This is a genomic window from Alcanivorax sp. (assembly GCF_014762765.1).
Classification (GTDB): domain Bacteria; phylum Pseudomonadota; class Gammaproteobacteria; order Pseudomonadales; family Alcanivoracaceae; genus Alcanivorax.
On record NZ_JABURH010000186.1, the window covers coordinates 1 to 57,042 of the forward strand.

Consider the following 57,042-nt stretch of genomic DNA (forward strand, 5'->3'; position numbering starts at 1 on the left):
AACCGGACATCAGCGGGGTGTGCAGGGTGGGCGGAACCTTGGTGATCAGTTCCACACCGAGGAAGATCGCCAGCACAAACAGAGTCAGTTGGGCTACGAAATCCATTATTTCTCCTCCTCCTTGTTGGCGTCGGAGTCCGCATCGGCGGTTTCCTCTGCCTCGGGCTCAGGCTTGGCCAGAGCGGGCAGGCCGAGCAGGTCGCGCAGGCGGGCCTGGGGTACGTCGCCATCGTGGCTGATGACGGTTTCCACAACGATTTCGTCTTCGAAATCCAGTTGCAGGTCGCCGTTATCGTCCAGCAGCAGATTAAGCAGGTTTTCCATGTTTTTGCCGAACATCTGGCTGGCATGGAAAGATACGGAGGAGGGCACGTTCTCGGGGCCGACGATGGTCACGCCGTGCTTGACAACGGTCTTGCCAGACTCGGTCAAATCACAGTTGCCGCCACGTTCGGCGGCCAGATCCACAATGATGGAGCCGGGTTTCATGGCCTTGACCATGTCTTCGGTGACCAGAATAGGGCTCTTCGCGCCGGGAACGGCAGCAGTGGTGATTACCACGTCCATTTCCTTGATGACTTCTGTCATCAGCTCGCGCTGACGCTTGAGGAAGTCTTCGCCCTGGGCTTTGGCGTAACCGCCGGAGCCTTCTGCTTCACCGGTATCAAGGTCCAGCTCCACCGGCTTGGCGCCAACGGACAGGATCTGTTCACGGGCAGCTGGGCGCACGTCATAGGCTTCCACCACAGCACCCAGGCGCTTGGCAGTTGCACAGGCCTGCAAGCCAGCTACACCGGCACCCATCACGAACACGCGGGAGGCGTTCATGGTGCCGGCAGCGGTCATGTTCATGGGGAACATGCGCTGGGATTCGTTGGCAGCCAGCAGCACGCATTTGTAACCGGCAATCATGGCCATGGAGGAGAGTACATCCATAGCCTGGGCGCGGGTGATCCGCGGTACCAGCTCCAGTGCCAGGCCGGTAACTTTCTTGTCGGCCAGGGTCTGGGCAAATTGCGGGTTGGCCAGCGGATCGGTCATGCCGATAACGATCTGGCCTTGCTTGAGTTTGTCGAGATCCTCGTTGCCGTTCTGGGTGTTGCTGCCAGGTGTTTGCACCTGCAGTACCACTTGAGCGGAAGAGAATACCTCGTCGCGATCAACCAGCTTGGCACCGGCAGCTTCAAACGCGCTGTCCGGGTAGCCGGCAATATCACCAGCGCCACGCTCGATGATGATCTCGACACCTTGTTTTTTCAGCAATGCGCTGACGTTGGCAGGCGTTAATGCAACGCGCTGCTCGCCAGGGCAGATTTCTTTGGGAACACCGATAATCACCTGCGTTACCCCCGTCTGTGGTTCGCAAATAATCGGCTATCAGGGCGGCTGAGTTGGCAACCCGGCGCCTTGAAAGCCTCGTTAAACGGTCGCTTCATGGGAGCCGACCGACAAGAGCCTGTCCCAGGCCCTTGCGCACCGCGTGCGGCGGAAAGTGGTGACCCGGAGGTCGCTACTGTCATCCGTCACACTGCGAAGGTCGAATACCTCCGGTCAGTCCGTTGAATCGGACAAACCGGGGAATAACTTCCGTCGGTGGCGCAAAGGCCTGAAACAGGCTCTCAGCAGGGTGCTAACCTTATTGTGGCGATGCCACCTTGGCAAATGACAATTCGTTATCGCACCGATAAGCGGGTGACAAATCGGTGTTTTTGTCACTTTCGGAGCCGTTAATCTACCGGACTGATGGTTTTTTGATCAACCAGCATTACGTCCGCATCTTCCTGCATGTGAATAAATGGCTCGAGAATAGTATTGCCACGCACTTCGGCCTCGATTACATGCAAAAATGTGTAGGCGCCAAGTAGCTTGCGGGCGAGGAAAATAAATTCCTTTGGCGGCACATCAAAGTGCACTGACAAGGCATTGCGGCTGGCCCGATTCATGATCCGGTTTGGTAAATCGCTGTTGCCCCAGCAATATTCGCCCTTGTCATTGAGGACTTCCGCCGGTGGCGGGAAGCGGTCAGGGTCCTGCAGCACCTCAATGGCCTCAAAGCAAAGCGAGCAAAAGTCATCCAGAAGGCGTCGCGGGGCACCGCGGGCCAGGAAATCCAGGGCGTTGAGGGCGCGAATCAGGCGATCACCGTCGTGGTGAAAGGACGCTCTGATCATTTCCCGGCCCGGTCCCAGCACCTCATTGTCAAAATCCCGAATAGCGCCGAAGTCCAGCAATACAATCTGGTCATTCTCAGGGCTGTCGCCAAAACGCAGCAGATAGTTGCCGAAATTAGGGTCGGTCTGCATTTTGTTCCATTCGAACACCTCCCGGCAGCACAACTCCATGATGGCTCGACCGATAAAGTTGCGGCGTTCCTGGGATAGCTTCAGCACGGACGGGTCGGTGACGCTGATGCCGCGCTCGAAGGTCATGCACATGATGTTGTGGCTGGAGTACTCAGAGACGATTTCCGGCACCACAAATCGGGTATCTTCGGCCAGCACGTGTCGAAAATGGCGGGTGGTGTGGGCCTCCAGATCGTAATCCACTTCCCGCTGGAGCATTTCGCGCACTTCATCGAGCCACAGATTGAATTGCTCGGTCATCGGAACCAGGCGACTCAGCTTGAGCAGGCGAACCAGGGCGCGCATGTCCGAGTCAATGGCATCGGCAACGCCAGGATACTGGATCTTGAGCACCAGCTCCTTGCCGTCCGATTTACGTATGGCTTTATGGACCTGGGCCAGGGAGGCGGCGCCCAGCGGCGTTTCCTCGATCTCCAGTTCCGCCATTTTGACCTCGCCAAGCTCTCGCTTGAGGTGGCGCTCAATGGAGGGCCACTCCAGGGCGCTGGTCTGGTTTTCCAGAGTGTGCAGGGCTGTGGTCACTTCCTCTGGCAGGAAATGCTCGCCGAAAAGGGCCATCATCTGGCCGATTTTGACGACAGAACCCTTGAGTCGGCCCAGTTCATCCACCAGCTCCTGGGCGCGGGCGGACAGGTTCTCCTTGCGGCGAGCCTCACGTTGATCCTTGGGGGTAAAGATGGAGCCGGCACTGGCGGTCGCATACTTGGCACCGGCCAGAAAGCCGGCCTTGGCCATGGAAAAGCGTCGCTCAACCGAGCCGGTCTTAACCCGTTTTACGGTTTTTCGTGTCATAGTCGCGAGGAAACTCCGTTTGCCATCCTGAACGCCGGTGGCATTCTAGCCGGTATTGGATAGTGGGTCATTGCCCGGACCTGTTACAGGCTTTGTTGGTTTGTGTCTGACAGGGTACAGAATAAGCGCCAGAAAGGAGAGCTTGCATGGGAAGAACCTGGGTGTTGTTGCGTGGCCTGGTTCGTGAACAGAGACACTGGGAGGATTTCCCGGAACATTTTCAGGCCAGTGTGCCACAGGACCGGGTTGTAACTGTGGATTTGCCTGGTAACGGGCGCTTCTATCAGGACAAAAGCCCGACTCGGGTTGCCGCCATGGTGGCCCATCTGCGCGATCAGCTGGTCAAACAGGGACATCAGGGTCCTTACCATCTGGTAGCCTTGTCACTGGGCGGCATGGTGGCGGTGCAATGGTTGTGTCAGGCACCTGGCGATGTGGCATTTGCGGGCTTGATCAACACCAGTGCCAGCCGATACAGCCCGTTCTGGCGACGCTTGCGCCCAGCCAATTACCGTCGCCTGCTAAGTGATGCAGTATTCGGTCGTGACCGATTGCGCAAGGAAACTGCCATTCTGGAAATTACCTCAAACCTGCGTGAGCCCGAATTCCTTCATCAGCTGGCAGAAACCTGGGCTGGCTATGCCCGCGAGCAGCCGGTCTCTTTGATTAACAGCCTGCGCCAGCTGCTCGCTGCCATGCGGTTTCGAGCTCCAGCGTCCTTACCGGAAAGCGTGCCTGTTTTGATCATTAACGGGGCAGGGGACCGCCTGGTCAGCCCTGCCTGCTCACAGAGCCTTGCCCAGGCCTGGGACCTGCCGATGAAATCCCACCCTCAGGCAGGTCATGATCTCCCCCTGGATGCACCGCAGTGGCTAATCAATACCCTGATTGAAGGGGTAACAGATTTCACTGTTTAGTGTGTTGACCGTCCCACCTCGCTGGCCTAGCGTTACCACAGAACTCACGAGTTCTAAGGTGGTAACAAATGCGAGGTAAGTCATGGCAACACCACAGGAAATATCCCGCTTCGAGCGCGGACCACAGAGCCCCCGTGAGCGGGTCTGGTGGGACCGCTATTCCCATGAACGACTGAATGCCTGGCGCCAGGTACAGGACCCGCTGGCGGACCGCTGCGCGGCAAAAATCAAGTTCACCCGACCTTCCGGTTTGCTAGAGGAAGTGGAAAGACGGGCCAGGGAAGAGGGTGGCGATTTCCTGGCTTTTCTAGACCATTGCCATACGGTGCCATCGTGGGTTGATTTCGACGCCATGGAGCTGGGCCGGCGCATGTACCGCCGCAATGGCGCACTGCAGGGCCTTGTGCTGATGTGTTCCAGCCTGGTGGAAGGTTATGCGCACAACAAGCCATCCCAGGTACTGGTTGCCACCGGACGCTTGCAGAAAGATGTTTCCCGACGGATCTATGAAACTGGGCAGATGCTCCACAACATCGTTGGCGACGACGGCATTCGCCCCGGCAGCCTTGGGCATCGCACCCTGATGGAGGTACGCCTGCTGCACGCGGCAGTGCGACAGTTCCTGGCCAATAATCCGCGTTGGGACAATGCCAGATATGATCTGCCCATCAATCAGGAGGACATGGCCGGCACCATTCTGGAGTTCGATTTCATGGTGGTCAGGGGGCTCAAACGATTGGGGCTGCAGATCAGCCGCACCGAACATGAATCCATGCATTATTTCTGGCGTTATGCGGGGTACCTGCTTGGTGTCGACGACGCCTTGCTGACAACCACCCTGGAAGAACAGGAAATTCTTGCCATGCAGTTGACCTCGCACCTGTATGAACCCACGGCGGACAGCGAATCACTGGCCAAGGCCCTGTTGCGGGACATGGCCGGCAAACCGCCGTTCAACCTGTCCTATGAGGTATTGCTGGGCTTCAGCCGTTACCTGATTGGCGACAAAGTCGCGGATGATCTGAATATCCATAGCAGCGTTTCCGCTGCCACTGCGGTGCGGGTGGTGAAGACGGCTGTCAGTGCCGCCAGTCTCGGGGTGCGGTTCCTGCCGGATCCTGCCAAGCGGGTCCTGGAAGACTTGAATCATCGATTGGGCAAGCGAACCTTGAAAGCAGGTCTGGGAGACGATCCGGCCCGCTGGGGCTTCAAAGCCCTGGCCTGAAAACAAAAAAACCGGCGAAAGCCGGTTTTTTTGTTGCTGCGCCTGTTGTTTCCGTAGTTGGGATGGCCCGATTTAGCCTTTGCGGGCCACCTGGTTTTCTCGTATCAGATTCATGTAGTCCACCAGAATTTCCCCGGTTTCCCGTACGTACGGATCTTCATCAATGGATTCGTCATCGCTTTCCGGGTCCAGCGCCCGCTGCTCTTCCAGATCACGCAGCTCCTTGATGCTGGCAAGCGGCTCTTCGTCGCGGGATTTGCGGCGCTGGTTTTCGATGGCAAGGCGTTCGCGATCCAACGCCTTTTGTGTGGCTGTGCGACTTTTTTCGTTCAGGGACAACTCCGTGCGGCTGCGGTTCTCGTCCAGCAACCTGCGCAGGGATTCCACGTAAATGAACTCCGGGTCCTTGTTGATGCGGCTGGAATGCTGTTCCCGCAGCTGGGGCAGGTAGGGGACAATATCGCTGACACGCTGGTATTTTGCCGAGTCAATTTCATCCCAGGGCAGGGCATTGGGCAACGAGCTTTCTCCCACCTCGTCCTTGTCGATAAGCGATGGCATATCCACGTCGGGCACGATGCCCAGGTTCTGGTTACTGGAACCGGATACCCGATAGAACTTGGCGTTGGTCATCTTAAGCTTGCCGTGGTTCAGATCCAGCAATGTCTGCACTGTACCTTTGCCGTAGGTCTGATCACCGACAATCAGGGCGCGGCCATAATCCTGCATTGCGCCGGCAAAGATTTCCGAGGCAGAAGCGCTGAAGCGATTGACCATCACCGCCATGGGGCCGGCGTAGAGCACACCGGGGAATTTATCACCCTCAATGCTGACCCGGCCATTAGACTCGCGCACCTGTACGGTGGGGCCCCGGTTGATAAACAGGCTGACCAGCTTGTTCACCTCCAGCAGGGAGCCGCCACCGTTATTGCGCAGATCAATCACCAGTCCGTCGATGTTTTCCTTGCGCAGCTCAACCAGCAGCTTGGCTACGTCACTGGTAGTGCTGGTGTAGTTGGGGTCACCGCGGTGGAAGGCGGCAAAATCCAGATAAAACGCCGGGATTTCGATGATGCCCAGTTTCATGGTCTCGCCATCGCGCTCGACGGTGATCACGTCCTTTTTGGCCGCCTGTTCTTCCAATACCACCTTGTTGCGCTCGATGGTAATGGTGCGGGTATCGTGTTCACTGGCACTACCGGCAGGAATGATTTCCAGATTCACCTTGGTGCCCTTGGGGCCACGGATCTGGTCCACCACTTCGTCCAGGCGCAGACCGATTACTGGTTCCGGAGCTTGGTCATCCTGGGAAACACCCACGATCCGGTCTGCTGGTTTCAGCTGGCCGCTTTTTGCCGCCGGGCCGCCGGGGACCAGGCGTACCACTTTGGTATAACCGTCTTCGTACTGTAGAACTGCGCCGATACCTTCCAGGGAGCGGCTCATGCTGATGTCGAAGTTCTCCGAGTTATGCGGTGTGAAATAGGTGGTGTGGGGATCAAAGGTTTGTGTCAGTGCATTGATGTAAACCTGAAAGACATCTTCCGGAGTGTTCTGGCTGATACGTTTGAGCTGGCTCTCATAGCGGCGAGTCAGGCGGGTACGAATATCCTCCAGGGAACTGTCATTGAGGCGCATGGACAGGACGGCATTTTTCAGCTGTCGGTGCCAGATAGCATCCAGTGCTGCCTCGTCGGCAGCCCAAGGCGCATCTTCACGGTCCACCAACACGGATTCCTCACCCTCAAAGGTCAGCGACTCCAGGTCATTCTCAATGGTGTCGAGTAGCTTGCTCAGCCGCGCTTCCAGACGTTGCTGGAAACGGTTAAAGATGGTGTAGCCGGCTTCCAGTTGCCCCCGGCTCAGCTGGTCATCCAGCTGGTCTCGGTAACGCTCGAATTCTCGAATGTCCGTGGCCAGGAAATACTGGCGATTTGGGTCCAGATCCTTGAGATAACTATCCAGGACTTGGCTTGAAAGAGTGTCGTCAAACTCGAGTTGCCGGTAATGATGCTTCAGTTTTGCGGCAATTTCCTCGGCGGCATCCAGCTGATTGCTGGTGGGCTTCAGGTTACCCTGAACCTCCGGCTCGGAACGAAGACCACTCACTCCCTGAATGGCGCCCCCAAGCAGGACAAGTGCCAGCGCCAGGGGAAAGAGTTTACGAACTAGTGACATGCTGTTTCTCAAACGATTTACCTGCAGTATAGACGACCGCCCGTAGGCGGTCATTCACGGTTGCTATAACCTGTAGACTATTCTGAGTGCGCGAAGTTGCACGGTCAGACAAGTCTCTCAATCACGGTTTCCAGCAATTCAAACAAGACCCTAGCGCACGGGGGATGCTTTGCACAGACTGTTCAGCCTGTTTTTCCTTGCGGGTATCGCCGGAGCGGTGATACAGCTTATCGGTGGAGATATGGCGGCTCCGGGCCGTTTAATCAATGCCCTCTGGTCGGCAGCCGACCTGGCCGTGGAGGTGAGCCTGGGGCTGATCGGGGTGCTCGCACTTTGGAGCGGGCTGTTCAAGATGGCCGAAGCCAGCAACCTGGCCGCCCGGTTGTCGTCATGGGTTGAGCCGGTTCTCGCTCGCTTGATGCCAGGAGTCCGGCGCACTCCCGAAGCATCCGCACCGGTTTCCATGAATCTGGCTGCCAACATGCTGGGCCTGGACAATGCCGCCACACCGCTTGGGCTCAAGGCCATGGAACGCCTGCAGGAAGGCAATCCGCAGCCGACACGGGCCACGGATAGCCAGATCATGTTCCTGGTGCTCAACACATCGTCGGTCACCCTGGTACCGGTAACCGTGCTGTTGTTCCGAGCCCAGCAGGGCGCCAACGACCCGGCGGCGGTCTACCTGCCGCTACTGATGGCGACCACCATATCCACCCTGGTGGGCATTCTGGTCACCGCCCGGGTGCAGCGTATCTCTCTGCGTGACCCGCTGTTGCTGGTAGTGGCCGGGCTGTGGCTGAGCATATTGGCGGCACTGGGCATCGTGGTGTGGCTGGCGCCCACGGAGCTGGCCAATACCCTCTCAAGTCTGCTCGGTAACGGCATTCTGTTGCTGGTATTGAGCGCCTTCTTCATTGCCGCCTGGCGCGGCGGTGTGGATAGCTACGACACATTTGTTGAAGGCGCCAAGGAGGGCTTTGCCCTGGCGGTACGCCTGATTCCCTACCTGGTGGCCATGCTGGCGGCTATCGCCATGCTAAGAGCCGGCGGGGTGCTGGACCTGTTTCTGGACGGCATCCGCTTCGGGGCCGCCACCATTGGTTGGGATACCCGTTTTGTGGACGCGCTACCGGTGGCGTTCCTCAAACCCCTCAGCGGCTCCGGGGCTCGGGCAGCCATGGTGGATGTGATGCAGACCCAGGGTGTGGATTCCCTGGCGGCGCGGATGGCTGCGGTCATGCAGGGGTCCACCGAAACCACTTTCTATGTCCTGGCTGTGTATTTTGGCAGCGTGGGCATTCGCGATTTCCGATACGCCTTGTGGTGCGGCCTGGCGGCGGATGCAGCGGGGCTGATTGCCGCGATCTTGCTCAGTTATGCGTTCTGGGGCTGACCGGTCGTGAGGATCCGGCGAAAGGTGAGATTGAGCCGCTCAGCTTGAACCCGTTGCCGACGCGGTAAGGCATGCTGAAATTGCTGCTGCACTTGCGGGCTCATCAGCAACAGGCTGTTGTCGGGCAGGGCAAGCGAGAAGCACTGCCGCGTGCTGTCACGGGGCCGAAACACGAAATCCCTTTCGGCGCCAAGGCTGTAGGACGCAATCCAGGGTTCCGCCCCCAATTCCGGTTCGTCGTCACTGTGATAGCCCATGCAGTCCTTGCCGTTTCGATAACGATTGGCCAATACCGAGTTAAAATGATGTCCGCAGAGCTCACTGACGGTATCGCGCACGGGCAACAGGGCGTCAGGCCAACCCTCGGCCACATGCTGATGACCGGAGTAGCGGTAGGGAATGCCCGCATCACCATGCCAGGCGGTGAGACGTGGTACGGTATGATAACGGCCGAACACCTGTATTCGTGGCTGCTGCCAGTCCAGCTGGCTATTCAATGTCGCCTGCAGCGACCGGCTCAGCGCAGCGGGCAGGGCGTCATGCCATAGCCAGAGCCGGGCCTCGCCGGCCAGTGTTATCAATTGCGGTTCTTTTTCCCGGGCCCTGGCTCGGGAATCGTTGACAGTCATAAGCGTCGTGCTTTATCAAATTGCTGCCGGCGACTTGCCGGCAATGTTGATTAGGAAAACATCATGCTGCATATCTTCCGCATCGAAAACGGTGTTCTGCGTGAAAAGGACACGGAAAGCATTCTGCCCACCCTGGCCGAGGATGCCAGCTGGATTGACCTGGTGGATTCGGAAGAGAGTGAGCGGGAGCTTGTGCAGCAATTTCTGGAAGCGGAACTGCCGGCCTCCGATGACATGGAGGAAATCGAAGCCTCGGCCCGTTTCTTCAGCGATGAACAGGGCCTGCATGTCCATTCCCTGTTCTTGTTCCAGTCCGAGGGGCGAGCCCGAACTTCCACGGTAGCATTTGTCGTGCAGGAAGGGAGGCTACTGTCATTCCGCGACTCCCGTTTGCCGGATTTCCGGCTGCTGCGCTTGCGTGTACGTCGCGGCTGGGTAAAGGCCCAGCAGCCCATTGATATCCTGCTGAGCATTCTGGAGCAGAAAGTGGAAAACCTGGCCGATGCCCTGGAGGATGTGCACCGTGACCTGGAGCAGGTGGGTTACAGCGTACTGGAAGAGGAAAACGGTGAGCTGGAAGAGGATATCGAGAAGCTGGCCCGACTGGAGGATACCAACGGCAAGATTCGCCTGTGCCTGATGGATACCCAGCGCTCCATTTCCTTCATTCAACGTTACGTTCGTACCGACAAGGTGCGGCGCCGCACCTGTGCCGAGGTGCAGCATGATCTGGACACATTGATGTCGCACACCACCTTCCTGTTCGACAAGATCAACTTCCTGATGGATGCAGCGCAGGGGTTCATCAACATCCAGCAGAACCAGATCATCAAGATCTTTTCCATCGCTGCCGTGGTATTCCTGCCGCCCACCATGATTGCCAGCATCTATGGCATGAACTTCGAGATCATGCCGGAACTGGATATGGCTTATGGCTATCCCATGGCGATCTGTCTGATGCTGCTATCCGGCATGACGCCTTACTGGTTTTTCAAGCGTAAAGGGTGGTTGTGAAGGGCAGTTAACGGTGCATAGTTAACCGCGAAAACCGCCTTCGGCGGAGCACCTGTAGGAGCATCGCTTGAGATGCGAATGGACGTAGCAGGAAGCGAGTAAGAATTCGCGAAAACCAAAACCGTAGCGCTGGTTTGCTTTTGCCTCTCGACACTCGCTTCCCTGGCGCAATCAGGTTCTGTGCCAACCCTGATCGGCTTCCTCGGCTTTGCCGTCTTCGCCCAGCTTGATCAGGTGGGCCTGCAGGGAGAGCTGGGCCACACCGTGCAGGAATTCCGGCACGTCGTCGTAGACCGCCTTCACCAGTACGCCCAGGGTTTGCGGGTCGCCCGACAGGGCGTCCAGTACCTTGTCTTCACGTTTCTGTCGGTGCGCCAGGGTATGGCTGAGGGTCTCTTCCGGATCGCTGATCACATCGCCATGGCCAGGAGCCATCATCGTAATACCGCGCTGCTGCAGTTTGCGCAGGGACGCAAAGTAAGCCTGCATGGAACCGGAGGGTGGGGCGATCACGACCGTTGAGCCCTGGATCAGGTGATCGCCGGTAAACAGCAGGCCATCATCACTGAGGTAGCACAAATGATTGCCCACATGGCCAGGGGTCTCGATCACCTGTAGCGAAACGCCGCCGCAATCCACCCGGTCTCCCTCGCCCAACAGACGGTCTGACTGCCAGCTCTCATCTTGCAGGCCGTCATCGGGTACTGAGGGGCCTAGACAACGAGCCCCGGTGGCTGCCACCAACGCCAGAGCGCCGGGAGAATGGTCTCGATGGGTATGGGTAACCAGGACCTGGTCGATGGGTTTTCCCAGGGTGTGGGCAGCCTGCAGGAGTGCCTGCAGGTGTTCCTGATCCTCGGGGCCGGGATCAATGACAGTCAGGCTATCCTTGCCAAACAGATAACTGTTAGTGCCTGGCCCGGTCATCATGCCCGGGTTACGCGCCAGAACCCGCCAGGCATGGTCGCCAATGGGGGTGAGCTGGCCGGCAATCAGTGATGCCATAGTGACTCCTGGGAGTTTGGAGGCCGCATTGTGACGATTCGCCCGCCAGGATGCCAGTCCGGGGGCTGCCCACTACTTTTTCGGGTAAGCCAGCTTGTCGATCACGCCCAGTTCCCAGCGATCCACCGGGGTGTTTTCGGGCGGGTGGCGGCTTACCACAGCAAAGGGGTAATCCTGACCGGCAGGAACGTACATCTGCAGATCAATAGGCTGCTGGTAAATCACCGTGCATTCGTTCTCTGTCTCCGGGCAGGACAGGGCACGGGCCTGGAGTGTTACCGCCGCCACATTCATTTCACTACGATTATCCAGGTTGCCGGTCAGGCGCACGCCGGATTCGGAGGCAAGACTTTCTTTCAATGTCACCACAATACCGTCCGGCGGGAGACGCACTTGGTCATCCCGGCCGCCATGCCAGACACCGACGCCAAGAACGATGAGGCCCGTCAACACCAGGCTTAGCACCAGATAGAAAGGTCGACGGCCCCATTGCCAGCTACCCCACAGCAGAACGGTAACCGCGATAATGACAGTCAATACCAGTAATAGGCGCATTTATTCTCCTGAATTGCAGACCTCACTCCTCCTGATTCATATAATCCCCGGAGCCATATGTAAAGGAGAAGGCCATGCTGATTGTTGTGTCGCCGGCAAAAACCCTGGATTACGAGAGCGAATTGCCAACGCTGAAAACCACCCAGCCCCGTTTGCTGGATGACAGCGAAGTGTTGATCGAACGGGCTCGCCAGCTTTCCCCGGCGGATGTCAGCAGCCTGATGAGCGTGAGTGACAAGATTGCCCATTTGAACGTGGAGCGCTTTGCCCAGTGGCAACGCCCTTTCAGCAAGAGCAATGCCCGGCCCGCCGCGTTTGCCTTCAAGGGTGATGTCTACACCGGCCTGGACATTGAGACATTCACCGAAAACCAGCTCAAGGACGCCCAGGGTCGTTTCCGCATGTTGTCAGGACTGTATGGTGTGTTGCGGCCACTGGATTTGATGCAGCCATACCGGCTGGAAATGGGCACCAAGCTGGATAACCCTCGGGGCAAGGATCTTTACACGTTCTGGGGCGACATTATCACCGAACAACTAAGCAAGGATATGAAAGCGGCAAAAACCGACGTGCTGGTCAATCTGGCGTCCAATGAGTACTTCAAATCCGTGAAGAAGAATCGCATTGATGGCCGCATCATTGAACCGGTATTCCAGGATGAGAAAAACGGCAAGTACAAGGTGATCAGCTTTTACGCCAAGAAGGCCCGGGGGCTGATGGCGGCCTGGATCATCAAGAAGGGCATCAAGGACCCGTTGAAACTTAAGAATTTCGATGTGGCGGGTTATCGCTTCTGCGCGGAGGAGTCCACAGCGGACAAACCGGTATTCAGACGGCAAGAGCAGCAATAGTGCCGCTGCGGGTGTAATCAAAGGCCCTAAACGCAGAGGGCACAGAGAATCCCGAGGACAAGGATGGGTTTCTTTGTGGCCTCTGCGGTGGAAATGCCGTTGCTTGCCTCCGTCATCGCGCCGCCAGCGACGCTCCCAAGGTAATTTAGTCTCTGTCTTCGAATTCGCTACGGGCGGCAAGCAAGCCGGTTTTCAGACCATCCCAGGCCAGTTCCACGCCCGCCTTGATGTCATCCCAGGCATCTTCACCGTGGGATTCCAGTTTTTCCAGTTTCGCTTCCAGCTCATCGCGACGATCCTGAATCTCGGCAATTTTCTGCTTGGCTTCCTCGCGCCACTCTTCACGCTTGTCTCCCAGCCGGGCAGTGAGGCGATCCAGCTGATAATCCCAGTCTTCCAGCTTCTGGCGAATGTTGTCGGCAAAGTCCTTCTTGTCTGTCATTGCGTGGTTCTCCTTAATCAGGCTTGCCAGGGACTCTGGAAGCCCTCGGGTTTGATCACCAGCACATCGGTGCTGGCACGGGTAATCACGGACTCTGCGGTGGCGCCTAGCAACAGCCTCTCCGGCAGGTTGCGGTGCACAGTGCCCACCACCAGCACATCCATGTTCTGTTCTTCACAATATGTCGCCAGTGTTGGCGCCACCGGCCCGCTGAGGGTTGTCATTTGATCCTGATCGAGGCCCTGGGCGGCACCGAACTTCAGAAAGCGCTCACGGTAGAACTCACGTACCTTTTCCATGCCACCGCTGTAATCAGGGATCGCCTCACCCACCAGAAGAATCAGGCTGTCGTCCACCTCATCCATTACATGGCAGGCTTGCAAGGCACCGGCTACATTGCTGGCAAACTGGCGAGCGGCATCCAGCACCCTGATCGCAAGTGGATCATTCGGCTGCTCTTCGCTGCCCGGGTCAAGGGCGGCCAGTATTTTCGGTGATGACGCCCACTGGTGACCATGCACGCACAGTACCGGGCAAGGTGCCTTGCGGATCAGTTGCCAGTCCCGGGGCGTAAATAGATGCCGGCGCAGCACACCCTCTTCGCTGGTATGCACTACGACCATGGCAGGCCCCAGGACAAGGATGCTGTCGCGCAGGGCCGCCATGCTGTCTTTTTGCCAGAGAATGGAAAGCTCGCAGTCATCTCTGTCCGTCAATTCGCCGATGCGCTTCTGCCAGGCTTTATGGATCTGTGCCCGGGCGGCGTTCTGGCGCTCCTGATCAACGCCAACGGCACGTACCATGGCCGAGGAATAGGCATTGACCAGGACATGCAGCGGCACCTGCCTGGCATCAGCGATTTGTTGAGCCTTGTGTAGCGCTGGCTGGGGTGCCTTCAGGTCACTGTCGAGAATGGCCAGAATGGGGGTGCTCACAGACTGGCCTCCAGGCTCTGCCGTTCGCCGCAAAGGCTGCCCCGATCCAGAATTTCCACTTCACGACCTTCTACGCGCAGCCATTCATTCTGTTGAAACCGGGTAAAGATACGGCTGACGGTTTCCACCGCCAGGCCTAGATAGTTGGCGATGTCATAGCGGGACATGGGCAGGCGGAACGCCCGCTCACTGAGCCCGCGTCGCTGATGGCGAGCTGACATGGAAAGTAGCAATGAAGCCACCCGGTCATCGGCATTTTTCTTGCTTAGCAGCATGTGAAGCTCACGGTCAGAGCGGATTTCATTACTCATCAAGCTGAAGAAATGATGCTGCAGCGAAGGAATACGCTGGGAGAGCGTTTCCAGCTTCGAGAAGGGGATCTCGCAGACGGTAGCGGTTTCCAGGGCCTTGGCATTGGACACATGGTGCGCGGTGCTGATGCCATCCATACCCAGTACTTCACCGGGCAGATAAAAGCCGGTGACCTGTTCGTCGCCTTCATCGCTGAGAACGTAGGTCTTCAGCGCGCCAGAACGAACCGCATAGACGGCCTGAAAATCATCTGCTGCACGATACAGATGCTCACCGCGCTTCAGAGGGCGGCCCCGGTGAATGATGCGATCCAGCTCATCGAGCTGTGCCGGCGCCACTGCCAGGGGGAGGCAGACGGGACTCAGGCTGCAATCATTGCAGGAAACATGTTGGGACACGATGCGTCTCCGGTTAATAGCTGCGTAATGCAAATTTCACCTTACAGTATAGGGTAGGGCGAACAACAAGCGAACAAGGTTCAAATAATGCGGCTGAAGCGATTTATGGCCTCGCTCTGGGTATAGCGATCAAAAGGCATCACCAGGGCCCGGCTTACCAGCCGGCCCTGCTCGGTGATTACCAGTCGCTGCTTGTCCACACGCACAAGGCCCTGATCCTCAAATTCCACCCAGGCGGCCAGGGCATCCACGAAGTAGTCCGGGAAATTGATTTGCCACTGCTCACTGAACAGATTCATGTCCACGTATAGGTCGCACAGCAGGCGCATTATCAGGTCCCGGCGCATCTGATCATCCCGGTTGAGGAGATAGCCCTGCTCAATGGTGGACCGGGCCTGATCAATGGCATCGGACCACTGACTTAATGATTTCATGTTCTGGGCATAAAGATTGCCGATCTGGCTGATGGCACTGACCCCGAAGCCCAGCAAATCCGCATCCCCGTGGAGGGTGTAGCCCTGAAAATTCCGATGCAGAAGCCCGTTGCGTTGGGCGACGGCAATCTCGTCGCTTTCCAGAGCAAAGTGATCCATGCCAATAAAGGTATACCCGGCATCCTGAAGAATGCGCCCGGCACGCACAAACATGGACAGCTTTTCTTCCGGGCTGGGCAAGGCCATATCCGGTATTTGCCGCTGAATTTTGAAACGCGCAGGCAGGTGAGCATAGTTGTACAGCGAAATTCGCTCGGGGCGCAGCTCAGCAATTTGCTCGATTGTCCGGGCGAGGCTCGATTCAGACTGCCAGGGCAGGCCATAAATCAGATCGGTGTTGATGGATTTGAAGCCAAAGTCCCGCGCCCAGCCCATGGTCTCACGAATCATCTCATAGGGCTGGACTCGATTGACCGCCTGCTGCACCCGCAAATCCAGGTCCTGAACCCCGAGGCTGATGCGATTGAAGCCCAGGCCCCGCAGTAGCCCCAGGCGGGCCTGGTCTACGGTGCGTGGATCAATTTCGATGGCATAATCACCACGGTCATCTTCACGCAAGGTGAAGTGCCGGGCCATGTAATAGACCAGCTCGGTAATCTGGGCATCGCTGAGAAAGGTGGGGGTGCCGCCGCCCCAGTGAATCTGGGTGACCGGCCTTTGGCTGTCTACCTGTTCAGCGCGCAGGCCGATTTCCTGCTTCAGACGTTTCAGGTATTCCGCCGCTCTGCCGTGATTGGCGGTGACAACCCGGTTGCAGGCACAGTAATAGCAGACGGTGCTGCAGAACGGAATGTGCACATACAGCGACAGCGGCCGGCGAGCGGCATTACCGGCGTCAATGGCCTCGGCATAATCCGATTCGCTGACTTCCTCGTGAAACTGGGGAGCAGGAGGGTAAGACGTGTAGCGCGGTCCGGGACCGCCATACCGGCTGATCAATGTTTTGTCCCAGGTAGCCACACCCGCTCTCCGGTTAAGTGATTTCCTCTATTATTGCGGGCCCTGAATTGACTGTGTTGACCTGGATCAAGTCTCCGGCTGATGGTGATGCCTTTGTGTGTTTTCATCAACAGCACCATGGTGTCCATGATGCGGCATTTGGCTCATGGACCAGGCCTGCCAGAAGAATACCAACGCCAGCAGAAACGTCAGTGATGCCGCCACTTTCGGCCAGATACCGTTTCGGAAATGCTGCAGCCGGGAGGCGATCACGCCGGTAATTGCCACCGGGATTACGGTCACTACACCGAAGACCAGCATCACCAGGGCGCCAGCCAACGCGCTGCCAGACGTAACGGCAAGAGCCAGGGCGGTATAAATCAGGCCACAGGGCAACAGGCCCCATAACCCGCCCAGCGCCAGCGCTTTTAGCGGGCGATCCACCGGGAGTAGCCGCCGGGTCAGGGGCTGTAATCGACGCCACAGCCCCGCCCCTATGCCCTCCAGTTTTTTCAGCCACACACCTTGCCCGAGCAGATAACCGCTGAGCAGCAGCATCAAAACGCCGGACAGGCTCAGCCCGATGGCCATAGAGGGACCAGGAAGCCAGTCCAGCAGGGCCTTGCCCAGCATTCCTGCCAGGGCGCCAAGCACCATATAGGTCGTCACCCTGCCAATACCGAAGAGTAGCTGCCATCCCCACAGCGACTTACCTTGACGGCGCGATTCCGGGATCGAGAAGGTGAGCGCGCTGCTGATACCTCCGCACATGCCGATACAATGGACGCTGCCGGCAGACGCCAGCAAAGCCGCGCTGGTAAGCAGAGTCGGCAGGGCTGCGGGGCTCTGTGACATCATGTGGTCCGCTCGTCTTCGTTATCTGCAGCCTCTTTGCTCTTGTCCGGGCGACCTTTGCGCTGTTCACGGTCTTCGAACACCACCCGCCAGGAAGCGTTGTCCAGATCATCAAACTGATCCTTGCGCAGGGCCCAGAACAGGGCCCAGATCGCCCCGGCCAGGAACAGCAATGCCAGTGGAATCAGGAGGAGGACGATTTCCATCGGGTAACTCGCGTCGCGTTGAGGGTGACCAGCAGTGAGCTGGCAGACATGCCTATAGCCGCAGCCCAGGGCGGAATCCACCCGGCAACAGCAAAGGGCACCGCCAATACATTATAGAGCAGGGCCCAGGTGAGATTCTGGCGAATAGTGCGCCGGCAGCGCCTGGCAAGGGCTGGCAGAGCCGGAATCGCCTCCAGGTTATCCTTGAGCAGGTACAGTCCTGCAGCCCGTTGCGCCAGGCTGGTGGCGTTGGCGGTGGCCACGGATACATCCGCCGCCAACATGGCCTGGGCATCATTGATGCCGTCACCCACCATCATTTGCGCCGTGGTCGACTGCAACTCCTCAAGCCAGCGGGCCTTGTCAGCGGGCTGCATGCCGGCACGCCACTCCTCCAGAGACAACGCGCGGGCCACTGGCTCGGCGGCGGCATGGTTGTCGCCGGTTGCCATGCGTACAGCCAACCCTTGCTGTTGAAGCGCCTGTGTTATCGCTGCGCTTTCTTCGCGAATGCTGTCCTGCAGCCACAAATACAGCTGCACGGCGCCGTTACGGCTCAGCTGCAGACAGGTTGTGCCGGGACGAGCCTGCATCGCTGCGCCACTGATGCGCCATTCCTGCCCATACAGGATGCCGGTGATACCATTCCCATCCGGCAGAATGTCAGTCATTTGCGGGTTGCGCGCAATGTCACGAAAGGCCTGGGCCAGCGGGTGAGGGTTGTTCCATTCCAGCGCGGAGACAATGGCAAGCAGATCGGCTTTTTGCCCTTCACCGACAACCTGGGTATCTATCAACGAGAAACGTCCCAGCGTCAGCGTGCCGGTTTTATCGAAGAGCACGCCGCCAATCTTCGGCAGTCGCAGCAGTTGGCGAGGTGATGCTACCAGCACCCCTTCACGCAGCGCCGTGCCCAGGGTCGCCGAGAGAGTCAGAGGCACAGCCAGCGCCAGCGCGCATGGGCAGGTGATCACCAGTACCGCCAGAGTGTGATCAAAAGCCTCGCCAGGCCCGTCCGGCCAGTGCCATAGCAATGTAAAGGCAGCCAGCAGAAGAACCGCAGCGGTAAAAAGTGGGGCGATGCGGTGCCAGTCACGGATCACATCAAGCCGCTCCCGGCTCGCCAGCTCCACCTGTTCAGCGATTCTGGCAATCTGGCTATGGTCTGCGGCGCACTCTGCCTGCAGGGTGATTGAGCCTTCCTGCAGCCGAGCTCCGGCCACCAGACGAGAATTGAGGCCCCGGCATATGGGCATCGATTCACCGGTCAGCGCTGCTTCATCGAAGGTGCCCTGGCCGTCGATGATACGGCCATCCACCGGCACCACATCACCCTGGATTAACAGCAATCGGTCGCCGGCGATCACCTGCCTGAGACTGACCCATTGCGGCTGATCATTACTGAGTCGCCGGACCGCACGGGGCAGGGTGTCGCCAAGTCTCGCATAGCCGGCATGGATGGCCTGGCGCTGGCGGTGCTCCAGCCAACGACTGATCAACAGAAAGAAAACGAACATGGCGGCCGAATCGAAGTAAACGTGGCTGCCGCCGGTGAACATGGCGACCAGGCTGCCGCCCCAGGCCAGAAACAGCGCCAGGGCGATAGGGGTGTCCATGGTCAGGTTGCGATTACGCAACCCTCGCCATGCACCTTGAAAGAACGGCCAGCCAGCATAGAAGACCACTGGTGTTGCGACAAAAAAGCTGGCCAGGCGGAACACCCATTCGTACACCGCATCCGAGCCATCAAAGACGCCGATATAGAGGGCCATTGAGTACATCATGGCCTGCATTGCGCCCAGTCCGGCCAGTATCAACCTGCCCAGCAGACGCTTGTGCTCGCGGCGGTTTGCAGCGGTGGTGGCAGGATCACCGGGCAGGCTCACGCCATAGCCCAGCTGCTGGATGCGGCGGGCGGTTTCCCGGGCTTGCGGTATCCCCTGGTAGTCCACCGTCAGTGTCATGCCTGCCAGATTGACGCTGGCGCGGCTGACCCCCGGTTGTGTGGACAGGGCTTTCTCGATTAACCAACTGCAGGCTGCGCAGGTCAGGCCGCTGAGTTGCAGCTGCAGACGTTCGCCGTCAGGCAGCGGGGTACAGTGGGGCGCCAGCAGATCGGGGATCTCGAACAGTGCCAGATCCAGTTCTGCACGACGCGCATCCGGCGCGGGTGCTTCGTCCTGTCGAATCCGGTAGTAGTCATCCAGTCCCATCCCATAAATTGTTTCGATGGCCGCAGCACATCCCGGGCAGCAGGCATCACGGCTTCCCTCAGGGGTACGGGCGGAGAAAGCGCCAGCCGGTGCAGGTTGCCCGCAGTGCCAGCAGGGTGGGGCGAGGCTCTGGTTCATGGCGTGGTAACGTGCCCCAGGCGCACCGTACCGTCTTCAATGCTGCCGCTCTGGTAAAGACGCCAGTGCCCCTCGGGCGTGGATGCGGTAGCGATAAATCGGCCAGATGAGGGAAGGGTTTCGTCGCTACGGAAAACACCATCGCCCTGATGATGGAGTGTCAGCAACACATCCTTTTCCTTGAGGGTGGGGTGACGCAGCGCCACGGTAATAACGTCTGGCGCTGGGATTCCTGCATCACTGGTCAGTCTTGCCTGAACGCTGGCGCCCACCTGTGACAGCACAAGACCAATGCCCAGGCGAGCGGCAATCTGTTCCTGCTCTACGGACCGGTTAATGCCACGGCCTTCCTTGTACCACTCATCGACCACGGGACTGTCTGCATTAATGACGGCAATATAAAGGGTGGTCAGGCCGGCAATCACCGAACTGGCAGGCAACAGAATGGCCAGCCATAGCAGCGGGTAGCGATACCAGGGCCGGTCATCGACGTGGGGTGATGAAACGGGATTCATGCTGTTTCTCCAGGTCCGGGTCGTCCAGTGACCTTACTGAAAACCAGATGGTGGATGACTGCATTTCCACCTCGTAGGGGTCATAACTCACCGTCACCGGCAACGACAGGTGCTGCCCGGGCTGAATGGTAAACTCAGTGCGGTTATCCATGCGCAGCCCCTCAGGGCCTTCCAGACTCAGTGTATAACGATGGGTGCCCTGGCCCTTGTTCAGAATTTCCAGGCGATAGACATTCTCCACACGACCGCTACTGGCAACCCGGAAAAGCTGATTGCGATCACGCAGTACATCTACCTGCAAGGGCACACGGTTATAGAGCGTGACCATGAACAGGGTAGCCATGGCCAGCAGGACAATGCCATAACCAATCAACCGGGGGCGCAGCACCCGGGATTTCTTGCCCTCCAGTGCATTCTCGGTAGTGTAGCGGATCAAACCCCGGGGCTTGTCAATGTGATCCATGACATCGTCGCAGGCATCGATGCAGGCCGCACAGGTAATACATTCGTACTGAAGACCGTCGCGGATATCGATGCCGGTAGGACAGACCTGCACACACAGACCACAATCAATGCAGTCACCTTTTTCCACCGCCTGCGTGCCCTGTTGTCGCTTCTTGCTGCCACGGCCACGGGGTTCACCGCGGTTTTCATCATAGGAAACGATGAGGGTTTCGCGATCAAACATGACGCTCTGGAATCGGGCATAGGGGCACATATACAAGCACACCTGCTCGCGCATAAACCCGGCGTTCATGTAGGTGGCTACGGTAAAGAACCCGACCCAGAATAATTCCCAGCCACCCCATTCAAAACTGAAAATACGGATGGTCAGATCGGTAATGGGTGAGAAATAGCCGACAAAGGTGAGGCCAGTAAGAAAGGCCAGCACCAGCCACATCACATGTTTACTGCCACGGCGGAGCACCTTGCTCATGGACCAGGGGGCCTCGTCCATCTTCATTCGACTATGCCGGTCGCCTTCAAAGAGTTGTTCGATCCACTGGAAAAAGCGGGTCCAGGTAGTCTGCGGGCAGACATACCCGCAATAGACCCGCCCGGCCAGAACCGTGAAAAAAAACAGGGCGAACGCGGCAATGATCAGCGCCCATGAAAGAAACAGGAAATCCTGCGGCCAGAGAGTCAGGCCAAAAATATGAAACTGCCGGTTGGGCAGGTCAAAGAGAACCGCTTGCTGCCCATCCCAGCGAACCCAGGGCAGGGCAAGATAAAGCCCCATGGTGCTGATAATGCTGAAATCGCGAATGCGCTGAAAACGGCCGGTGATGGATTTTACCTGGATCCGCTTACGCTTGGCATAGAGGCTGATAGGGCCCTGTGCTTCCGGGCTGTCATCAACGGTTTTAATGCGGTCGCGCTCACTCATTACGCACCTCGAAGACTGCTGGCGTGATCCGCCGAATCGGCCTGTCGCAGCCTTTTGCAGGCTGCGACAATGGCCCTGGGGTTACGGTGCTGGCTTGTTGGACAGACTGTAAACGTAGGCCGCAATGACATGAATTTTCTCTTTGCTGAGCAGATTTTCATGCTTGGGCATTTCTCCTTTGCGTCCTTCACGAATAGTGGTTTCGATATCCTCCAGACGCGGACCGTAAAGCCAGGTGGTGTCAGTCAGATTGGGCGCCCCCATGGCCTGAATCCCTTTGCCATCCTGCCCATGACACGCAGCACAGATCGCAAACTTTGGCTGCGCCCGCTCGATGGCAGCAGCCTTTTCCGCATCCTTGGCCAGATCCGGTCGGCTCAGGCTTTGCACATAGATGGCCATGTCGCGCACGGCCTTGTCGGTATTACCGATAGCTGCGGCCATGGGCGGCATCATGCCTGTGCGCCCCTGGGCAATACTGGTAATAATCTGCTTGGGTTCACCGCCATACAGCCAGTCATCATCCGCCAGGTTCGGGTAGCCTTTGGCACCGCGGGCATCCGAGCCATGACAAATGGCGCAATTGTTGGCAAACAGACGACCACCGACGGCCAAAGCCTCCGGGTACCCGATCAGTTCATCCACAGGCACTTTGGCAAACTGCTCAAACAGCGGGTCGGTCTGCCGTGCAACCAGGGCAACCTCCTTTTCGTACTGGAGCGTACTGCTCCAGTTCAGCACCCCGGGGAACTTGCCAAGACCGGGGTAGAGCACCAGATAAACACATGCAAAGATCAATGTGCCGATGAACAGGAACAGCCACCAGCGCGGAAGCGGGGCATTGCGTTCCTGAATCCCGTCAAAGCTGTGGCCGGTGGTTTCCTTGGCCGCTTCCTCCGGAGAGATCTGATTGTTCCACAACAACAGGCCCGCACAGCCGAGCAGATTGATGGCAACGATAATGATGATGAACCAGCTCCAGAAATCACTCATTGCTCATCCCTCTCTTTGCGGCGATCAGCCTCAAGGGCCATGTGTGAGAGTTTTTCGTAGTCCTTCTTGCGGCTGGGCCGGTACACCCAGATCGTCATCGCAATAAAGGCGACAAAAAAGACCAGCGTAAACAGGGCTTGAAAATTCATTGTGCTACCTCCTTACGTTCCTGGCCCAGGGAAAGCAGATAGGCCACCAGGGCATCTTCTTCGGTGGCGTTGGCCCACTCACCCTCGATCTTGTTCAACTGTTCGGCGATGTCCTGATCACTGTAGGGCACACCGAAGGTATCCTTGAACACCCGCAGCTTGCGCTCCGTGGTGGTCCAGTCCACGAGATTTTTCTGCAGCCAGGGATAGGCAGGCATATTGGATTCCGGTACCACCTGGCGCGGATCACGCAGATGTTCGCGGTGCCATTGCTCGGTGATCGGACGCAGCCCGACGCGGGCAAGATCCGGCCCGGTACGTTTGGAGCCCCACAGGAACGGGTGCTCCCAGACATCTTCGCCGGCCACGGAGTAGGCACCATAGCGTTCGGTTTCCGCGCGTAGGGGGCGCACCATCTGCGTGTGGCAGACGTGGCAGCCTTCACGGATATAGATGTCGCGACCTTCCATTTCCAGGGCCGTGTAAGGCTCCAGACTTTCCAGCGGCTCGGTTGTGGCCTTCTGCCAGAACAACGGTACGATTTCCGCCAGGCCACCAAAGCTCACCGCAATCAATGTCAGCACGATCATCAGGCCGACATTCTTTTCCACTCTTTCATGGGCATTGGACATGTCGGTCTCCTCAGGCAGCCTGCAGCACGTTGTCGTCGCCATGGGTATCACGTTCGGCAACGATGGTCTTGTAGACGTTGAAAGCCATCAGCACCATGCCGGCGAAGAAAACCACCCCGCCGAGCAGGCGGATGGCGTAGAACGGTTGCCGTTCTACCAGCTCCTGCACGAAGTTGTAGGTGAGAGTGCCGTCCGTATTCACTGCCCGCCACATCAGGCCCTGCATGATCCCGGATACCCACATGGAAGCGATGTACAGCACCGTACCGATGGTGCTTAGCCAGAAGTGGGCATTGATCCAGCCGATGGAGTACATCTGCTTGCGATCAAACAAGCGGGGAATCATCACGTAGATAGCGCCGATGGTGATCATGGCCACCCAGCCGAGCGCACCGGAATGTACATGGCCGATGGTCCAGTCGGTATTGTGACTGAGCGCGTTGACGGTCTTGATGGACATCATCGGCCCTTCGAAGGTGCTCATGCCGTAGAAGGAGAGGGCGACGATCATGAAGCGGATGATCGGATCCGTGCGCAACTTATGCCAGGCCCCGGACAGGGTCATCATGCCGTTGATCATACCGCCCCAGCTGGGCGCCAATAGCACAATGGAAAATACCATGCCCACTGACTGGGCCCAGTCGGGCAGGGAAGAGTAGTGCAGGTGATGTGGGCCAGCCCACATGTACACGGCGATCAAGGCCCAGAAATGCACAATGGAAAGACGATAGGAATAGACCGGGCGCTGGGCCTGTACCGGCACGTAGTAATACATCATGCCCAAGAAGCCTGCGGTCAGGAAAAAGCCCACCGCATTGTGCCCGTACCACCACTGCACCATGGCATCGATGGACCCGGAGTAGATGGAGTAGGACTTCATCGCCGAGACGGGAATGGCGATGTTGTTGATCACGTGGAGCAGGGCAACCGCAATGATGAAGGCCCCGTAGAACCAGTTGGCTACGTAAATGTGGGGTTGTTTGCGCCGAGCAATGGTGGCAAAGAACACGATGGCATACGCCACCCAGACCAGGGTGATCAGGATGTCGATGGGCCATTCCAGCTCAGCATATTCCTTGGTGCTGGTATACCCCATGGGCAGGGTGATGGCCGCGGCAACGATCACCGCTTGCCAGCCCCAGAAGCTGAAAGCGGCCAGCTTGGGAAACGCCAGGGTGGCCTGACAGGTTCGCTGCACCACGTAGTAACTGGTGCCGATGAGGGCTGAGCCGCCAAAGGCAAAGATTACCGCGTTGGTGTGCAGTGGCCGTAGCCGACCGAAACTGAACCAGGGTAACTCGAAATTGAGGACTGGCCAGGCAAGCTGGGCGGCGATGATCACCCCCACCAGCATACCTACAATCCCCCATACAACCGACATGATGGTAAATTGCCGTACCACCGTGTAGTTGTAAGAGGGTGAAACCGCTGAGTTTTCCATGTGCGTTCCCTTCCGAATGATGCGCCGGGAGACGATACCAAGCGTGTTCCCCGGCTTTCTTGATATAGATCAACTGCGCCGTTCGTAACCCTGGGACAAAATGTCTCACCCATCCTTGGATAGGCACACTGCCTTTGTGATGACTTTTCGCGCAGTCGTCAACCGTCGGAAGGAAACGTTGCGGATTCAGGCCCTCTTTTGGAAAAGTGAAAGCACCAGCGCAGTGAGCGCCGGCAGGAAAGTGATGGTCACAATGGCTGTGCCGAGCAGCCCGAACAGGACAATGGCCCCGACACCCCGATAGAGCTCAGTGCCCTCACCGGGAATCAGCACCAGCGGCGCCAGGCCGCAGACCGTGGTAATGGTGGTCATGGCGATGGGACGCAACCGTGATGCCACGGCGTCGTTGACGGCCTCCACGGCGTTCATGGCGTTTTCCCGGAAATTCAGTGTTGCCTGATGGACGATCAGGATGGGGTTATTCACCACGGTGCCCATCAGAATCAGGAAACCGAGCATGGTAATCATGTCGAAGGGCTGGGTGAGCGGTGGCAGACCCAGAAGCGGAAGTAGCGCGCCCACGCCATTCATCATCGCCAGGCCCAGCAGGCCGCTGGCAATGCCCAGCGGAATCGTGGTCATGATCAGCAGCGGAAAACCCCAGTGAGTGAAAATGGCCACCAGCAACAGGTAAACCAGTATCAGGGCCACGACATAATTGCCGGACAATGACTCCTGGGTAGCCTGCAACTGGTCGCTGGCGCCGGACAGGGTGATGCTGATGGTATCCGGAATGTCCCCCGCATCACGCAACTGCTGGATCATGGCGCGCACCTGGCTGACGCCGGTTTCCAGGGCCACGCCCCGGGGCGGAATGATATTCAGGGTCACCGTGCGTCTACCGTTGACCCGCCGTACCACACTGGTGTCCACGGTTTCTTTCAGGGTGGCCAGAGACGACAGCGGCACCGTCGCACCGATGGGTGTATGTACCGGCAAGCCGGGGAGGGCGGCCAGCTCCGGTCGGGTGCCGGTACGGTGGCTGTAGGCATAGATGTCGATCTTGTCGTCACCCAGGAAAAATTCATCCAGATAGGCGCCATCGGTGAGCGCAGCCACGGTAAAGCCCAGGTCTTCAGTGGAAAACTGTACTTCGGCGGCACGGTTCCAGCGCGGATGGACTTCGATCAGCGGCTGGGCCAGGGACAGACTGGCGGGTTGGGACTGGATGCGTGGGTTATCAAAGACCTGCTCGGCCTCACGCTCCAGCCTTGACGCCACCGTGTAGATTTCCGCCAGATCTGCCCCGGCCACATCCAGGGTCACACTGCGGGTACCGCCGTCGTTACTGGAAATGATCGATCCGCGAGCCGCAAAGGCGCCCATGCCCGGGTAGCGCTGATACACCTCGGTGATGGCATCCATCATCGCTTCCATGTGTGCCGGGTCCACCGGCTCGGCGATGATGCGCAGACGCTCCGCATCCACGCCCATATTCACATACTTCATTGGCGGCCTGTCCAGCTCGCCCGAGTCGTAGTCAGCCGGGTCGGCACCCACCAGTGGCAGGAATTCTGCTTCCACCTCGTCGGCGATGGCTTTCATGGTGCTGAGGTTGTAACCCGGCGGCGCACTCATGCTGGCAAAGGTTTTCGGCTCCTCACCCTCCGGCAGATATTCCGCCGGCGGTGTCAGGAACAGCACAATAGCGCCCCCGATCAGCACGGTTGCCACCAGGGTGGCCACTTGTCGGGGCCGGCTACTGGACAGGCGAGCGGAAAGCCGGTGCAGGGCGGTCATCCAGCGGCTGTGCTGGCCGTCATGGGCCACCACTGCACTGAAATCCAGACGGGCGGAGAGGGTGGGGATCACTGTCATGGCCACCAGCATGGAGACCAGAATCGACGCGGATACGGCGATGGCGATATCCGAGTAGAGCTGGCCGGCCTCTTCCTGGATAAAGACCACCGGCAGGAACACCAGCACCGTGGTCATGGTAGAAGCGAACACCGCCGGCCATACCTTCTGGATACCGCTCACTGCCGCGCGAAAGCGATCGAGCCCTTTGCGCCGTTCCATCTCGATGCTTTCCAGCACCACAATGGAGTTATCCAGGGTCATGCCGATGGCAAAGGCGATCCCGGCCAGGGAAATCACATTGATGGTGCGCCCGGCCAGTAGCAGCCCCAGAAACGCCGCAATGGTACAGATGGGAATACCTATCACGCCCACGGCGGTGATCTTCACCGAGCGCAAAAACAGGAACATGACCAGGGTGGCAAAGGCGGCACCAATGGCCAGGTTGGTCCACACATTGGCCACCGATGCTTCCACATAACGCACGTCGTCGGCGATCAGCGCGATCCGCATGCCGGCCGGCTCCAGAACCTCCCGATTGATCTGAGCCACCTGATCAAACATGGCGTACTTGATATCGATCACATTGGATCCGGTCTCCCGGCGCACCGCCAGGCTGATCACCGGCTCACCATTCACCCGCGACAGGCTGCGAACCGGGAAGTGATCCAGGACCACCGTGGCCACGTCCCCGAGACGCACCAGGGAATCACCGTTACGGGCCAGAATCAGCGCATCGAGGCTGTCGATATCCTTGAAACGCCCCACCGTACGCAGCAAGTATCGGCGCTTGCCGCTTTCCAGCTCGCCACCGGAGACATCCCGGTTGCGTTCGCGCAGGGCATCGCGCACATCCACCACACTGAGACCGAACTGGGCCAGCTTCTGGGCATCCAGCAGCAGCTGAACCTGTCGTTCGGCGCCTCCGCGGACTTCTACCTGGGAGACCCCGGGCACGCTCTCCATCCGTGAGCGGACTTCGTCATCAATGAAGTCCTGCATCATGTCCATGTCCAGCCCGCGGGGATTGTCGGGCAGGGGAGAGACACGGTAATACATGAAGGCATTGCTGGAAAACGAACTGGACAGAATCCGGGGTTGGTCCACATTATCCGGATAGGCGGGCACCTGGCTGAGGGCGTTATTGACCCTGATCAGTGCGTCGGTGATATCGACACCGAAGGGAAATTCCAGCTCGATTTCTGCCTCGCCGCTACCGGCGGAGGAGGTCATCCGTCGCAGGTTGGGAAGGTTGCGCAGGTATTCCTCCTGCTCGATGAGGATTTCCTTTTCCACATCCTGGGGGGTAGCACCTGGCCAGCTTGTCACCACGGAAATGGTGCGTACTTCCAGGTCCGGTATCATCTGCACCGGGATGCGCAGTGCGGCGAGAACGCCGAGGAGGGTGATGATCAGCACCACGACGGTCATCAGGGTGCCATGGCGGACGATCTTGTCGAACATCAGTCCACCACCCGAAGCTTGTCACCATCGCGCAGACTTTCATTGCCCCGCACAACCACGCGATCATCACTCGACAGGCCCTCAAGCACCGAAGCCTGCGGTGACTGCCCGGATGCGACTTTGACGACCTTGCGGCGCGCGACCAGATCGTCACCGTCACCCTCAGCCAGCCAGACGGTCACATTGCCCTGGCTGTCCTGGAGCAGGGCATCACGGGGCACCGTGGGCCGGGCATCCGCGGACAACATGCGCAGCCGGCCATTGATCGCCATCCCCGGGGTCAGGCCTTGTTCATCAATGCTGGCGCGTACCGTAAAGGTTCTCGCCGTAGGGTCGTTTACTGGAACAATGGCGGTGATTTCGGCGGCCATGGGCCGGTTTTTTTCATCGTCCAGCCAGACTTCCAGGCCGGTATCTAGCGAAATCTGCGGAAAATAACGCTGTGGCACGGCAAAATCCGCGTGCAGCTCATCGCTGCCCACCAGCTCGAATACAGTACTGCCAGGAGTGAGCCATTCGCCAACCTCGGTGAGTTTTGCGCTGATAACACCGCTAAAAGGGGCCTTAAGGGTATGCCGCTCGAGCAGTGCCTGCTGGCGTGCCACTTCGGCCTGACTGGCTGCCAGGGATGACTTGGCCACCTGAACCTCGGATTCCAGGCTACGCACCTCACTGGCGGCGATGCTACGCCTGGCGACCAGACTATTGGCTTCTTCAAGACGTCGGCGGGCATCGCCCAGGATGGCCTGTTGTTGCTGATAATTGGCACGGGCGCGTTGCAGCTCCAGGCGATTCAGCTCCGCATCCATTTCAATCAGCGGCGCACCGGCGTCCACCTGATCGCCGATATCCACGAGCAGTTTGCTCACCAGGCCGGATACCGACACGGACAGCCGGGCGGCACGATCCGCCACCAGGGTGCCGTTCACCAACAATGCATCCTGTGAACGTGACAAGCTCACAGTTGCCACCGAGACAGGCTTGCGATCATCCGCCAGTCCAGGAGCGGCGAATGACATCAGAAGAACAACCCGGAAGAGAAAGTGAAATGACAGGGACAGTGACGGCATAGGTGTCCTGTTGGTTATTTTCAGATTCAATGTCGTTTCGTAGTCTAGCAGGGCCAGAGGCAAGTCCGGGTGAATCGCGGGCGTAAGCATTGTACGTATCCACACTGAAACAGGAATCAGCGTGGCTACGCATAATGTATATTATGTTAAATAGAAGAGCAGCCAATATAACGGGATACTTCAGGAGCAACCAAACCCAAGGGAAATCCAGATGATGCCCCTCTACCTCAAATACCTCATTACTGCTGCGCTGGTCGTTCTGATCTCGGAAGTTGCCCGGCACAGCGATCGACTAGGCGCCCTGATCGGTGCCTTGCCACTGGTAACCCTGCTTGCCATGTTCTGGCTCTACATGGGAAATCAGCCTTCAGAGAAAATCGGCAACCACGCCTGGTACACCTTCTGGTACGTCATCCCGACGCTACCCATGTTCGCCCTTTTTCCGTTTATGCTGGATCGTTGGGGTTTTCTCGCTTCCATGGGCTGCAGTGTGCTGCTCACGGTTGGCTGCTTCGTGGTACTCGGGCTTCTCGTCAGACCCCTTGGCGTTGAACTCTGGTAAATGATGACGACGTTTGTCGACACATAGTGTACGCAGGCCTTGATTGCGACAATCACGCGGGGTCTTGCTAGATACCGGTTAAATAGGCTTTCATGGGGTAGATAGATGGCCAAGGGAGCTTTCTCATGGGCCGGGAATATCAAAGCACATCGCATCATGGCCACAGGCTTGCGGCCAGGGTGCTCCTGTGTATTTTGCTGGCGCTACTGTTCCTGTTGGCCCCGGCGTCTCCAGCCCAGGATACCTCCTCCCCTGCTTCCTCTCGCGCTTCCGTCTGGGTAATGACCTTGGACGGCCCAATCGGGCCGGCGCTCAGTGACTGGTTTGTCCGTTCCCTGGAAGAAGCCAACGAGGCATCCGCAACGCTGTTTGTATTGCAGCTGAATACGCCGGGCGGCCTGGATAGCGCCATGCGCGACATGATTCGGGCAATTCTCGACAGCCGGGTTCCGGTGGCCACCTATGTATCCCCCAGTGGTAGCCGAGCCGCCAGTGCCGGCACCTATATTCTCTATGCTTCCCATATTGCCGCCATGGCCCCGGCCACCAATCTGGGTGCGGCAACGCCGGTGCAGATCGGAGGGGGCGGCGGGTTGCCCTCGCCCTCCTCTCCCGGTGGTGATGAGAGTGAAAACGAAGAAAGTGCTACCGCCAACTCGGATAGTGTCTCGGCCCTGCATCGCAAGCAGGTAAACGATGCTGTTGCGTATATCCGTGGGCTGGCGGAACTGCGTGGCCGCAATGCGGACTGGGCAGAAAAAGCGGTGCGCGAAGCGGTGAGTCTGTCGTCCAGTGATGCACTGGAACAAGGCGTAATCGATCTGAAAACAGCAGATCTCGATGAGCTGCTTGCCCAGCTTGATGGACTAGAGCTGAGCTGGGACGGTCAATCGGTCAGCCTGGACCTGGCCAATGCGCAATTGCATCAGGTGGAAAGGGACTGGCGCACTGACTTCCTGGCGATTATTACCGATCCCAGCATCGCCTACTTGCTGCTGCTGGTGGGAATTTATGGGCTGGTGTTGGAATTTTCCAACCCTGGCATGGGCGTGCCGGGCGTACTCGGTGCCATCTGCCTGCTGCTGGCGCTTTACGCTCTGCAGATGTTGCCGGTGAGCTACGTGGGCCTGGGACTTATCTTGCTGGGTGCGGTGCTGGTGGCCATGGAAGCCATATCACCGAGCTTCGGGGTATTAGGTATCGGTGGGGTTATTGCTTTCGTGATCGGCTCGATCATGTTGATGGACACGGACCTGCCCGCTTTCCGTATTGCTCTGCCAGTGATTGCCGCGGTAGGAGTAGGCTCGCTGTTACTGGTGGGACTGTTTGTAAGGCTGGCGGTAAAAGCCCATGAGGGGCCTCCGGTTACCGGGGCCGACACACTGGTCGGGCAAACCGCCGTAGCGCTGGATGATTTTGAAGACGACGGTCAGGTGCGGGTGCTCGGAGAAATCTGGCATGCACGCAGTCAGCAGCCGGTACGCCGGGGGCAGTTGCTACAGGTCACTGACCGTAGTGACTTGATGCTGGATGTGAAACCGGACGACAAGGAGGAGACATCATGACCCCCTATTTCTGGTTATCGCTGGCGATTATTGTCGTCGGCTTCGTGATCAGCATGTTCCGTATCCTGCGCGAGTACGAACGCGGGGTAATCTTCATGCTGGGCCGTTACTATCGGGTGAAAGGTCCCGGCCTGATCCTGGTAGTACCGCTGATCCAACAGATGGTGAAGGTGGACCTGCGCATCCGGGTATTGGATGTGCCCACCCAGGATGTGATTTCCCGGGATAACGTCTCGGTAAAGGTAAATGCCGTGTTGTATTTCCGGGTGCTGGACGCCGAGAAAGCGGTCATCAATGTGGAAGACTTCTACGCCGCCACCAGCCAGTTGTCCCAAACCACCCTGCGTTCGGTGCTGGGCAAGCACGAGCTGGACGAGATGCTCGCCTCACGGGATGAACTGAACAGCGATATTCAGGAAATTCTCGACGAACAGACCGACAACTGGGGCATCAAGGTTACCAATGTAGAGATCAAACACGTGGACCTGGATGAAGGCATGGTACGGGTGATTGCCCGCCAGGCCGAGGCGGAGCGTATCCGCCGCGCCAAGGTGATCCATGCCAACGGTGAGAAAGAAGCGTCCCAAGTGCTGCTGGAAGCAGCGAAAACCCTTTCCGAACAGCCCCAGGCGTTGCAATTACGCTACCTGCAGACATTGACTGAGGTAGCCAATGATCGCTCCAGCACCATTGTCTTTCCGCTACCCATGGACCTGATAGACAGTTTTATCAATAGGAATAAAGACAGGACATGACGGCCCGGGCAACCTGTTGAGCGACTGGCGAATGTCTTAATTTTGCCTAGGATATTTCCTACAAATCGTCGTTGTTCACCTTAAGCTGTTGTTTTCCTTAACTGTCTTTTTCGTCTTTCTCCCCCCCCTGCCAGCGGGTAGCTATTCGTTAATTTTACAATCTCGTAAGCTGACAGAAACGACAAGGATGTCAGGGAGGGAAGACGATGATGGAGCATCGATATGTCAGGAGACTGATTCTGGGTGCGGCTCTCTTTGGGGTAACGGCTCTCTACACCGGTTGCCGGTCCACGTTTGACGAACCGGTGCGCGATACCACTGGCGAGGATGGCGAGGCCGGTGTGGGTTATACGGCGCAGTGCTCGGGATGGTTCCCGGACTGGATCTCGCGAACCGCCCCGCCGGAAGATGAGCCCAGCTTCCAGCTGGCACAGGGCTACCCGTTAGGCATTCCCCGTTTCGAAGACGGTGAGTTAGTCGGGTGGGATCCACTGGAACCCTACGACAATGCGCCCTGGCTCGCCCATGACTTCATGGACCCCAATGAGCGGCTGGATTACCTGGCCGCCCTGAAGGATTACGCACTTTCAGACCTGGTGCCCTATGATTTCGTGCCTCAGAACAAGAGCCTGGGCAAGAAACACTGGTACCACGTGCCGATGATGACATCGGGGTTCTTCGCCCGGGAAGCCCGCCATGGCCTCACCGAAGAAAGAACCTTGCGTGCCAACGAGCAAAGCTGGCTGTCATCCAGTGTGGGTGCCTATGGCATCGGGCTGTATAACCGTATTGGTGGCTACACCGTTGGCCAGGTCTTCAACGATCCGGAGCCCAGCAATGCGCAAGCGGCCAATGCCGAATTCATTGATGGCGCCCTGGTGGTCAAGGTGTTGTTTGCGGAATACGATCCGGGCGCCATTGTCGGCCCGGATCCACTGGCAAACGCCCCGGCCTGGCAAATCCAGGACCCCTTTGCCAATTCCAGCGACACCTTTGAAGTACGTCTGATCCAGATGGATATTGCGGTGAAGGATCCTCGCTCACCGGACACTGGCTGGGTCTTTGCCACCTACGTGTATGACGAATCCCTGCCAGCAGCCAGCCCGCAGGATCGCTGGTATAACCTGACGCCGGTAGGCCTTGCCTGGGGCAACGATCCGGATGTCACCGCCAACAATGATCCTGATCTGGACGAGACCTGGATCAATCCGGCGGTGCCCTCCCCCTTCAATGCTGACTTCGGTCTCCATGGACGTCTGAATGGCCCGGTGGACAACCCCGAGTCTGCCTGCATGAGTTGCCATTCCACCGCCCAGGTACGCACAGATAGAAGTAACAGTGTGGGGGCGTACACCGCTGCCCGGATGCTCCCCGATGACACCTGCACGGATGCCCAGGCCATGCACTGGTTCCGGAATATCCCGGGGGATGAGCCCTTTGGACAAATGAATGTCGCTCCGGGTTATTGCCAACCGTCAAACCCGCCGGTGGCTACGCCGCCGATGCATTCACTGGATTACTCGTTGCAAATCCAGCGGGGCCTGGTCAATGGTGTGGCGCTCAATCATGAGAATCCATGTTTGTCGCTGATTCCTGCAGACCAGTTGCCTGACCGTGCTGAACAGCAAATGCGCATGGCGGTGATACGCGGAGAAATGGCACCCCGGGATGTGGAGAAGCAAAGTGTGCGCACGGAAAAAGCACAAGCCCTGCGTGCCCGGGACGATCTGCCAAGCTGGAAGGCCGTGGGTATGGATCCCAGTGACAAGGATGCGGAATACTATCCGGGGCGTTGATCCTGACACTCTCACTCAGAAACACAAAGGGCCCGATCTTCGGGCCCTTTGTGTTAACGACAAATTGCCTTCGCTCAGTGATCGCGGCTGTGGGTATGCTCGAACCGATAGGTCAGGTTCAGCTGCACCCGTGGCGCTTCGCTGCGATCTCCTGCCTGGTTGTCACGCATCCCGTAGGCCAGCTCGGCCCCGTAGCTGAGACTGTCATCGTGCTGGTGGATCAGGCTCAGGGTGCCGTAGCGGCTGCGGCGCATGGCATCCCCGGGTAACTCGCGGTCTTTTTCCAGGGTGATTTCGCCGCCGACCAGCGCCAGGGTCCAGTCCGGACGCCATTGCCACTGCCCACCGAGATAACCGCCCCGGGCCAGCAAGGGTTGCAGCCCATCCGCAGCGAATACATAGCCGTCCATACCGCTGTCACCGAAGCCGGACAGATCGTTGTAGTAATGGGCCATGGCCTCGCCGTAACTGCCGCTGGTCAGCAGGGTCAGACTGTCAGTTACAACCAGGGTGGCGCTGAGCACCCCGCCGGAGGCATTCGCGAATTGCTGTTCGCCACCGGCAAATTCCACTCCGATTTCCCGGTTTACCGCTGCGGCCCGTACGTGGCCTTTGCCATAGGGCTGGTTCCAGGCGGCGATGATGTCTGGGCGACGACCGCTGGCACTGCTCAGGTTATCCGGGTCATACACTTCCGGATTGGGGTCCTCCAGTGCCAGGGTCAGACGCTCGCCCTGCCAACGCACCCCCGTCTGTCGAGCAAAGATGGCGCTATTGGGGCCCTGGGAATCCAGCGTCAACGGCCAGGCTGGACCATCCAGCAAGGCGGTATAGCCGTAACCGGCACGCAGGGCGCCGTATTCGAAATAGAAATCCCTAACCCGCAAATCGTAACCATCGATGCTGCCGAACAGGTCAACGGCAAACACAGCATGGGGCCCACTGCCCTCGCCGATTCGCAGGCCAAGCTGACTGTTCTTGCCATGCAACTCGAAGTTCTGCTGGTGGGTGTCGCCGGAAGGGATAGTGCTCGGGATAAGCAGATCATTAAGCCCTGCGTTCTTGTCATCATAGATGGCATCCACGCTGACCTTGCCGAACACGGCGAAGACGGGCCACTGCACATGGTTTGACGGGGTATGGGTTGGCGCATCCTGGGTCAGGTTGGCCTTGAGCTGATCGAGCTCCTGCTGCAGACGACGGATTTCAGACTGGGTGGTATCCGCGGACAGGCCGGCGGTGACCAGCGCGGTACTGCTGAAAACGGTCGTCCAGATGGTGGTTCGCACCCTGGACATGGGGATTCTCCTGAAGTCCACCGGATCACGGTGGGCGTTCATCTTTTTGCTTCGGCGTCCCGGGGTTCCGTGCCTTGTGGGCTGTCCGGGGCGTGAAACGCGAAAAGCGCGAAGAATACGGATGCAGGACTGCTGCCGCTACTAGACGAATTGTTTATTGCGGCAAAATACGTGGGTGGGCAGACGAGCGGAATGCAGATTTTTGCTTTTGAGGGGCGCAGTGAATAACTTGCCTGCAGACAAACCGGATCGCGGCGGTTCGGCTGCAGGCAGCCTTCTACAAAAAGACCATTACTTGCTCAGGTAACGCATGGCCTTTTCCAGGCCTTCAATGGTGAGCGGGTACATCTTGTGTTCACTGAGTTGCTTGATCCACTGGGTGGAGGTGGTCATCTGCCAGGCCCGCTCCGGTTCGGGGTTGAGCCAGGCCACCTTTTCGTAGGTTTCCATGACGCGCTGGAACCAGACCGCACCGGGCTCCTCGTTCCAGTGCTCCACGCTGCCACCCACGGAATTCACTTCGTAGGGGCTCATGGCCGCATCGCCGACAAAGATTACCTTGTAGTCGCTGCCATACTTGTGCAACACATCCCAGGTGGAAATCTTCTCGTCCCAGCGACGGCGATTGTCCTTCCACACATATTCATAAATGAAGTTGTGGAAGTAGAAATACTCCATGTGCTTGAACTCCAGCCGGGCGGCGGAGAACAGCTCTTCGCAGAGTTTGATGTACGGGTCCATGGAGCCGCCCACATCTAAGAAGATCAGCACTTTGACCCGGTTTTCCTTCTGCGGACGCATCTTGATATCGAGCAGGCCGGCATTGCGCGCAGTGGATCGGATGGTGTCATCCATATCCAGCTCTTCTTCACGACCGATGCGGGCAAACTTGCGCAGGCGACGCAGGGCCAGCTTGATGTTACGCGTGCCCAGCTCTACGGAATCGTCCAGGTTGCGGAATTCCCGCTTTTCCCAGACTTTTACCGCCCGCTTGTTACGCGACGGCCCCACCATGCGCACCCCTTCCGGGTTAGCGCCATAGCCGCCGAAGGGGCTGGTGCCGCCGGTGCCGACCCACTTGTTGCCGCCCTGGTGCCGCTTTTCCTGCTCTTCGAGCCGCTTGCGCAGCTCGTCCATGATCTTTTCCAGGCTGCCCAGGCCCTTGAGTTTCTCGAACTCTTCCGGGCTCAGGTTCTTCTCCAGCTCCTTGCGCAGCCACTCATCCGGAATCACCTTGTTGAGCCAGTCCGGCTCCAGGTTTTCCAGCCCCTCGAAGTAATTGGCAAAGGCCTGATCGAAGCGGTCATAGAACTTTTCGTCCTTGACCATCACCGCCCGGCTCAGCAGGTAGAAATCCTCGATGGAACCGAAGGCCACATGGGCCTGGAGGGCATCAAAGAGGTCCAGCAGCTCACGCAGGGTCACCGGGACCCGGTAGCGGCGCAGATTTTCGAAGAAACCAATCAGCATAATCAGTCAGCGCTGCGGTTAGCTTTCGCGACGGTTCATGAACGCCAGGCGCTCAAGCAGCTGGACGTCCGACTCGTTTTTCAGCAACGCGCCATAAAGCGGCGGCACGGCACTCTTGGTATCCCGGTTTCGCAGGATATCCGCCGGAATATCGTCGGCCATGAGCAGCTTGAGCCAGTCGATCAGCTCACTGGTGGACGGCTTCTTCTTCAGTCCGGGCACCTTGCGCAGATCGAAGAAGATTTCCAGGGCCTCGGTGACCAGGTTCTTTTTGATCTCCGGGAAATGCACATCCACGATGGCCTGCATGGTCTGGGCATCGGGGAAATTGATGTAATGGAAGAAGCAGCGACGCAGGAAGGCGTCAGGCAGCTCTTTCTCGTTGTTGGAGGTAATGATCACGATCGGGCGCTGCTCGGCGCGGATGGTTTCCCCGGTCTCGTAGACGAAGAACTCCATGCGATCCAGTTCCTGCAGAAGGTCGTTGGGGAACTCGATGTCGGCCTTGTCGATCTCGTCGATCAGCAGCACCACCTGGCCTTCATGGGTAAAGGCTTCCCACAGCTTGCCTTTTTTCAGGTAGTTGGCCACATCTTCCACCCCTTCGGCGCCGAGCTGAGAGTCACGCAGGCGCGACACCGCATCGTACTCGTACAGGCCCTGCTGGGCCTTGGTGGTGGATTTGATATTCCAGGACAGCAGTGGCAGGTCCAGGGACTCGGCCACCTGTTCTGCCAACAGGGTCTTGCCGGTACCCGGCTCACCCTTGATCAGCAACGGGCGCTTGAGGGCGATCGCTGCGTTAACGGCCATTTTCAGGTCGTCGGTGGCCACATATTGGTCAGTACCCTGAAACTGCATGAAATTCTCCACACTTGAACAGTTAATCGAACGGGTGAACGGGCGGCACACTCTACCAGCGGCCTGAAGGCGTCGCCAGTTACCAGCAGGCCAAAACCCAGCCACATACCAGGGATGTCCTGACGCAGTCGAATGGGCTGGTTGTGCAATGTGAGCAATCTAGCAAGACCAGATGACCAGGCAAAGGGCGAGAACAGCCAAGTAAACAGCGATTTACGTCACTCTTATTCGGCGATTTCCGCGCGGATTCCCGGTCAGGCTGTGCGATAATCCGCGCCATGAATCTGCTGTTACTGCACCCTCACCAACACCTTCATGGCGATCTCTGGCAGCTGGACGAGCGCCAGTGCCGGCATGTGCGCGACATTCTGGGATTGGCGGAGGGTGACAGCTGCCGGGCCGGGATCGTTGATGGCGGCATGGGAAAAGCAGAGATAGAATCATTTAAAAACAATGAAATACAAGTTTCATTTAAAGAAGATTCTCATAGCCCTCCTCCTCTACCACTTTCACTGTTGCTGGCGCTGCCCCGCCCCAAGATGCTCAAGCGCATCCTGATTGATGCTAGCAGTCTTGGCATAAAGCGTATCGTGCTGATCAATAGCTGGAAGGTGGACAAGAGCTACTGGCAGACCCCCAACCTGAAAGCCGATTTGCTTCGCGAGAAAATGCTGCTGGGACTGGAGCAAGCCCGCGATACCACACTGCCGGAGCTGGTTCTCGCCCCGCGTTTCAAGCCGTTCGTGGAAGATGATCTGGACACCTGGGCAGGCCCCGGCCGCCGCCTCCTCGCCCATCCTGGCGACTACCCGGCCATGCCCTGCGATCTGAGCGAACCTGTCACTCTGGCCATCGGCCCGGAGGGCGGCTGGACTGACTACGAAGTGGAGATGCTGCAGCGGCAAGATTTTGCCTGCCACAGCTTCGGGACGCGAATTCTCAGAGTGGAGACAGCGCTACCCGCGCTGGTAGGGCGCTTGATGAGGCTGCCGTAGGAGCGCCGCTCTCTGTGCCCTGCGGGTATGAGGCGCGAACCCCGATTGGCATAATTCGGCGACTCGCGCCTCGAGAGGCGCTCCTACAGGTGCAACTTAACGGCGGTAAGGACCGCGGGCCTTGCGGGGTGGTTTGCTGCCGGTGCGTTGGTGGCGCAGGCGGGCGCGACCGTAGAGGCCGGTGTATTTCTTGCCCTTCAGCTCCACCTTGCCGATCAGGGCCTGGATTTGCTCGGCTTCCAGTTCCATCCAGCGACCCTGGCGTAGCTGCGGCGGCAGCGTCAGGTCGCCAAAGCGAATTCGCATCAGTCGGGCTACATCCAGATCCTGAGACTGGAACAGACGGCGCACTTCCCGGTATTTACCCCCGGTCAGTGTCACCTTGTACCAGTGGTTGGCGCCCTCTTCCGCACCCCCGGCATCCTCGATGCTGTCAAACTTCGATACGCCATCTTCAAGCAACACGCCATCGAGCATGGCCTGACGCTTTTCCGGGGTCATGCCTCCGCGCACTCGTACTGCATACTCTCGTACGAAGCCGTTGGACGGATGCATCAGACGATGCGCCAGCTCGCCATCGGTGGTGAACAGCAGCAGGCCGGTAGTATTGATGTCCAGACGCCCTACCTGCACCCAGCGCATGCCCTGCAGGCGCGGCAGATTATCAAACACCGTGGGGCGCCCTTCCGGATCGTTGCGTGAGCACACTTCGCCGGGTGGCTTGTGGTACATGATCACGCGCTGAACGATATCTTCTTCCGGCTTCACTTTAATAATCCTGCCATCCACACGTAGGGTGTCTTCATTGCCAACCCGGTCGCCCAGGGTTGCCACAGTGCCGTTGACCGAAACCCGGCCATCAGCAATCCATTTTTCCAGCTCCCGACGGGAGCCCAAGCCAGCTCGCGCCAGCACTTTCTGCAATTTTTCAGTCTCAGTCATGACGTGTCTGGCTGTCCTCTGCACTGTCATTCGCAGCGGCATCTGTGCCGTCAGCGTCATTAATAGGGCTATTGTCGGTCGTATCGGCCTCTGCGGCCATGGTTTCCTTGCCGGTGCCCTCCGACTCTTCCTTGTCGGCTCCCGGTTTGCGGCGGAATTCATGCTCAAAGCTGGTCAGGACCGAGTCCACCTTGTCCATGCTCATCAAGGTAGCGTCGTCAATTTCTGGCTCCTGCTCCAGCCCCGGGAAGGCCTCCTGATCACCGGGAAGCCGGGGTTCGCGTTCGTCATCCAGCATGCTATGGCCGTCTTCACCTTCCGGCGCCTCATCCATGTCACCCGGTGCCGCATTGGCCGGTGGCACATCGCTGAGGGCCAGCTCTTCGTTGATCTTGTCCAGATCGCGGATCTCCGACAGCGGCGGCAGATCTTCCAGGCTCTTCAGGTCAAAGTAGTCGAGAAACTGCTTGGTGGTGGCAAACATGGCCGGTCGGCCCGGCACGTCCCGGTGCCCCACTACACGCACCCAGTTTCTCTCCAGCAGACTTTTGACGATATGCGAGCTTACCGAAACACCACGAATTTCTTCGATTTCGCCACGGGTAATGGGCTGGCGATAAGCGATCAGTGCCAGAGTTTCCAGAATCGCCCGACTGTAGCGGGGCGGCTTCTCCTGCCACAGGCGACTGACCCACTGCCCCAGCTCCGGGCGAGCCTGAAAGCGGAAACCAGACGCCACTTCCTTCAGGAAAATGCCGCGATCGGCATAGGCCGCATCAATATCTTCCAGGTATTTACCCAGATCCTGCTTGCTGGGACGATCTTCTTCGTCAAACAGGGACAGGATCGCATCCCGGTCCAGCGGGCCTTCAGCCACCAGAATGGCGGCTTCGATAATTCTTTTTATCTGCTCAGCTTCCACGCTTACCCCTCGGTTCCGTCATGGGCATCGGTTTCATCATCCACGCCGTCATCGGGTTCGTCTTCCAGCTCCAGCTGGGCCAGCACATCGGATTCTTCCAGCACCAGTGTCTTCGCCTTCACGTGAATCGGGGCAAAAGGTCCGTTCTGTACCAGTTCAATCAGGCTGCCCTTGACCAGCTCCAGGGTAGCCAGAAACGTCACCACTACACCGAGACGACCTTCTTCGGGATTGAACAACTCCACAAAGGGCACAAAATCTCGGCCCTTGAGTTTGTCCAGCACGTTGGCCATACGCTCGCGGGTAGACAGTTTTTCCCGGGACACCTGGTGACTCTCGAACATGTCCGCCCGGTGCATGACCTCTTTCAGGGCCAGCAGCAGCTCACGCATATCCACGTCCGGCTGGGCCTTTTCGCGGGTAAACTCAGGGCGCCTGGCCTCCGCCGGGAAGATGTCTCTTTCCAGTCGAGGCAACCCGTCGATATCTTCCGCTGCCTGCTTGAAGCGTTCGTATTCCTGCAGGCGACGAATCAGCTCAGCCCGCGGGTCATGCTCCTCTTCTTCCTCGTCGTCTTTCTGGCGAGGCAGCAACATGCGCGACTTGATCTCCCCAAGCATGGCGGCCATCACCAGGTATTCCGCCGCCAGCTCGAAATTCATGGCCTTCATCAGTTCCACGTATTCCATGTACTGGGTGGTAATAGTGGAGACCGGGATATCGAGAATATCCAGATTCTGGCGCTTGATCAGGTACAGCAGCAGATCCAGCGGGCCTTCAAACGCTTCCAGGAAAACTTCCAGCGCATCCGGCGGAATGTACAGATCGTCCGGCAACTTGGTGATGGCCTTGCCATACATCAAACCAAAGGGCATCTCGGCCTGGCTGGGATGCAGCGGCTTCATGACGGGTGTGACTGTAGGTTCTGCCGGTTCAGTCATGTCTCTCTCCCGAGAACGCCCAGGGCGCCTCAGCGGTAATTGAGCCCCATGGCGGCACGGACTTCTTCCAGGGTGGCGCGGGCGGCCTCGCGGGCTTCCTCACAACCTTCGGCGACCAGGGTGCGCACCAGATCCGGGTTGCGCAGGTGCTCCTCGGCGCGCTTGCGGATCGGCTCCAGCTCTGCCTGAACCGCCTCGATGACAGGCTTCTTGCAGTCCAGACAGCCGATGCCGGCGCTGGTGCAGCCCTCTTTCACCCACTGACGGGTGTTATCATCGGAATAGACCATATGGAACTGCCACACCGGGCAGTTATCCGGATTGCCTGGGTCGGTACGGCGAACCCGGGCCGGGTCTGTAGGCATGCGGCGGATCTTGCTGTCGATATCCGCCTCCTCTTCACGCATGGTGATAAAGTTGCCGTAGGACTTGGACATTTTCTGCCCATCCAGCCCCGGCATCTTGGAGGCCGGTGTCAACAGTGCCTGAGGCTCGGGCAGAATCACCTTGCCGCCCCCTTCCAGGTCGCCCATCAATCGTTCCTTGTCCCCCAGCGTGATGTTCTGCTGGCTTTCCACCAGGGCACGCGCGGTTTCCAGGGAGGTCTCATCACCTTTCTCCTGGTACTGGCGACGGTGATTCAGGTACACCTTTGCCTGCTTCTTGCCCATTTTCTTGATGGCCGCATCCACCGCTTCCTCGAAGCCGGGCTCGCGGCCGTACAGGTGGTTGAAGCGCCGTGCCACTTCCCGGGTCAGCTCCACGTGGGCTACCTGATCGGCGCCCACCGGCACCTGCCCAGCCCGGTAAGCCAGGATGTCTGCAGATTGCAGCAACGGATAACCCAGGAAGCCGTAGGTACTCAAATCCTTCTCGCGCAGCTTTTCCTGCTGGTCCTTATAGGTAGGCACCCGTTCCAGCCAGGATAGCGGCGTCATCATGGACAGCAGCAGGTGCAGCTCCGCATGCTCCGGCACCTGACTCTGGATAAACAGGGTGGCCGAGCCCGGGTTCACCCCGGCGGCCAGCCAGTCGATTACCAGATCCCAGACATGCTGTTCGATCTTGTGCGGGTTTTCGTATTCGGTGGTAAGCCCGTGCCAATCTGCCACGAAGAAAAAGCACTCATACTCGTGCTGCAGACGCGCCCAGTTTTTCAGCACGCCATGGTAATGCCCCAGATGCAAACGGCCAGTGGCGCGCATGCCGGAAACAACTCGCTGGGAGGGAACCACGGAACTCAAAGCCTACTCCTTAACAAACCCGACTATCCGTACGCCACCTTTGGCGATGCACGGAGGAAAGCCCGCGATTATACGGTGAACCGGGCCATCAGGGACAGTAGCAAGCGGGCCCTTTGCGGCACTATGGGTAAAAGATGACCAGTGAAGGCGGATATCAGTAAATACTGTCCACCGGACCAGCCCCTTCACGCACTACTTCCGGGCCATCACCGTCGGCCAGGGAAATCACGGTGGTTTCGGTAACACCGCAGAAGCCGCCATCAATAACCAGGTCCACCTGTCCTTGCAGGAAATCACGAACATCCTGAGGGTCAGTGAGCGGAAATTCGTCGTTGGGCAGATGGCAAGTCGACGTCATGATCGGCTCGCCATGCTCGGCCAACAATGCCTGGCAGATGGGGTGATCCGGCACGCGAATACCAATATTGCGTTTTTTCGGGTCCATCAACCGTCGAGGCACTTCGGTGGTGCCCTTGAGGATGAAGGTATAGGGACCCGGAGTGTGAGACTTGAGCAGACGATAATCCGGGTTTTCTACCTTGGCATAAATCGCCAGAGCCGAGAGATCGTGGCACAACAGAGTGAACTGATGCTTCTTATCCAGCTGTCGCAGCCGGATCAGGCGATCCAGCGCATTCTTCTCACCAATGCCACAGCCCAGTGCATAGGTGGTATCCGTCGGGTAGGCGATCAGCCCGCCGTTGCGAATAACGTCTACCGCCTGGCGGATTAGTCGCGGCTGGGGTGTTTCGGGATGAATGTAGAGGATTTCGGTCATAATTTCAGTTGATAGTTGATAATTGACAGTTGACAGCTAACATCAAAACATTGACGCAACCTATTGTTTTAGCTGTCAACTATCCACTGTCAATTGTCAACTGGTTAGCCTCCCTTCCCACACCGGCCTCGCGCCATTCGGGACCGGCGGTAGTCGTCCCAGCGCAAGCCATTTCTGCTCCGGCGAATGAAAGTCCGACCCGGCAGACACCTGCAGGTCGAAGTGCTGCCAGCATTCATCCAGGAGTGCACTCTGTTGCGGGGAGAGCCCTGGCATGGCCACTTCCAGGCCATCGCCGCCCGCTTCCTTGAAGCAGGCCAGAAACTGGCGCAGTTTTTTGCGTGTCATGCCGTAGGCTTGAGGGTGAGCCAGCACCGCGGTGCCGCCAGCGGCATGGATATCGGCGATGGCCTCATCAAGAGTACACCAGGGGGTGGCCACAAACGCGGATTGGCCCTGTTTGAGGTAACGGTTAAAGGCATGCCGCTGGTTGCGCACCCTGCCCGTCTCTTCCAGAAACCGAGCAAACAAGGGGCGACCCGGGGCATCGGTGCCTGCCAGCTCGCAGGTGCGCTCATAGGTATTGGCCAGGGTGGCTGCACGATCCAGGCGGCGGCCAATCTCCCGGGCACGGTTTACCCGTGCCGCTTGCTGGGCGGCCACCCTTTCCTGCAGCTGTCCACAGTCCGTGTCCAACCATAACCCCAGAACGTGGTACTCGCGGTTTTCGTGGCGCACGGACAGCTCAATACCGTTCACAAGACTGATTTCGTGCTGCCGGGCAGCCTCGCCAGCCTCCGGCAGCCCGGCCAGGGTGTCGTGGTCCGTCAACGCCAGACAGGTCACTCCGTAGTCCGCAGCCCTCGACACCAGCGCTGCAGGGCTTAGAATACCGTCGGACGCAGTACTGTGACTGTGCAGGTCGATTGTGTGGTTACAGGAGATAGCCAGATCCTCTCAAGGTTCTCGATGTGTCTGCAGTGACTCCAAATCCGCCAAACGGGCCCGCTTCGGCAGGCTTACGACGGTAATCAAGGCGCAGGGTAGCATTTTTGTGCCCGGCACCGGCATCTTTAAAGGCGCCAGGCAGCCCTAACCGATCAAACGGAATACTCAATGAGCGACAGCGACACCCCGGAACAGCGTGGCAAGCCGGCCAGCGCCACGCCGCCGAAACAGGAAAGCCTGCTGGCTAACCTGTTGATCAATATCATCATCCCTGCCCTGATCCTGGCCAAACTCTCCGGGGATGACTGGCTTGGCACCAAATGGGCCATCGTGGTGGCGCTGGCCTTCCCCCTGCTTTACGGCCTGCGGGACTTGCTGCAGAACGGCAAGGCCAATTTCTTCTCTGGTCTGGGCATTGTCAGCATTCTGCTGACCGGCGGCATCAGCCTGATGGAGCTGGACGCCAAGTACATTGCCATGAAAGAAGCCGCTATCCCCGCATTGTTGGGCGTCGCAACCGTGGTTTCCCTGCGTACCCGCTGGCCGCTGGTAAAAACCTTTCTTTATAACGACAAGGTGCTGGATACCGACAGGATCGCCGCCCGACTGGAAGACAACAACAATCTCAGCGCCTTCGAGCGAACGCTCAAGCAGGCCTCCTGGATGGTCGCGGCCTCGTTTTTCCTGTCTTCCGTGCTCAACTACGTGCTGGCCAGGATTATCCTGACCAGCCCACCGGGCAGTGAGGCGTTCAATGCAGAGCTGGGCAAGATGACAGCCCTGAGCTACCCGGTTATTGTCTTGCCCTCAATGATTGTACTGATTCTCGCCATGGTCTTTCTGTTTCGCCGCATCGGCAAACTAACCGGCCTGAAGCTGGAAGAGATCATGGCCGCACACCACCGTTAACCCTGAACAAAGAGCGAAACCATGCTGTACGCGATTATCAGTGAGGACGTGGCCAACTCCCTTCCCTTGCGCAAACAGGCCAGGGCAGACCATCTGGCCCGCCTTGAAACCCTCAAAGAACAGGGACGGTTGATTCTTGCCGGCCCGCACCCAGCTGTCGACAGCAACGATCCCGGCGAAGCCGGTTTTACCGGCTCTTTGGTCGTGGCTGAATTTCCCTCACTGGAAGCCGCCCAACAGTGGGCGGATGCCGATCCCTACATTGCTGCCGGCGTTTACGCTGGCGTCACGGTAAAGCCGTTCAAGAAGGTGCTGCCCTGACCTGATGGCGGGCGGATTGCCATTTTTTACAAAGACACCACGGCCCACAGCGCGAAATGTGATTATGGTAGCGCCGCAACCCTGATGACTTCTCTAGACTGCGCGGCCTGACACGAAGGAGTAAAGACCCCCATGCTCGCAAGACTGGTTTGTTTCCTGGCAATAATGGTAGCCAGCCATACGGCTGTTGCCTCCACTGCCTGGGTAGATGACAGCATCTATGTACCTATTCGCTCATCTGCCAACCCCTCTGGCCGTATTCTCCATCGCGGGATCCAGAGCGGCACCCGCATCGAGTTTCTCGGATTCAACGGGGACTGGGCGAAAATCCGTTATAAGGACATTGAGGGCTACATCGGCAAACAGTATCTGAGCCAGAGCCCTACTGCCGAAATTTTGCTGGAACGAGCCAATCAGGCCAGTGAACAGGCCAAGGCAGAAGCCGCCAAACTGCGTACCCAGTTGGCCGAGCTCAAAGGCCAGCACGAGGCGCTCTCAGAACAGTCATCCGAGCTTAAAAATGCCCTGAGCGCCCGCAGCAACGAACTGGAACAACTACAGGACGTGGCCTCCGACCCGATTCGTCTGGACCAGGCCAACCGCCGCCTCAACGAAGAGTTGAGCCTGCTTCGTTCCGAGCTGGATCAGGTAAAAGGCGAAAACGTCATGCTTCGCAACAACAACACCTCCCAGCAATGGATCACCGGGGTCGGCATTTTGCTGCTCGGTCTGGTTGCTGGCATGATCATGCGCTCACGGTCAGGTCGCCGTCGCAACAGTGGCTGGGCCAACTGACACGCTACCCTGGCGCGACGTCAATCAAGGCCATGCCTGTTGGGCATGGCCTTTTTTTTGTGAAAACACCCCAACACCCTGTATTTTCGGCAAAAATGACCGAAACGGACACGGGACATGCCCGCAGCCTTTGGGTAGCATGCCTGTTTACCCTGATATTGACGACGACAGTTATGACTATCTGGCACAAGATTCGTGGCGCACTGGCCCTGCTGGGCATCCTGCTTAACACCCTTCTTCTCTGCCTTCCGCTTTACTTTTTTGCCTTGCTGCGGCTGGTGTTGCGTGGGGACAAATCCCAGGTGGTCTTGTCCAAAATCCTGGTCTTCATCGCCGAAACCTGGATCGGCATCAATAACGCCATCATTGGCCTGACCAGTCAGGTGAAATGGAACATCACCGGCATGGATACTCTGGATCGCGATCAGTGGTACCTGGTCACGTGCAACCACCAATCATGGGCCGATATCCTTGTGCTTCAGCGCATTTCCAACCGCCGCATTCCGTTCCTGAAGTTTTTCCTCAAACAGGAATTGATCAAGGTACCCTTGCTGGGGCTGGCCTGGTGGGCGCTGGATTTCCCCTTCATGAAGCGATTCAGCAGGGCTGAAATTGAAAAGAACCCATCACTGAAAGGCAAGGATCTGGAAACGACTCGCAAGGCGTGCGAGAAATTTGCCTACTTCCCCACCTCGGTGATGAACTTTTTTGAAGGAACCCGCTTCGAGGCGGAAAAACACGCCAAGCAGCAATCGCCCTACAAACACCTGCTCAAACCCAAGGCCGGCGGCGCCGCCTTCACCCTGAATGCCATGTCAGGGCATTTGCGAAATTTGCTTGATGTGACCATTATTTACCCCCCGGAGGCTCCTCGCTCTCTGCTGGCCTTTCTCGGCGGCGCCATGAACGATATCGACGTCATCGTTCAACAGCGCGTTATCCCTGCCTGGGCCTCGGAAGGCGACTATGAATCGGACCCGGAGTTCCGCGCCCGATTCCAGCAATGGATTGGCGAGCTCTGGGCGGAAAAGGACGCCTTACTGACTTCAAGAATGGGCCAATAAGCCAGATTGATTCGGCGTATCGGCCCACAAAAACAGGGACCCGGGAAGCACCCGGGCGAAATATTATGTTTGGCCGATTTCTGAAACCACGCTGGCAGCACGCCAATCCCGATATGCGGCTCAAGGCCGTCGAACAATTATCCCCCAGTGGCGACGAGGCCACCCTGGCCCGCCTGGCCCGGGGTGATTCCAACTCGCTGGTGCGGGCAGCTGCCAGCGGCAGGATTACCGACTTCTCCCTACTGGATGAAATCCACCAGCGCGATGAAGAGCCCTCGGTTCGAGAGGCGGCCTCCATGCGCATCATGGCTCTGCTGGCCGGCACTGCAGATGGTGCCCCCAACAGTGAAACCCGGCTGCGACTGATCCGCCTGACGGATAACCGCGACGCCCTGGCCTATATTGCCCGCAACAGCCCCGATGAAATGTGCCAACAGGCCGCCATTGAGCGCCTGGATGATGACAGCCTGCTTTTCGAACTGGCACTGGAAAGCAGGACCGAAACCCTTCGACTGGAAGCCGCCCAGCAACTTCGCAGCCTCTCCCTGCTCAAGCGCCTGAGTCGCGAAGGTCGCGACAAACGTGTCACCCGGCTGGCCCGGGAGCAAGCCAAGGCCTTGCAGGAAAAAATACAGCATGAAGAAGCTGAATCCGCACGGGTAGTGCAACTGGCCGATCGGCTGGAGCAACACGCCCGCCGCTCTGTTGACGCCCTGTATGGCCCGCGCCTGGAGCAACTGGAACAGCAATGGCAGGACAGCAGCAACCGGGCCACTCCGGACCTGGCCGAGCGGGTTCAGCAAGCACTGCAGCAATGCCGCCACCAACTGGCGACCCTACAAGAGGAAACCCATCGCCAGGCACTTGCGGATACCGCCCGTGCAGAACGGGAAGCGGCAGCCCACAACCTGTATCAACTATTGAGTCAGAGCGACCCGCAAGCCTGGGAAGACCAGCTGGGCGAGTTGCGCTCTGCCCTTGCCACCCAGAAGCGCCGCTGGGACAGTGCCAATGAACAGGCACCGGCCCCTGACAATGACAAGCAGGCCTTCGAGGATCTGGTCCGTGCTTTCGAACGCATGTTGAATCTGGCTGCCGATATTCTGGAAGCCCGCGATGATCAGGCTCGCCTGCAGAGCCTGGCTGCAGAGTGGCCCACGGGATATCCCAAGCCTCCAATACTGACTGCACTCACCACCCCATCCCGCGAAGAAAAGCCATCACCGGCCCCGGCTCGCCCGGCGTCGAGCCCTCATCAAGGGCTACTGGTTGCACTGAAACGGGAGCTTCGAGAAGGCAATCTGCGCCACGCCAATCGCCTCTGGCACAAGGCCCAAGCCATCATCGAGGAAGACGGCGATCCGGCGCTGGCCAGCCAGCTGAAGAAACTGGAAGGCCGTCGCGCAGAGCTGCAGGACTGGCACCGCTTTGCGGCTGAACCCAAGAAAATCTCGCTGTGTGAGTCTATGGAAGCCCTGGCTAACAGCAGCATGGATGCCCCGCAACTGGCGTCTGCCATCCAGGCCCTCCACGATGAATGGCGCGCCCTGATGAGTTCCGACCAGGATGAAGACCAGGCACTGTGGGACCGATTCAAGGCCGCATCTGATCGCGCTTATGAGCCTTGCCAGGCCCATTTCGCCGAACAGGACGCCCTGCGCCAAAGCAATCTGGAAAAGCGTCGTCAACTCTGTGAACAGCTGGAACAATTTATTGCCGGCCAGGACTGGAGTCGTGCCGACTGGCAAGGCATCTGGCAAATTCGCCAACAGGCACCGAAGGATTGGAAGGCCATCCAACCGGTACGTTTCACTGATGCTCGCGAGGTGCAGAAACGCTTCTCTGCCATCCTGTCTGGCCTGGATGAAAGGCTGAAGGAATATATCGACCAGGCAGAAACCGCCCGGCAAGCCCTGATCAGCCAGGCGAAAGCGCTGGCGGAACTGGACGATGTGGGCGAAGCCACCCGCCAGGCCCAGCAACTGCAAAAACAATGGCGCGACACCCCCTGGCTCCCGCCAGCCCAGCACCGTGCCGGGCAAAAGCAATTCAAGAAGATCATGGACAGCCTTTTTGCCGAGCGCAATCGTCAACACGCCGAGCGCAAGGCAGAACAGGAGGCCCGCTCGCAGGAGGCTCAGGGTGCCGTTGAAAGCCTGCAAGCCTGCCTGGATGCCCCTTTCTCAAAAGACAGCGCCCATGCCCTGAAAGACGCGCTGCAGGCTGTTGAGCAATTCAACAGCGCCGCCCTGCCCCAATCACTGAATCGCCAGGCCCAGCAACTTCGACGCCGCGCCCGGGAAAGGCTTGATCGCCTGTCCGAATGGGAGAACTGGCAGGCGCTGCAACAGAAGGTGGAAAACCTTGCCGAGGTAAACGAGTGTGGCGAAGAGTCGCTGACGCTGGCGGTGGCCTTCGAAGCGCTGGCCGGGGTGCCCAGCCCGGAAGCCGAGCGCCAACGGCGCCTTCAGTGGCAACTGGAGAAATTGCCGTCGGCAATGAAGCAGCAGGAATTTGCCGCCCTGGATGAGATGAGCCGTCTACTGAAAGCCCACGACCAACCCATCTCTACCGCTGTCCGTAACCGTCTTCACCAGGCCCTGGCCGTGCTGGAGCCCGGCAGTGAGTAACTTTCTCACCCGTTTCGCCCGGACTCCAAGAGGCCTGCGCTGGTTTCTCAACTTATACGGGCCTTATCTTGGGGCCGGCGTGCGAGTGGATTATCTGGCGGAAGATTTTCGCGACCTGAAAGTGTCTATGGGGCTGCACTGGTACAACCGCAATTACGTGGGCACTCATTTCGGTGGCAGCCTGTATTCCATGGTGGACCCGTTCTACATGCTCATGGTCATGAATGTACTGGGCCGGGACTATATAGTCTGGGACAAGGCTGCAGAAATTGATTTCATCAAGCCGGGGACAGGACGGGTCCATGCTCGCTTCCAGCTGACCGATGCCATGCTGGACGATATCCACCGACATACAGCCGATGGCAACAAATACCTGCCCTGCTGGCCGGTCACCATCGTCAACGATGATGGTGAGACCGTCGCACAAATCAACAAGACGCTCTATATCCGCAAGAAAATGTCTGGCTGAAAGGCAAGCAGCATCTGGTTTTACCACGGAGTCGCAGAAAAACAACAGGCACAGCATCCGGCACCATTGCAGGAGCGCCGCTCGAGGCGCGGACACGCCACGATGCATGCACTACCTGTTCGCGAAAGAGTTTCCTCTCTGTGACTCTGCATCCCCAGTAGCAAATAATCTTTTACTGCCCGAAGCTACCCGATGTTTCCAGCCATGCGAGCTCTTCAGCGGTGCTTTCCCGCCCCAGCGCCTTGTTGCGATGAGGGAAGCGACCGAAACGACCAATCAGTTCCTGGTGCTGTTTGGCGGCGTTAACGCTGCTGCGTACTGAATCGCGACAGGAAACCGGTGCACGTTCCAGCAAGTCGGTCATGCTTTTCAGGCAGAGATCCTGGAGATCTTCGTCTTCAGCGTGCATCAGTGGCATCAGGAAAAACACCTGAGCGCACAGAGGCAGTTTGCAGTGCATCTGCCTTGAGACACCCTCGACCGCCAGCGTCGCCGCCCGATGATCGCCAGCAAAGGCCTCCCGTTGGCCTCGATAGATATGACGGGTGAACTGATCCAGCAGCAAAATCAAAGCCAAACGAGACTGTGGCTGGCGCTCCCAGTCCACCAACTCCTGCTGAAGGGAGGCCTCTACATAGGCCCCGAAGCGATGCGCAATTTCCGCATCATCCCCGGCACTGGCACGAAACCATTTACGTGTCACCGCTGGCTTCGGCCAATCCTGGGTAAGCCCATCCTCAAACCAATAATCCAGTACGTCCTGCCAAGGGGGTGTCAGCTCAAACATTCCCGCCTCCTTTGCCGTTGCCACACCGGGTCGGCAACAGGGGCTCGAGTACCGACAGGGCGTGGCCCTTCAGCAGGGGCTGTGCTTGCTCGGTAGGATGAATGCCATCATTCTGCAGCCACCCCTGCTCCACCACTCCTTCCAGAAAAAACGGGAACAACGGCACCTGTTTATCGTCAGATACCTGACGGAACTGTTGTTCGAACAGGCGGGTATACTGTTGCCCGTAATTGGGGGGAATACGCATGCCAAGCAATACCGGCGTGGCATCAGCCGCGCGGCTTTTTTCGATCATCTGCGCCAGATTGTTCGCCATAGCCACAGGGGACAAGCCACGCAGGCCATCATTGCCGCCAAGCTCAATGACCACGATCTGCGGTGCATGTTTGTGAAGCAATGCGGTCAACCGACTATTGCCCCCGGCGGTGGTTTCTCCACTGACCGAGGCATTGATCACGGGGAAATCACGGCAGCGCTGTTCCAGTTCTTCCTCCAGCAGGGCGACCCAGCCGTCAGATTTTTCAATACCGTAGGCGGCGCTGATACTATCGCCAAGAACCAGCACGCCCCCGGCCCGGGCAGACAGCGAGGCCACTGCCAGAAATGCCACTAAAAGAAGCCGAATCATGAATACAAAGTCTCCCGTATTAAGCGCCCAAAACCTTGGCAAACGTGTACAGGGGCCGGAAGGTGGGCTGGATCTGCTGCAGGATATCACGCTGGCAGTGAATGCCGGTGACAGTCTGGCCATTACCGGGCCTTCTGGTTCCGGCAAATCCACATTGCTGTCCCTGCTGGCCGGGCTGGATGTGCCCACCAGCGGCGAGGTGCTGCTCGGGGATACCCCTTTCAGCAGCGGCAACGAGGACCAACGGGCCCGCCTGCGCGGCGAGCAATGCGGCTTTGTGTTCCAGCATTTCCAGCTGGTGGCGGATCTCACCGCCCAGGAAAACGTGATGCTGCCGCTGGAAATTCTTGGCCGTGGCAAGGCCCGCGATACCGCCCGGCACTGGCTGGGCCAGGTCGGGCTAGGCAAACGCTGCCACCACTTCCCCGCCCAGTTGTCCGGCGGTGAACAGCAGCGCGTTGCCCTGGCGCGGGCCTTCGCGGTAGCGCCTTCGTTGTTATTTGCTGATGAACCCACTGGCAGCCTGGATTACGCCAACGGTGAGCACGTGGCTGACCTGCTGTTTTCGCTGAACCAGGAACAGGGCACCGCCCTGGTGCTGGTGACCCACGACCAGACCCTGGCCCGCCGTTGCAGCCGCTCCATGTCGCTGGTGGAGGGCCGTCTTGGTGTTTAAGGCCTGGCGCTCCCCCGCATTCCGCGTTCAAGCACTGGCAGTGCTGGTGGCAGCCTTTGCCATGACCGCCATGCTGATTCTCCGTGACACCGTGGATCAACGATTCAATCAGCGTACTGCCGTTGCCCTGGGCGCGGACCTGATCCTCGAAGGCACCCGTTTTCCGGAACCGGAACAGCGGCAACTGCTGGCAGAAGCTGAAGGAACCCGTCACACCGAAAGCGTCACGTTTTCCAGTGTGCTGATAAATGATGAAACCTTCCTGTTGGCCAGTATCCGTGCGGTTTCTGCCGGTTTCCCGCTCTACGGCGAAATCCGGATCAGTGATGGACGTTTTGCCGACCCCTATGCGGTGAACCATGGTCCTGAACCCGGGCATGTCTGGATTGCCGGCACCGGGCTGGACCGTCTGGGCCTGCAAACCGGCGAGTTCATTACCCTGGGTGAACGCAGCCTGTTGATCGACAAGGTGATCGTCCAGGAGCCGGACCAGCAGGCGGGTTTCTACAGCATGAATCCGCGTGCTCTGATCCATCTTGATGATCTGCCAGACACTGGAGTACTCGGTGAAGGCAGCCGCTACCGGCATAGCCTGCTGGTAGCCGCCGACGATGCCCCCCGTCAGCGGCTGGAAGACCGCCTGACTCCAGGGCTGCGCCCGGATCAGGAGCTGGAAACATTGGCCAATACCGAACTGCGCAGCCGTGGGCCGGTGGAGCAGCTTTTCCTCTGGTCGCAACTGGCCGTGATGCTGGTGGTGCTGCTTTGCGCTGCAGCCATCTACCTGACCTCCAACCATCGTGCCAGACACCAACAAACCCTCTGTGCGGTAATGAAAACCGTTGGTGCCAGGCAGACTACCATCGTTCGCCGCTTGTTGGGCGGTGATGCCCTGGCATTGCTGATCCCGACTCTGATCGGTATTGGTCTGGCCAGCGCGCTGGGCATTTATCTGATCGCGCTTATGGGAGGCGGTATGGCCTTTCCCGTTTCCGCTCCGCTGCTGGGGCTGATCGGCCCGGTGTTGCTATGGCTGGGATTTGCCGCACCGACGCTGTGGGCGCATCTGGGTCTGCCCGCCACCGCCTTGCTGCAGCAGCGCGACAGCCAGCCCGGTCGCCAGCGCTGGACTCTGCTGATTGCCCTGCTCACGCCGATTCCACTTGCTGCACTGATGAGTGGCTCACTGGCCAGCCTGTGGCCCTTGCTGCTGCTTACCTTTGCCATCGCGGTGGGTTTGCCTTTACTGCTGTGGCCACTGGTATCACTGCTAGACCGCGCCAGCAGCAGGATCCCCCTGGCGGCGCGCCTGGCACTGCGGCGCCTGAGCCGGCGCAAGGCCACCACCCTGCCCCTGCTGGCGGCGCTAGTGGTGTCTTTGGCGGTACTATCCATGTCAATACAGACCGGCCGACAACTGTTGAACGACTGGCGCTCAACCCTGCCCGAGAATGCACCCAACTATTTTGTCATCAACCTGTTTGATCAGGATCTGGCACCCTTCAATGACTGGCTGGCCCAACACAACAGCGACAGTCAACCACTCTACCCGGTGGTACGTGCTCGGCTCACCTCCGTTAACGGCGAACCGGTACGTGAAGCGGTCACCAAGGAAGAGGACCGGGGAGATCGGGCATTAAACCGGGATCTGTCTCTCACCGAAGCGGATGCCTTGCCCGACAGTAACGTGCTGCTGGAAGGCCGGTGGATCGAGCGACCCGGTGAGGTGACCGTGGAAAGCAAGCTGGCTGAATCCCTGGGGCTGAAACTTGGCGACCAGCTGACCTTTACTGGTGCTGCCACGCCCATTGAGGCGGAGATTGTCGGCTTGCGGGACGTAGACTGGGAGAGCTTTGCGCCCAACTTCTATTTCATGTTCTCCCCTGGCACCCTCGACGCCCAGAGCCGCACCTGGATTACCAGCTTTTATCTGGCAACCGAGAAAAGCAAGGAGCTGGGCAGTCTTGTACAGGAGTTCCCGCAGATCAGCCTGCTGGATGTGAATGCTATCCTTGCCACCCTGGAAGAGATTGTTGCCCAGGCCAGCCGGGCTGCGTTCTTCGTGGGGTTGCTGCTGATGCTGGCTGCCCTCCTGGTGCTGGCCGCCGCCCTGCTGGCCAGCGCCGACCAGATGCGCAAGGATAATCACCTGCTGGTGGTGATCGGCGCCCGCCAGAACCTGCTGCGGCGCACTGCGGCCCTGCAGGCCCTGTTCCTGATCGGCGGCGCGGCGCTGCTGGCCAATCTGATTCACGTCGCAGCGCTGTTTCCACTGGGGCAGAAGCTGTTTGATGGGGAATTGCCGTTGAGTCTGTGGCTGTTGCTTCCCTGGGGCGTCGCTGGGCTGCTGGTGCTGACGGCCCGCTTGGCACCGCCGTTGCGACCAGCTGCCCGTGGAGGCAAGGCCTGACGCAGGCAATTAGGGTGACCTCATAGGGTGGATTAGCGTTCCGCTCCTTTCCTGAACCACAGGAAAACGACCAGCGCTGCAATGCTGCTGCCCGCCATCAGCAGGGTCATGGGTACCGGGGTGCCATCGTGCCAGGTTCCCAGTATCGTCCCAATCAAACCGGCCAACAGGAATTGTAGGGTGCCATTCAGGCCAGTAGCTGCTCCGCTGTCCCGATCGAACAGGCTCAGGAAACCGGCGATGCCGTTGGGGATCACCAGTGCCACCATCCCCGCCATTGTCATGATCAACGGCACCACCGCCCACAAAACGAGGCTGTCTGTCAGCGTCAGTGCCAACAAGGCCACTCCGGCCAGAGCCTGCAGGATCAGGCCCGCCCGCATGATGTCCGCACTGGCGTAACGACGCAGCAACACCACATTCAGCCGGTTCAGACCGAGCATGGTCACCACATTGGCACCGAAATAGAGCGGGAATCGCTCGGGACTGATCCCGAAATGCTCCATGTACAGGAAGGCAGCATCGGTAATAAAGACAAACAAGGCCGAGAACGCCAGCGCATTGGCCAGAATAAAGCCCATGGCCGGACGATTTCTTAGCACCCGACCATAGGCGTTAAACAGCCGATGCCACAGCAGCTCGTTGTCTTGGCATTGAGGCACAGTGGGCAGCGGGAAGCGAACCAGCAGCATCAGCATCACCCCGTAGCCGGCCAGCATGAAGAAAATGCTCTGCCAACCTGCAACGTTAAGTAATACCACGCCGACTGCCGGGGCCAGCAGCGGTGCAATCAGCATGACCAGGCCGATGCTTGTCAGGACGTTGGCAGCCTGCTGGCCGGTAAAATGGTCCCGTACCGAAGCGGCAGCAATCACAACGGAGGCACCGCCACCCACTGCCTGCAGAAAACGCAGCACGTACAGCGCTTGAATATCACGACTGAAAGGAATCAGCAGGCTGGCGGCGATAAACAGCAACAACCCAGTATAGGCCACCGGTTTACGGCCAAAATGATCCGACAGCGGGCCACCCAACCACTGGCCCAGCGCCACACCAAGCACATAGATGCTGACCGAGATCTCCACATCATGTATCGGCACGACAAAGTGCTCGGACATGGCAAGCAGCGCCGGCAGGTAGGTATCAATGGCCAGCGGGCCCAGAGCAACCAGTGTGCCGAGCAATAACGCCAGTCGGCGCGGAGAGATTGGGGCTTGCATGCAACGTCCAGTCAGGCTGTGAGGAGTGGATGTTAACCCATGTCCTCGCAGGCTTCAGTGATTTTATGAACCAGATTCATTTTTGGTTGTTAAAAACGGGTTGCGGCCACCGGGCTGTCCTGTGACCATTAGCCGCTTTGGTGGGTTACCAAACAGGCTCACCGATGGGTTTCAGACACGCTATGGATGCCAGCGATGACAGCATTGCCAACGGACCGGGACAGGTCCCCCGCTGCCCCCTTGCGAATGCATTCAGCAATTCGCCCCACTTATCCTGTTAGTACTGCTTGCCCGGCTCCCCATCATTACCAAACGGAAACTGCATGGATTTAGAGATTGCTTACCAATTGGCCATCATCACCGTTGTGGCCTTCCTCTGTCAGTGGGTTTCCTGGCGTATCAAGCTGCCTGCCATTCTTCCCCTATTGCTGACAGGGCTGGCACTGGGGCCACTCACCGGCGTGCTACAACCCAAAGAACTGCTGGGCGATCTGCTTCTTCCTGGCGTTTCGCTGGCGGTATCCATCATTCTTTTTGAAGGGGCCATGACCCTTCGTTTCGATGAAATTCGCGGTCTGGAGAAAACGGTTCGCCGCCTGGTCACCTGGGGCGCGCTGGTCACCTGGTCCATTGTGGCCATTTCCGCATGGTGGCTGCTGAAACTGTCGTTTGACCTGGCCCTGCTGTTTGGCGC

General features: G+C 58.5%; 53 protein-coding genes (1 of these 53 only partly in view). 19 read left to right on the plus strand and 34 right to left on the minus strand.

Annotation, left to right across the window (positions count from 1 at the left end):
- The 3 genes from HUJ17_RS13955 to HUJ17_RS13965 form a co-directional block, all read right to left on the minus strand.
- Positions 1–106, minus strand: a 106-nt coding sequence (locus tag HUJ17_RS13955) for a proton-translocating transhydrogenase family protein (protein ID WP_290511317.1), incomplete at its 3' end; no start/stop codon positions are given.
- The gene (locus HUJ17_RS13960) at positions 106–1,338 is read right to left on the minus strand and encodes a Re/Si-specific NAD(P)(+) transhydrogenase subunit alpha (RefSeq protein WP_290511262.1); all 1,233 of its coding nucleotides are present in this window, start codon (positions 1,336–1,338) and stop codon (positions 106–108) included. The genes HUJ17_RS13960 and HUJ17_RS13955, both read right to left, overlap by 1 nt.
- Positions 1,339–1,727: 389 nt before the next feature.
- Positions 1,728–3,155 carry an AarF/ABC1/UbiB kinase family protein gene (locus HUJ17_RS13965; protein ID WP_290511263.1) on the minus strand — a complete coding sequence of 476 codons (1,428 nt, stop codon included), beginning with the start codon at positions 3,153–3,155 and terminating at the stop codon, positions 1,728–1,730.
- 146 nt (positions 3,156–3,301) lie between these two features.
- On the opposite strand from HUJ17_RS13965, the gene HUJ17_RS13970 reads away from it, so the two are divergent.
- Both HUJ17_RS13970 and HUJ17_RS13975 read left to right on the plus strand, forming a co-directional pair.
- Positions 3,302–4,072 (plus strand): alpha/beta hydrolase, encoded by a 771-nt coding sequence (locus HUJ17_RS13970; protein WP_290511264.1) that lies wholly within the window; start codon positions 3,302–3,304, stop codon positions 4,070–4,072.
- A gap of 82 nt (positions 4,073–4,154) precedes the next feature.
- Positions 4,155–5,297: an oxygenase MpaB family protein gene (locus tag HUJ17_RS13975; RefSeq protein ID WP_290511265.1), complete on the plus strand. Its 1,143-nt coding sequence runs from the start codon at positions 4,155–4,157 to the stop codon at positions 5,295–5,297.
- Between the two features lie 72 nt (positions 5,298–5,369).
- On the opposite strand, the gene HUJ17_RS13980 is transcribed toward HUJ17_RS13975, so the two are convergent.
- Positions 5,370–7,475 carry a carboxy terminal-processing peptidase gene (locus HUJ17_RS13980; protein ID WP_290511266.1) on the minus strand — a complete coding sequence of 702 codons (2,106 nt, stop codon included), beginning with the start codon at positions 7,473–7,475 and terminating at the stop codon, positions 5,370–5,372.
- Between the two features lie 169 nt (positions 7,476–7,644).
- Here HUJ17_RS13980 and HUJ17_RS13985 point away from each other — a divergent pair, with 169 nt between their 5' ends.
- Positions 7,645–8,868 (plus strand): nucleoside recognition domain-containing protein, encoded by a 1,224-nt coding sequence (locus HUJ17_RS13985; RefSeq protein ID WP_290511267.1) that lies wholly within the window; start codon positions 7,645–7,647, stop codon positions 8,866–8,868.
- Here HUJ17_RS13985 and HUJ17_RS13990 read toward each other — a convergent pair.
- On the minus strand, positions 8,850–9,497 hold the full coding sequence (locus HUJ17_RS13990) for an alpha-ketoglutarate-dependent dioxygenase AlkB (RefSeq protein WP_290511268.1): 648 nt from the start codon (positions 9,495–9,497) through the stop codon (positions 8,850–8,852). The genes HUJ17_RS13985 and HUJ17_RS13990 overlap by 19 nt on opposite strands.
- 63 nt (positions 9,498–9,560) lie before the next feature.
- Between HUJ17_RS13990 and corA the strand changes: the two genes are divergently transcribed.
- On the plus strand, positions 9,561–10,511 hold the full coding sequence (gene corA, locus HUJ17_RS13995; RefSeq protein ID WP_290511269.1) for a magnesium/cobalt transporter CorA: 951 nt from the start codon (positions 9,561–9,563) through the stop codon (positions 10,509–10,511).
- 171 nt (positions 10,512–10,682) lie between these two features.
- Here corA and HUJ17_RS14000 read toward each other — a convergent pair whose 3' ends face one another.
- Entirely contained in the window at positions 10,683–11,516 is an 834-nt protein-coding gene (locus HUJ17_RS14000) for an MBL fold metallo-hydrolase (protein WP_290511270.1), read from the minus strand.
- Positions 11,517–11,588: 72 nt separating this feature from the next.
- The gene (locus tag HUJ17_RS14005; protein WP_290511271.1) at positions 11,589–12,071 is read right to left on the minus strand and encodes a hypothetical protein; all 483 of its coding nucleotides are present in this window, start codon (positions 12,069–12,071) and stop codon (positions 11,589–11,591) included.
- A gap of 74 nt (positions 12,072–12,145) precedes the next feature.
- Here HUJ17_RS14005 and yaaA point away from each other — a divergent pair, with 74 nt between their 5' ends.
- Positions 12,146–12,922: a peroxide stress protein YaaA gene (gene yaaA / locus HUJ17_RS14010; protein ID WP_290511272.1), complete on the plus strand. Its 777-nt coding sequence runs from the start codon at positions 12,146–12,148 to the stop codon at positions 12,920–12,922.
- Positions 12,923–13,067: 145 nt separating this feature from the next.
- On the opposite strand, the gene HUJ17_RS14015 is transcribed toward yaaA, so the two are convergent.
- From HUJ17_RS14015 to HUJ17_RS14085, 15 genes are all read right to left on the minus strand, one after another.
- The gene (locus HUJ17_RS14015) at positions 13,068–13,364 is read right to left on the minus strand and encodes a hypothetical protein (RefSeq protein ID WP_290511273.1); all 297 of its coding nucleotides are present in this window, start codon (positions 13,362–13,364) and stop codon (positions 13,068–13,070) included.
- A gap of 17 nt (positions 13,365–13,381) precedes the next feature.
- Positions 13,382–14,299 carry a universal stress protein gene (locus HUJ17_RS14020; protein ID WP_290511274.1) on the minus strand — a complete coding sequence of 306 codons (918 nt, stop codon included), beginning with the start codon at positions 14,297–14,299 and terminating at the stop codon, positions 13,382–13,384.
- The gene (gene fnr / locus HUJ17_RS14025; protein WP_290511275.1) at positions 14,296–15,042 is read right to left on the minus strand and encodes a fumarate/nitrate reduction transcriptional regulator Fnr; all 747 of its coding nucleotides are present in this window, start codon (positions 15,040–15,042) and stop codon (positions 14,296–14,298) included. The genes HUJ17_RS14020 and fnr overlap by 4 nt, the downstream gene beginning before the upstream one ends.
- Before the next feature lie 47 nt (positions 15,043–15,089).
- Entirely contained in the window at positions 15,090–16,463 is a 1,374-nt protein-coding gene (gene hemN, locus HUJ17_RS14030) for an oxygen-independent coproporphyrinogen III oxidase (RefSeq protein ID WP_290511276.1), read from the minus strand.
- A 66-nt stretch (positions 16,464–16,529) separates the two neighbouring features.
- The gene (locus tag HUJ17_RS14035) at positions 16,530–17,300 is read right to left on the minus strand and encodes a sulfite exporter TauE/SafE family protein (protein WP_290511277.1); all 771 of its coding nucleotides are present in this window, start codon (positions 17,298–17,300) and stop codon (positions 16,530–16,532) included.
- Positions 17,297–17,503 (minus strand): cbb3-type cytochrome oxidase assembly protein CcoS, encoded by a 207-nt coding sequence (ccoS, locus tag HUJ17_RS14040; RefSeq protein WP_290511278.1) that lies wholly within the window; start codon positions 17,501–17,503, stop codon positions 17,297–17,299. Before ccoS ends, HUJ17_RS14035 begins: the two co-directional genes overlap by 4 nt.
- Complete coding sequence (locus HUJ17_RS14045) at positions 17,482–19,854, minus strand: heavy metal translocating P-type ATPase (protein ID WP_290511279.1); 2,373 nt, start codon at positions 19,852–19,854, stop codon at positions 17,482–17,484. The genes ccoS and HUJ17_RS14045 overlap by 22 nt, the downstream gene beginning before the upstream one ends.
- Positions 19,851–20,369 (minus strand): FixH family protein, encoded by a 519-nt coding sequence (locus HUJ17_RS14050; protein WP_290511280.1) that lies wholly within the window; start codon positions 20,367–20,369, stop codon positions 19,851–19,853. The genes HUJ17_RS14045 and HUJ17_RS14050 overlap by 4 nt, the downstream gene beginning before the upstream one ends.
- A complete protein-coding gene (gene ccoG / locus HUJ17_RS14055; protein WP_290511281.1) occupies positions 20,338–21,756 on the minus strand; it encodes a cytochrome c oxidase accessory protein CcoG in 1,419 nt (472 codons plus the stop codon). The genes HUJ17_RS14050 and ccoG overlap by 32 nt, the downstream gene beginning before the upstream one ends.
- An 81-nt stretch (positions 21,757–21,837) precedes the next feature.
- Positions 21,838–22,749 (minus strand): cytochrome-c oxidase, cbb3-type subunit III, encoded by a 912-nt coding sequence (gene ccoP, locus HUJ17_RS14060; RefSeq protein WP_290511282.1) that lies wholly within the window; start codon positions 22,747–22,749, stop codon positions 21,838–21,840.
- Entirely contained in the window at positions 22,746–22,898 is a 153-nt protein-coding gene (locus tag HUJ17_RS14065) for a cbb3-type cytochrome c oxidase subunit 3 (RefSeq protein ID WP_290511283.1), read from the minus strand. The genes ccoP and HUJ17_RS14065 overlap by 4 nt, the downstream gene beginning before the upstream one ends.
- Positions 22,895–23,530, minus strand: a complete 636-nt coding sequence (gene ccoO, locus HUJ17_RS14070) for a cytochrome-c oxidase, cbb3-type subunit II (protein WP_290511284.1) — start codon at positions 23,528–23,530, stop codon at positions 22,895–22,897. The genes HUJ17_RS14065 and ccoO overlap by 4 nt, the downstream gene beginning before the upstream one ends.
- Before the next feature lie 10 nt (positions 23,531–23,540).
- On the minus strand, positions 23,541–24,971 hold the full coding sequence (gene ccoN, locus HUJ17_RS14075; RefSeq protein ID WP_290511285.1) for a cytochrome-c oxidase, cbb3-type subunit I: 1,431 nt from the start codon (positions 24,969–24,971) through the stop codon (positions 23,541–23,543).
- Positions 24,972–25,157: 186 nt separating this feature from the next.
- Complete coding sequence (locus HUJ17_RS14080; protein ID WP_290511286.1) at positions 25,158–28,292, minus strand: efflux RND transporter permease subunit; 3,135 nt, start codon at positions 28,290–28,292, stop codon at positions 25,158–25,160.
- Positions 28,292–29,452: an efflux RND transporter periplasmic adaptor subunit gene (locus HUJ17_RS14085; protein ID WP_366471184.1), complete on the minus strand. Its 1,161-nt coding sequence runs from the start codon at positions 29,450–29,452 to the stop codon at positions 28,292–28,294. Before HUJ17_RS14085 ends, HUJ17_RS14080 begins: the two co-directional genes overlap by 1 nt.
- 121 nt (positions 29,453–29,573) lie before the next feature.
- Here HUJ17_RS14085 and HUJ17_RS14090 point away from each other — a divergent pair, with 121 nt between their 5' ends.
- The 4 genes from HUJ17_RS14090 to HUJ17_RS14105 all read left to right on the plus strand — a co-directional run bounded on the left by HUJ17_RS14090 (position 29,574) and on the right by HUJ17_RS14105 (position 34,040).
- A complete protein-coding gene (locus HUJ17_RS14090) occupies positions 29,574–29,924 on the plus strand; it encodes a DUF3147 family protein (protein ID WP_290511287.1) in 351 nt (116 codons plus the stop codon).
- A 281-nt stretch (positions 29,925–30,205) separates the two neighbouring features.
- On the plus strand, positions 30,206–31,489 hold the full coding sequence (locus HUJ17_RS14095) for a nodulation protein NfeD (RefSeq protein ID WP_290511319.1): 1,284 nt from the start codon (positions 30,206–30,208) through the stop codon (positions 31,487–31,489).
- Entirely contained in the window at positions 31,486–32,244 is a 759-nt protein-coding gene (locus tag HUJ17_RS14100; protein WP_290511288.1) for a slipin family protein, read from the plus strand. Before HUJ17_RS14095 ends, HUJ17_RS14100 begins: the two co-directional genes overlap by 4 nt.
- 206 nt (positions 32,245–32,450) lie before the next feature.
- Positions 32,451–34,040, plus strand: coding sequence for a hypothetical protein (locus HUJ17_RS14105; RefSeq protein WP_290511289.1), 1,590 nt, complete (start codon positions 32,451–32,453; stop codon positions 34,038–34,040).
- A 74-nt stretch (positions 34,041–34,114) separates the two neighbouring features.
- On the opposite strand, the gene HUJ17_RS14110 is transcribed toward HUJ17_RS14105, so the two are convergent.
- The 3 genes from HUJ17_RS14110 to HUJ17_RS14120 all read right to left on the minus strand — a co-directional run bounded on the left by HUJ17_RS14110 (position 34,115) and on the right by HUJ17_RS14120 (position 37,669).
- Positions 34,115–35,338, minus strand: coding sequence for a hypothetical protein (locus HUJ17_RS14110; RefSeq protein ID WP_290511290.1), 1,224 nt, complete (start codon positions 35,336–35,338; stop codon positions 34,115–34,117).
- A 291-nt stretch (positions 35,339–35,629) separates the two neighbouring features.
- Positions 35,630–36,808, minus strand: a complete 1,179-nt coding sequence (locus HUJ17_RS14115; RefSeq protein WP_290511291.1) for a VWA domain-containing protein — start codon at positions 36,806–36,808, stop codon at positions 35,630–35,632.
- Positions 36,809–36,826: 18 nt separating this feature from the next.
- Entirely contained in the window at positions 36,827–37,669 is an 843-nt protein-coding gene (locus HUJ17_RS14120) for a MoxR family ATPase (protein ID WP_290511292.1), read from the minus strand.
- A 278-nt stretch (positions 37,670–37,947) separates the two neighbouring features.
- Here HUJ17_RS14120 and HUJ17_RS14125 point away from each other — a divergent pair, with 278 nt between their 5' ends.
- Positions 37,948–38,664: a 16S rRNA (uracil(1498)-N(3))-methyltransferase gene (locus HUJ17_RS14125; RefSeq protein WP_290511293.1), complete on the plus strand. Its 717-nt coding sequence runs from the start codon at positions 37,948–37,950 to the stop codon at positions 38,662–38,664.
- Positions 38,665–38,760: 96 nt separating this feature from the next.
- Here HUJ17_RS14125 and rluB read toward each other — a convergent pair whose 3' ends face one another.
- The 6 genes from rluB to HUJ17_RS14155 all read right to left on the minus strand — a co-directional run bounded on the left by rluB (position 38,761) and on the right by HUJ17_RS14155 (position 44,442).
- Complete coding sequence (gene rluB / locus HUJ17_RS14130; RefSeq protein ID WP_290511294.1) at positions 38,761–39,606, minus strand: 23S rRNA pseudouridine(2605) synthase RluB; 846 nt, start codon at positions 39,604–39,606, stop codon at positions 38,761–38,763.
- On the minus strand, positions 39,599–40,528 hold the full coding sequence (scpB, locus tag HUJ17_RS14135) for an SMC-Scp complex subunit ScpB (protein WP_290511295.1): 930 nt from the start codon (positions 40,526–40,528) through the stop codon (positions 39,599–39,601). Before scpB ends, rluB begins: the two co-directional genes overlap by 8 nt.
- 2 nt (positions 40,529–40,530) lie before the next feature.
- Positions 40,531–41,469 carry a ScpA family protein gene (locus HUJ17_RS14140; RefSeq protein ID WP_300145982.1) on the minus strand — a complete coding sequence of 313 codons (939 nt, stop codon included), beginning with the start codon at positions 41,467–41,469 and terminating at the stop codon, positions 40,531–40,533.
- 29 nt (positions 41,470–41,498) lie between these two features.
- Positions 41,499–42,713, minus strand: coding sequence for a tryptophan--tRNA ligase (locus HUJ17_RS14145; RefSeq protein WP_290511296.1), 1,215 nt, complete (start codon positions 42,711–42,713; stop codon positions 41,499–41,501).
- 154 nt (positions 42,714–42,867) lie between these two features.
- Positions 42,868–43,491: an L-threonylcarbamoyladenylate synthase gene (locus HUJ17_RS14150; protein WP_063509324.1), complete on the minus strand. Its 624-nt coding sequence runs from the start codon at positions 43,489–43,491 to the stop codon at positions 42,868–42,870.
- Between the two features lie 96 nt (positions 43,492–43,587).
- Positions 43,588–44,442, minus strand: a complete 855-nt coding sequence (locus tag HUJ17_RS14155; protein ID WP_366471185.1) for a PHP domain-containing protein — start codon at positions 44,440–44,442, stop codon at positions 43,588–43,590.
- Between the two features lie 165 nt (positions 44,443–44,607).
- Here HUJ17_RS14155 and HUJ17_RS14160 point away from each other — a divergent pair, with 165 nt between their 5' ends.
- The 6 genes from HUJ17_RS14160 (at position 44,608) to HUJ17_RS14185 (ending at position 50,627) form a co-directional block, all read left to right on the plus strand.
- On the plus strand, positions 44,608–45,348 hold the full coding sequence (locus tag HUJ17_RS14160; RefSeq protein ID WP_290511297.1) for a VC0807 family protein: 741 nt from the start codon (positions 44,608–44,610) through the stop codon (positions 45,346–45,348).
- Positions 45,349–45,369: 21 nt separating this feature from the next.
- Entirely contained in the window at positions 45,370–45,669 is a 300-nt protein-coding gene (locus HUJ17_RS14165) for a YciI family protein (protein WP_290511298.1), read from the plus strand.
- 132 nt (positions 45,670–45,801) lie between these two features.
- The gene (locus HUJ17_RS14170; RefSeq protein ID WP_290511299.1) at positions 45,802–46,464 is read left to right on the plus strand and encodes a TIGR04211 family SH3 domain-containing protein; all 663 of its coding nucleotides are present in this window, start codon (positions 45,802–45,804) and stop codon (positions 46,462–46,464) included.
- Between the two features lie 173 nt (positions 46,465–46,637).
- Positions 46,638–47,528, plus strand: coding sequence for an acyltransferase (locus HUJ17_RS14175; RefSeq protein WP_290511300.1), 891 nt, complete (start codon positions 46,638–46,640; stop codon positions 47,526–47,528).
- A 65-nt stretch (positions 47,529–47,593) separates the two neighbouring features.
- Positions 47,594–50,158, plus strand: a complete 2,565-nt coding sequence (locus tag HUJ17_RS14180; RefSeq protein WP_290511301.1) for a DUF349 domain-containing protein — start codon at positions 47,594–47,596, stop codon at positions 50,156–50,158.
- The gene (locus HUJ17_RS14185; RefSeq protein WP_290511302.1) at positions 50,151–50,627 is read left to right on the plus strand and encodes a DUF4442 domain-containing protein; all 477 of its coding nucleotides are present in this window, start codon (positions 50,151–50,153) and stop codon (positions 50,625–50,627) included. Before HUJ17_RS14180 ends, HUJ17_RS14185 begins: the two co-directional genes overlap by 8 nt.
- A 172-nt stretch (positions 50,628–50,799) precedes the next feature.
- Here the strand turns inward: HUJ17_RS14185 and HUJ17_RS14190 are convergent, their stop codons facing one another.
- Both HUJ17_RS14190 and HUJ17_RS14195 read right to left on the minus strand, forming a co-directional pair.
- Positions 50,800–51,414: a DUF924 family protein gene (locus HUJ17_RS14190; RefSeq protein WP_290511303.1), complete on the minus strand. Its 615-nt coding sequence runs from the start codon at positions 51,412–51,414 to the stop codon at positions 50,800–50,802.
- A complete protein-coding gene (locus tag HUJ17_RS14195) occupies positions 51,407–52,042 on the minus strand; it encodes an arylesterase (RefSeq protein ID WP_290511304.1) in 636 nt (211 codons plus the stop codon). The genes HUJ17_RS14190 and HUJ17_RS14195 overlap by 8 nt, the downstream gene beginning before the upstream one ends.
- Between HUJ17_RS14195 and HUJ17_RS14200 the strand changes: the two genes are divergently transcribed.
- Positions 52,041–52,718 carry an ATP-binding cassette domain-containing protein gene (locus HUJ17_RS14200; protein ID WP_290511305.1) on the plus strand — a complete coding sequence of 226 codons (678 nt, stop codon included), beginning with the start codon at positions 52,041–52,043 and terminating at the stop codon, positions 52,716–52,718. The genes HUJ17_RS14195 and HUJ17_RS14200 overlap by 2 nt on opposite strands.
- Complete coding sequence (locus tag HUJ17_RS14205; RefSeq protein WP_290511306.1) at positions 52,711–55,128, plus strand: FtsX-like permease family protein; 2,418 nt, start codon at positions 52,711–52,713, stop codon at positions 55,126–55,128. Before HUJ17_RS14200 ends, HUJ17_RS14205 begins: the two co-directional genes overlap by 8 nt.
- A gap of 32 nt (positions 55,129–55,160) precedes the next feature.
- On the opposite strand, the gene HUJ17_RS14210 is transcribed toward HUJ17_RS14205, so the two are convergent.
- Entirely contained in the window at positions 55,161–56,348 is a 1,188-nt protein-coding gene (locus HUJ17_RS14210) for a multidrug effflux MFS transporter (protein ID WP_290511307.1), read from the minus strand.
- A 323-nt stretch (positions 56,349–56,671) separates the two neighbouring features.
- Here HUJ17_RS14210 and HUJ17_RS14215 point away from each other — a divergent pair, with 323 nt between their 5' ends.
- A protein-coding gene (locus HUJ17_RS14215) for a sodium:proton antiporter (RefSeq protein WP_290511308.1) crosses the window boundary here: on the plus strand, positions 56,672–57,042 show its 5' portion. The gene runs 1,522 nt beyond the window's last position; the window shows 371 of its 1,893 coding nt (coding positions 1–371); it begins with the start codon at positions 56,672–56,674; its stop codon lies beyond the right edge, outside the window.

What these genes read in the sequence shown, in the direction of transcription:
- HUJ17_RS14200 (WP_290511305.1), top strand. Translation starts at nt 52,041, where the DNA reads ATGAATACAAAGTCTCCCGTATTAAGCGCCCAAAACCTTGGCAAACGT.
- HUJ17_RS14015 (WP_290511273.1), bottom strand. Translation starts at nt 13,364, where the DNA reads ATGACAGACAAGAAGGACTTTGCCGACAACATTCGCCAGAAGCTGGAA.
- HUJ17_RS14195 (WP_290511304.1), bottom strand. Translation starts at nt 52,042, where the DNA reads ATGATTCGGCTTCTTTTAGTGGCATTTCTGGCAGTGGCCTCGCTGTCT.
- ccoS (WP_290511278.1), bottom strand. Translation starts at nt 17,503, where the DNA reads ATGGAAATCGTCCTCCTCCTGATTCCACTGGCATTGCTGTTCCTGGCC.
- ccoG (WP_290511281.1), bottom strand. Translation starts at nt 21,756, where the DNA reads ATGAGTGAGCGCGACCGCATTAAAACCGTTGATGACAGCCCGGAAGCA.
- HUJ17_RS14095 (WP_290511319.1), top strand. Translation starts at nt 30,206, where the DNA reads ATGACCTTGGACGGCCCAATCGGGCCGGCGCTCAGTGACTGGTTTGTC.
- HUJ17_RS13975 (WP_290511265.1), top strand. Translation starts at nt 4,155, where the DNA reads ATGGCAACACCACAGGAAATATCCCGCTTCGAGCGCGGACCACAGAGC.
- HUJ17_RS14065 (WP_290511283.1), bottom strand. Translation starts at nt 22,898, where the DNA reads ATGAATTTTCAAGCCCTGTTTACGCTGGTCTTTTTTGTCGCCTTTATT.
- HUJ17_RS14090 (WP_290511287.1), top strand. Translation starts at nt 29,574, where the DNA reads ATGATGCCCCTCTACCTCAAATACCTCATTACTGCTGCGCTGGTCGTT.
- HUJ17_RS14140 (WP_300145982.1), bottom strand. Translation starts at nt 41,469, where the DNA reads ATGACTGAACCGGCAGAACCTACAGTCACACCCGTCATGAAGCCGCTG.
- HUJ17_RS14000 (WP_290511270.1), bottom strand. Translation starts at nt 11,516, where the DNA reads ATGGCATCACTGATTGCCGGCCAGCTCACCCCCATTGGCGACCATGCC.
- HUJ17_RS13980 (WP_290511266.1), bottom strand. Translation starts at nt 7,475, where the DNA reads ATGTCACTAGTTCGTAAACTCTTTCCCCTGGCGCTGGCACTTGTCCTG.
- ccoP (WP_290511282.1), bottom strand. Translation starts at nt 22,749, where the DNA reads ATGAGTGATTTCTGGAGCTGGTTCATCATCATTATCGTTGCCATCAAT.
- HUJ17_RS14120 (WP_290511292.1), bottom strand. Translation starts at nt 37,669, where the DNA reads ATGCAGTTTCAGGGTACTGACCAATATGTGGCCACCGACGACCTGAAA.
- HUJ17_RS14115 (WP_290511291.1), bottom strand. Translation starts at nt 36,808, where the DNA reads ATGCTGATTGGTTTCTTCGAAAATCTGCGCCGCTACCGGGTCCCGGTG.
- ccoO (WP_290511284.1), bottom strand. Translation starts at nt 23,530, where the DNA reads ATGTCCAATGCCCATGAAAGAGTGGAAAAGAATGTCGGCCTGATGATC.
- yaaA (WP_290511272.1), top strand. Translation starts at nt 12,146, where the DNA reads ATGCTGATTGTTGTGTCGCCGGCAAAAACCCTGGATTACGAGAGCGAA.
- HUJ17_RS14080 (WP_290511286.1), bottom strand. Translation starts at nt 28,292, where the DNA reads ATGTTCGACAAGATCGTCCGCCATGGCACCCTGATGACCGTCGTGGTG.
- HUJ17_RS14035 (WP_290511277.1), bottom strand. Translation starts at nt 17,300, where the DNA reads ATGATGTCACAGAGCCCCGCAGCCCTGCCGACTCTGCTTACCAGCGCG.
- HUJ17_RS14160 (WP_290511297.1), top strand. Translation starts at nt 44,608, where the DNA reads ATGAGCGACAGCGACACCCCGGAACAGCGTGGCAAGCCGGCCAGCGCC.
- HUJ17_RS13990 (WP_290511268.1), bottom strand. Translation starts at nt 9,497, where the DNA reads ATGACTGTCAACGATTCCCGAGCCAGGGCCCGGGAAAAAGAACCGCAA.
- HUJ17_RS14150 (WP_063509324.1), bottom strand. Translation starts at nt 43,491, where the DNA reads ATGACCGAAATCCTCTACATTCATCCCGAAACACCCCAGCCGCGACTA.
- HUJ17_RS14165 (WP_290511298.1), top strand. Translation starts at nt 45,370, where the DNA reads ATGCTGTACGCGATTATCAGTGAGGACGTGGCCAACTCCCTTCCCTTG.
- HUJ17_RS13970 (WP_290511264.1), top strand. Translation starts at nt 3,302, where the DNA reads ATGGGAAGAACCTGGGTGTTGTTGCGTGGCCTGGTTCGTGAACAGAGA.
- corA (WP_290511269.1), top strand. Translation starts at nt 9,561, where the DNA reads ATGCTGCATATCTTCCGCATCGAAAACGGTGTTCTGCGTGAAAAGGAC.
- HUJ17_RS14045 (WP_290511279.1), bottom strand. Translation starts at nt 19,854, where the DNA reads ATGAACCAGAGCCTCGCCCCACCCTGCTGGCACTGCGGGCAACCTGCA.
- HUJ17_RS13965 (WP_290511263.1), bottom strand. Translation starts at nt 3,155, where the DNA reads ATGACACGAAAAACCGTAAAACGGGTTAAGACCGGCTCGGTTGAGCGA.
- HUJ17_RS14110 (WP_290511290.1), bottom strand. Translation starts at nt 35,338, where the DNA reads ATGTCCAGGGTGCGAACCACCATCTGGACGACCGTTTTCAGCAGTACC.
- ccoN (WP_290511285.1), bottom strand. Translation starts at nt 24,971, where the DNA reads ATGGAAAACTCAGCGGTTTCACCCTCTTACAACTACACGGTGGTACGG.
- HUJ17_RS14050 (WP_290511280.1), bottom strand. Translation starts at nt 20,369, where the DNA reads ATGAATCCCGTTTCATCACCCCACGTCGATGACCGGCCCTGGTATCGC.
- HUJ17_RS14180 (WP_290511301.1), top strand. Translation starts at nt 47,594, where the DNA reads ATGTTTGGCCGATTTCTGAAACCACGCTGGCAGCACGCCAATCCCGAT.
- HUJ17_RS14105 (WP_290511289.1), top strand. Translation starts at nt 32,451, where the DNA reads ATGATGGAGCATCGATATGTCAGGAGACTGATTCTGGGTGCGGCTCTC.
- rluB (WP_290511294.1), bottom strand. Translation starts at nt 39,606, where the DNA reads ATGACTGAGACTGAAAAATTGCAGAAAGTGCTGGCGCGAGCTGGCTTG.
- HUJ17_RS14005 (WP_290511271.1), bottom strand. Translation starts at nt 12,071, where the DNA reads ATGCGCCTATTACTGGTATTGACTGTCATTATCGCGGTTACCGTTCTG.
- HUJ17_RS14170 (WP_290511299.1), top strand. Translation starts at nt 45,802, where the DNA reads ATGCTCGCAAGACTGGTTTGTTTCCTGGCAATAATGGTAGCCAGCCAT.
- HUJ17_RS14175 (WP_290511300.1), top strand. Translation starts at nt 46,638, where the DNA reads ATGACTATCTGGCACAAGATTCGTGGCGCACTGGCCCTGCTGGGCATC.
- HUJ17_RS14190 (WP_290511303.1), bottom strand. Translation starts at nt 51,414, where the DNA reads ATGTTTGAGCTGACACCCCCTTGGCAGGACGTACTGGATTATTGGTTT.
- HUJ17_RS14125 (WP_290511293.1), top strand. Translation starts at nt 37,948, where the DNA reads ATGAATCTGCTGTTACTGCACCCTCACCAACACCTTCATGGCGATCTC.
- HUJ17_RS14085 (WP_366471184.1), bottom strand. Translation starts at nt 29,452, where the DNA reads ATGCTTACGCCCGCGATTCACCCGGACTTGCCTCTGGCCCTGCTAGAC.
- HUJ17_RS14100 (WP_290511288.1), top strand. Translation starts at nt 31,486, where the DNA reads ATGACCCCCTATTTCTGGTTATCGCTGGCGATTATTGTCGTCGGCTTC.
- HUJ17_RS14210 (WP_290511307.1), bottom strand. Translation starts at nt 56,348, where the DNA reads ATGCAAGCCCCAATCTCTCCGCGCCGACTGGCGTTATTGCTCGGCACA.